The organism is Candidatus Planktophila versatilis, from assembly GCF_002288105.1.
GTDB lineage: Bacteria > Actinomycetota > Actinomycetes > Nanopelagicales > Nanopelagicaceae > Planktophila > Planktophila versatilis.
The window spans coordinates 514,529-572,199 of the sequence record NZ_CP016774.1 but is presented as its reverse complement, the minus strand read 5'-3'; the positions used below and the strand labels follow the sequence as shown (position 1 = coordinate 572,199).

At 49.0% G+C, this 57,671-nt stretch carries 49 protein-coding genes and 1 tRNA gene (2 of these 50 running past the window's edge); 2 read left to right on the top strand and 48 right to left on the bottom strand.

What is annotated here, in order from left to right; translation table 11 throughout:
- The 9 genes from whiA to polA all read right to left on the bottom strand — a co-directional run.
- Window positions 1-304, bottom strand: partial view of a DNA-binding protein WhiA gene (gene whiA / locus A1sIA79_RS02900; RefSeq protein ID WP_095674737.1) — the beginning only. Its footprint begins 677 nt before the window's first position; only the first 304 of its 981 coding nucleotides appear in the window; its start codon is at window positions 302-304; its stop codon lies beyond the left edge, outside the window.
- Between the two features lie 4 nt (window positions 305-308).
- Entirely contained in the window at window positions 309-1,256 is a 948-nt protein-coding gene (locus A1sIA79_RS02895; protein ID WP_095674736.1) for a gluconeogenesis factor YvcK family protein, read from the bottom strand.
- Window positions 1,253-2,119 carry an RNase adapter RapZ gene (rapZ, locus tag A1sIA79_RS02890; protein WP_095674735.1) on the bottom strand — a complete coding sequence of 289 codons (867 nt, stop codon included), beginning with the start codon at window positions 2,117-2,119 and terminating at the stop codon, window positions 1,253-1,255. The genes A1sIA79_RS02895 and rapZ overlap by 4 nt, the downstream gene beginning before the upstream one ends.
- Window positions 2,120-2,134: 15 nt before the next feature.
- A complete protein-coding gene (uvrC, locus tag A1sIA79_RS02885) occupies window positions 2,135-4,054 on the bottom strand; it encodes an excinuclease ABC subunit UvrC (RefSeq protein ID WP_095674734.1) in 1,920 nt (639 codons plus the stop codon).
- Window positions 4,054-6,924 carry an excinuclease ABC subunit UvrA gene (gene uvrA / locus A1sIA79_RS02880; protein WP_095675476.1) on the bottom strand — a complete coding sequence of 957 codons (2,871 nt, stop codon included), beginning with the start codon at window positions 6,922-6,924 and terminating at the stop codon, window positions 4,054-4,056. Before uvrA ends, uvrC begins: the two co-directional genes overlap by 1 nt.
- 2 nt (window positions 6,925-6,926) lie before the next feature.
- On the bottom strand, window positions 6,927-9,002 hold the full coding sequence (gene uvrB / locus A1sIA79_RS02875) for an excinuclease ABC subunit UvrB (RefSeq protein ID WP_095674733.1): 2,076 nt from the start codon (window positions 9,000-9,002) through the stop codon (window positions 6,927-6,929).
- A 4-nt stretch (window positions 9,003-9,006) separates the two neighbouring features.
- A complete protein-coding gene (gene coaE, locus A1sIA79_RS02870; protein ID WP_095674732.1) occupies window positions 9,007-9,603 on the bottom strand; it encodes a dephospho-CoA kinase in 597 nt (198 codons plus the stop codon).
- 100 nt (window positions 9,604-9,703) lie between these two features.
- Window positions 9,704-11,038: a 30S ribosomal protein S1 gene (rpsA, locus tag A1sIA79_RS02865; RefSeq protein ID WP_095674731.1), complete on the bottom strand. Its 1,335-nt coding sequence runs from the start codon at window positions 11,036-11,038 to the stop codon at window positions 9,704-9,706.
- A 123-nt stretch (window positions 11,039-11,161) separates the two neighbouring features.
- Window positions 11,162-13,771 carry a DNA polymerase I gene (gene polA, locus A1sIA79_RS02860; RefSeq protein WP_095674730.1) on the bottom strand — a complete coding sequence of 870 codons (2,610 nt, stop codon included), beginning with the start codon at window positions 13,769-13,771 and terminating at the stop codon, window positions 11,162-11,164.
- Window positions 13,772-13,801: 30 nt separating this feature from the next.
- Between polA and A1sIA79_RS02855 the strand changes: the two genes are divergently transcribed.
- Window positions 13,802-14,209, top strand: a complete 408-nt coding sequence (locus tag A1sIA79_RS02855; protein WP_095674729.1) for a PaaI family thioesterase — start codon at window positions 13,802-13,804, stop codon at window positions 14,207-14,209.
- Between the two features lie 7 nt (window positions 14,210-14,216).
- Here the strand turns inward: A1sIA79_RS02855 and A1sIA79_RS02850 are convergent, their stop codons facing one another.
- The 29 genes from A1sIA79_RS02850 to A1sIA79_RS02710 form a co-directional block, all read right to left on the bottom strand.
- On the bottom strand, window positions 14,217-14,936 hold the full coding sequence (locus tag A1sIA79_RS02850; protein WP_095674728.1) for an ABC transporter ATP-binding protein: 720 nt from the start codon (window positions 14,934-14,936) through the stop codon (window positions 14,217-14,219).
- A complete protein-coding gene (locus A1sIA79_RS02845) occupies window positions 14,926-15,702 on the bottom strand; it encodes an ABC transporter ATP-binding protein (protein ID WP_095674727.1) in 777 nt (258 codons plus the stop codon). Before A1sIA79_RS02845 ends, A1sIA79_RS02850 begins: the two co-directional genes overlap by 11 nt.
- On the bottom strand, window positions 15,702-16,742 hold the full coding sequence (locus A1sIA79_RS02840; protein ID WP_095674726.1) for a branched-chain amino acid ABC transporter permease: 1,041 nt from the start codon (window positions 16,740-16,742) through the stop codon (window positions 15,702-15,704). The genes A1sIA79_RS02845 and A1sIA79_RS02840 overlap by 1 nt, the downstream gene beginning before the upstream one ends.
- Window positions 16,743-16,744: 2 nt before the next feature.
- Complete coding sequence (locus A1sIA79_RS02835; RefSeq protein WP_095674725.1) at window positions 16,745-17,698, bottom strand: branched-chain amino acid ABC transporter permease; 954 nt, start codon at window positions 17,696-17,698, stop codon at window positions 16,745-16,747.
- A gap of 116 nt (window positions 17,699-17,814) precedes the next feature.
- Window positions 17,815-18,966 carry a branched-chain amino acid ABC transporter substrate-binding protein gene (locus tag A1sIA79_RS02830; RefSeq protein ID WP_190277082.1) on the bottom strand — a complete coding sequence of 384 codons (1,152 nt, stop codon included), beginning with the start codon at window positions 18,964-18,966 and terminating at the stop codon, window positions 17,815-17,817.
- A 146-nt stretch (window positions 18,967-19,112) separates the two neighbouring features.
- On the bottom strand, window positions 19,113-19,712 hold the full coding sequence (locus A1sIA79_RS02825; RefSeq protein WP_095674723.1) for an ANTAR domain-containing response regulator: 600 nt from the start codon (window positions 19,710-19,712) through the stop codon (window positions 19,113-19,115).
- Window position 19,713: 1 nt separating this feature from the next.
- Window positions 19,714-19,786: transfer RNA gene (locus A1sIA79_RS02820), tRNA-Leu, on the bottom strand.
- A gap of 56 nt (window positions 19,787-19,842) precedes the next feature.
- Window positions 19,843-21,282: a pyruvate kinase gene (gene pyk, locus A1sIA79_RS02815; RefSeq protein ID WP_095674722.1), complete on the bottom strand. Its 1,440-nt coding sequence runs from the start codon at window positions 21,280-21,282 to the stop codon at window positions 19,843-19,845.
- A gap of 93 nt (window positions 21,283-21,375) precedes the next feature.
- A complete protein-coding gene (locus A1sIA79_RS02810; RefSeq protein WP_095674721.1) occupies window positions 21,376-22,830 on the bottom strand; it encodes a glutamate synthase subunit beta in 1,455 nt (484 codons plus the stop codon).
- Window positions 22,823-27,340, bottom strand: coding sequence for a glutamate synthase large subunit (gene gltB / locus A1sIA79_RS02805; RefSeq protein WP_095674720.1), 4,518 nt, complete (start codon window positions 27,338-27,340; stop codon window positions 22,823-22,825). The genes A1sIA79_RS02810 and gltB overlap by 8 nt, the downstream gene beginning before the upstream one ends.
- Before the next feature lie 93 nt (window positions 27,341-27,433).
- Complete coding sequence (locus A1sIA79_RS02800; protein WP_095674719.1) at window positions 27,434-28,147, bottom strand: VIT1/CCC1 transporter family protein; 714 nt, start codon at window positions 28,145-28,147, stop codon at window positions 27,434-27,436.
- A gap of 9 nt (window positions 28,148-28,156) precedes the next feature.
- A complete protein-coding gene (gene lgt / locus A1sIA79_RS02795; protein ID WP_095674718.1) occupies window positions 28,157-28,963 on the bottom strand; it encodes a prolipoprotein diacylglyceryl transferase in 807 nt (268 codons plus the stop codon).
- 3 nt (window positions 28,964-28,966) lie between these two features.
- Window positions 28,967-29,638, bottom strand: a complete 672-nt coding sequence (locus A1sIA79_RS02790; protein WP_095674717.1) for a DsbA family protein — start codon at window positions 29,636-29,638, stop codon at window positions 28,967-28,969.
- Between the two features lies 1 nt (window position 29,639).
- Window positions 29,640-30,119 (bottom strand): MauE/DoxX family redox-associated membrane protein, encoded by a 480-nt coding sequence (locus A1sIA79_RS02785; protein WP_095674716.1) that lies wholly within the window; start codon window positions 30,117-30,119, stop codon window positions 29,640-29,642.
- Complete coding sequence (gene trpA / locus A1sIA79_RS02780; RefSeq protein ID WP_095674715.1) at window positions 30,116-30,919, bottom strand: tryptophan synthase subunit alpha; 804 nt, start codon at window positions 30,917-30,919, stop codon at window positions 30,116-30,118. The genes A1sIA79_RS02785 and trpA overlap by 4 nt, the downstream gene beginning before the upstream one ends.
- A complete protein-coding gene (gene trpB, locus A1sIA79_RS02775) occupies window positions 30,920-32,128 on the bottom strand; it encodes a tryptophan synthase subunit beta (RefSeq protein WP_095674714.1) in 1,209 nt (402 codons plus the stop codon).
- Between the two features lie 10 nt (window positions 32,129-32,138).
- On the bottom strand, window positions 32,139-32,912 hold the full coding sequence (gene trpC / locus A1sIA79_RS02770; RefSeq protein WP_095674713.1) for an indole-3-glycerol phosphate synthase TrpC: 774 nt from the start codon (window positions 32,910-32,912) through the stop codon (window positions 32,139-32,141).
- Window positions 32,913-33,071: 159 nt separating this feature from the next.
- Complete coding sequence (locus A1sIA79_RS02765; protein ID WP_095674712.1) at window positions 33,072-34,553, bottom strand: anthranilate synthase component I; 1,482 nt, start codon at window positions 34,551-34,553, stop codon at window positions 33,072-33,074.
- Complete coding sequence (hisI, locus tag A1sIA79_RS02760) at window positions 34,550-34,894, bottom strand: phosphoribosyl-AMP cyclohydrolase (RefSeq protein WP_095674711.1); 345 nt, start codon at window positions 34,892-34,894, stop codon at window positions 34,550-34,552. The genes A1sIA79_RS02765 and hisI overlap by 4 nt, the downstream gene beginning before the upstream one ends.
- 14 nt (window positions 34,895-34,908) lie before the next feature.
- On the bottom strand, window positions 34,909-35,682 hold the full coding sequence (gene hisF, locus A1sIA79_RS02755) for an imidazole glycerol phosphate synthase subunit HisF (RefSeq protein ID WP_095674710.1): 774 nt from the start codon (window positions 35,680-35,682) through the stop codon (window positions 34,909-34,911).
- On the bottom strand, window positions 35,679-36,404 hold the full coding sequence (priA, locus tag A1sIA79_RS02750) for a bifunctional 1-(5-phosphoribosyl)-5-((5-phosphoribosylamino)methylideneamino)imidazole-4-carboxamide isomerase/phosphoribosylanthranilate isomerase PriA (protein ID WP_095674709.1): 726 nt from the start codon (window positions 36,402-36,404) through the stop codon (window positions 35,679-35,681). Before priA ends, hisF begins: the two co-directional genes overlap by 4 nt.
- Window positions 36,401-36,994 carry an imidazole glycerol phosphate synthase subunit HisH gene (hisH, locus tag A1sIA79_RS02745; protein ID WP_095674708.1) on the bottom strand — a complete coding sequence of 198 codons (594 nt, stop codon included), beginning with the start codon at window positions 36,992-36,994 and terminating at the stop codon, window positions 36,401-36,403. The genes priA and hisH overlap by 4 nt, the downstream gene beginning before the upstream one ends.
- A 4-nt stretch (window positions 36,995-36,998) precedes the next feature.
- On the bottom strand, window positions 36,999-37,583 hold the full coding sequence (gene hisB / locus A1sIA79_RS02740; RefSeq protein ID WP_095674707.1) for an imidazoleglycerol-phosphate dehydratase HisB: 585 nt from the start codon (window positions 37,581-37,583) through the stop codon (window positions 36,999-37,001).
- Window positions 37,580-38,674, bottom strand: coding sequence for a histidinol-phosphate transaminase (locus A1sIA79_RS02735; RefSeq protein ID WP_095674706.1), 1,095 nt, complete (start codon window positions 38,672-38,674; stop codon window positions 37,580-37,582). The genes hisB and A1sIA79_RS02735 overlap by 4 nt, the downstream gene beginning before the upstream one ends.
- Window positions 38,674-39,981 carry a histidinol dehydrogenase gene (gene hisD / locus A1sIA79_RS02730; RefSeq protein WP_095674705.1) on the bottom strand — a complete coding sequence of 436 codons (1,308 nt, stop codon included), beginning with the start codon at window positions 39,979-39,981 and terminating at the stop codon, window positions 38,674-38,676. Before hisD ends, A1sIA79_RS02735 begins: the two co-directional genes overlap by 1 nt.
- 52 nt (window positions 39,982-40,033) lie before the next feature.
- The gene (dnaE, locus tag A1sIA79_RS02725) at window positions 40,034-43,567 is read right to left on the bottom strand and encodes a DNA polymerase III subunit alpha (protein WP_095674704.1); all 3,534 of its coding nucleotides are present in this window, start codon (window positions 43,565-43,567) and stop codon (window positions 40,034-40,036) included.
- Between the two features lie 19 nt (window positions 43,568-43,586).
- Window positions 43,587-44,525, bottom strand: a complete 939-nt coding sequence (locus A1sIA79_RS02720; RefSeq protein ID WP_095674703.1) for an RluA family pseudouridine synthase — start codon at window positions 44,523-44,525, stop codon at window positions 43,587-43,589.
- A 6-nt stretch (window positions 44,526-44,531) separates the two neighbouring features.
- Window positions 44,532-44,996, bottom strand: coding sequence for a signal peptidase II (locus A1sIA79_RS02715; protein WP_095674702.1), 465 nt, complete (start codon window positions 44,994-44,996; stop codon window positions 44,532-44,534).
- A 1-nt stretch (window position 44,997) separates the two neighbouring features.
- Window positions 44,998-45,810 (bottom strand): TraR/DksA family transcriptional regulator, encoded by an 813-nt coding sequence (locus tag A1sIA79_RS02710; protein ID WP_095675475.1) that lies wholly within the window; start codon window positions 45,808-45,810, stop codon window positions 44,998-45,000.
- Window positions 45,811-46,085: 275 nt separating this feature from the next.
- Here A1sIA79_RS02710 and ileS point away from each other — a divergent pair, with 275 nt between their 5' ends.
- Window positions 46,086-49,202, top strand: coding sequence for an isoleucine--tRNA ligase (ileS, locus tag A1sIA79_RS02705; protein ID WP_095674701.1), 3,117 nt, complete (start codon window positions 46,086-46,088; stop codon window positions 49,200-49,202).
- Window positions 49,203-49,217: 15 nt separating this feature from the next.
- Here the strand turns inward: ileS and A1sIA79_RS02700 are convergent, their stop codons facing one another.
- The 10 genes from A1sIA79_RS02700 to murD all read right to left on the bottom strand — a co-directional run.
- Entirely contained in the window at window positions 49,218-49,499 is a 282-nt protein-coding gene (locus tag A1sIA79_RS02700) for a YggT family protein (RefSeq protein ID WP_095674700.1), read from the bottom strand.
- Between the two features lie 11 nt (window positions 49,500-49,510).
- Window positions 49,511-49,978 (bottom strand): cell division protein SepF, encoded by a 468-nt coding sequence (locus tag A1sIA79_RS02695; RefSeq protein WP_095674699.1) that lies wholly within the window; start codon window positions 49,976-49,978, stop codon window positions 49,511-49,513.
- A gap of 9 nt (window positions 49,979-49,987) precedes the next feature.
- On the bottom strand, window positions 49,988-50,635 hold the full coding sequence (locus A1sIA79_RS02690; RefSeq protein WP_095674698.1) for a YggS family pyridoxal phosphate-dependent enzyme: 648 nt from the start codon (window positions 50,633-50,635) through the stop codon (window positions 49,988-49,990).
- The gene (gene pgeF / locus A1sIA79_RS02685) at window positions 50,632-51,294 is read right to left on the bottom strand and encodes a peptidoglycan editing factor PgeF (protein WP_095674697.1); all 663 of its coding nucleotides are present in this window, start codon (window positions 51,292-51,294) and stop codon (window positions 50,632-50,634) included. Before pgeF ends, A1sIA79_RS02690 begins: the two co-directional genes overlap by 4 nt.
- Window positions 51,295-51,325: 31 nt before the next feature.
- Window positions 51,326-52,456, bottom strand: a complete 1,131-nt coding sequence (gene ftsZ / locus A1sIA79_RS02680) for a cell division protein FtsZ (RefSeq protein ID WP_095674696.1) — start codon at window positions 52,454-52,456, stop codon at window positions 51,326-51,328.
- A gap of 179 nt (window positions 52,457-52,635) precedes the next feature.
- A complete protein-coding gene (locus tag A1sIA79_RS02675; RefSeq protein WP_095674695.1) occupies window positions 52,636-53,307 on the bottom strand; it encodes a cell division protein FtsQ/DivIB in 672 nt (223 codons plus the stop codon).
- The gene (gene murC, locus A1sIA79_RS02670) at window positions 53,300-54,673 is read right to left on the bottom strand and encodes a UDP-N-acetylmuramate--L-alanine ligase (RefSeq protein ID WP_095674694.1); all 1,374 of its coding nucleotides are present in this window, start codon (window positions 54,671-54,673) and stop codon (window positions 53,300-53,302) included. Before murC ends, A1sIA79_RS02675 begins: the two co-directional genes overlap by 8 nt.
- Complete coding sequence (locus tag A1sIA79_RS02665; protein ID WP_095674693.1) at window positions 54,674-55,756, bottom strand: UDP-N-acetylglucosamine--N-acetylmuramyl-(pentapeptide) pyrophosphoryl-undecaprenol N-acetylglucosamine transferase; 1,083 nt, start codon at window positions 55,754-55,756, stop codon at window positions 54,674-54,676.
- Window positions 55,753-56,916, bottom strand: a complete 1,164-nt coding sequence (ftsW, locus tag A1sIA79_RS02660) for a putative lipid II flippase FtsW (protein WP_095674692.1) — start codon at window positions 56,914-56,916, stop codon at window positions 55,753-55,755. Before ftsW ends, A1sIA79_RS02665 begins: the two co-directional genes overlap by 4 nt.
- Window positions 56,906-57,671, bottom strand: partial view of a UDP-N-acetylmuramoyl-L-alanine--D-glutamate ligase gene (gene murD / locus A1sIA79_RS02655; RefSeq protein ID WP_095674691.1) — the 3' portion only. 632 nt of this gene lie beyond the right edge of the window; the window shows 766 of its 1,398 coding nt (coding positions 633-1,398); the start codon falls outside the window, past its right edge; the stop codon is at window positions 56,906-56,908. The genes ftsW and murD overlap by 11 nt, the downstream gene beginning before the upstream one ends.

Genomic DNA, 57,671 nt, shown 5'->3' with positions numbered 1-57,671 from the left:
CTGTTTGGCGAGCAAGAGCATCACCTGATTCAATCACACGCACCACATAGCGTGAACCTTTACGCAGACCACTGGAAGAAAGAACTGCCAAATCACTATCGTGGCCGTAGATGTCGGCGATATCTTTCTTCAGCCGTCTAGCGCTCTGGGATGTGTCGAGCTCGACTTCAATAACTACCTTGCCAGCGGCGATATGTAACCCACCTGCAAAACGAAGTAGCGATGAGACTTCGGCCTTTCGGCAACAAGGCTTGGTTACCGAAAGACGACTGAGCTCGTCTTTGACTGCAGCGGTCATTGCCATGGAGTTATCCAACCAGTATTTCTGCATCTATGTGTGCGAAAAGCTGACCCAATTTATTGACATCATGATGCAAAGGCGAGCTTTTGCTGCGCAAATCAGCGGCAATAAACTCTGAACCTGTAGTTGAAAGATGGCGCTGTAATTCATCGGCCCCCGAAGATGAGGCATCTACTACAACTACATCAAATACTAACTCCGGTGCGTACTCATTGAGAATCATCAAATGCTCTAGTGGTGAATACCCGGCGTACTCCCCCGCAGATTTGTCGGTGGAATCTAGATTGAGTAAGAGAATCTTCTTGGCAGGTGAAGCCACCAGCGCTGCTCGCTGCGCGGGCACAAGTAAATGCGGAATAACGCTTGAAAACCAGGAGCCTGGGCCCATCGTGATCCACTGCGCATCGGCTATTGCCGTAATTGATTCTGCACGCGCATCTGGATTTTCCGGAATGATGCGAAGTGATTTCAATCGTCCGTTAGTTGTTGCGACCTCTGCCTGTCCGCGGACAATATGTGTGCCGCTAGCGTCTTCAAAGGTTGCTTCGATATCTAGTGCTTGCGCCGCCATCGGCAGCACGCGACCAATAACTTTCAAAAGTGCGCCCACCCGATCAAGACCAGCAACGGTATCTTCATCGCGATCCCAGAGCGCTGCCAGCAGAAGATTTCCCACAGCATGGCCATTGAGTTCACCCGTGCTCGTGAATCGATATTGCATGATTTGCGCCCAACTACGACCCCACTCATCATCACTACATAGCGCAGCCAGTGCCATTCTTAAATCACCCGGTGGCATGATGGAAAATTCTTCCCGCAACCTTCCACTGGATCCGCCGTTATCGGCAACGGTGACTATCGCGGTGATCTCGGTTGTGAATTGTCGTAGCGCTGTCAGGGTTGCAGCTAATCCGTGCCCACCACCGAGTGCGACAACTTTTTTCTGTGAAATCATTCCCGCCCTACATCGCGATGTGTTGCGTGCGCTGATATCTCAAGATCAGAGGAGACGGTAATCAACTGCTTGGCAATTTCTTCTGCAATGGCAACCGAGCGATGTTTACCTCCGGTGCAACCAATTGCAATCGTCACATACTTCTTTCCTTCTCGAAAATATCCCGGAATCATCTGTCGCACGACCGAAACATAACTCGACACAAATTCTGCAACGCCCTCACTCGAAAGAACCTTTTCTGAGACCGGTGCATCTAGGCCATTCATTGGTCTGAGTTCTGGAATCCAATGCGGGTTGGGAATGAATCTGCAATCCAATACCAAATCGGCATCTACCGGTATTCCATACTTATATCCAAAAGAGAGCACGTTAATGCGAATACTAGGGAGCATTCCGGCGGCAAATATCTCACTCGTACGCTTTTCTAATTGGTGCACGTTCAGGTTAGATGTATCAATAACAACATCTGCGCCAGCTCGGATCTCTTCCAGTTTTGCTCGCTCACGTGCAATTCCGTCAACGATGCGATCCTTCCCTTGTAGCGGGTGCGGTCTGCGCGTTGATTCAAATCTCTGCACAAGTGCTTGGTCTGTGGCATCTAGAAAGAGCAATCGGTAAGGAATGCTCGACTTTTTTAAGGTATCTAGTGCGCTACTGAGTTCATCAAAGAATTTTCCGCCGCGAACATCGACGACAACGGCTAACGATGCGTGTGTGTCGTGGGCTTGCTCTGCCAACTGAGGAACGAGTGCTGGCGGTAAGTTATCAACGACATACCAGCCAAGATCTTCCAGCGCGTGGGCAACTGTGGATCGCCCGGCGCCAGACATTCCGGTGAGAACCAGAAGCTCTTTTGTGCTCATGCTTCGTATTCTCCCCTAGCTGTCAAGTATCTCGCCAGTATTCATATCCACCGCTGGAATTGATAGCGATTGCAGATGGCTATAGATAATTGCGGCAATGGTCGCTCCAATTCCGGGTGTTGCAGCTAAATCATCCGCACTGGCTTTGCGCATCGCAGTAACTGACCCAAAACGGTCAAGGAGCGCGGCTCTTCTTGTTTCTCCCAGTTGTGGAATCTCATCGAGGAGAGATTCCAGCATCACTTTGGAACGACGGCTACGGTGGAAGGTAATTGCGAATCGATGAGCTTCATCTCGAATGCGCTGTAGTAAATACATGCCTTCACTTGTTCGCGGCAGGATCAAAGGATCCTTATCCCCTGGCATCCAGACTTCTTCCAGTCTCTTTGCTAACCCACATAAGGCAACGTCTGTGATTCCAAGTTCATCAAGTGCTCGCGCAGCTGCAGCAACTTGCGGGGCGCCGCCATCAACAACGATCAGTTGTGGTGGATAAGCAAACTTGCTCAGCTTTCCACCAGTTTCAGCAACCTCGCTCTTATTGACATCTCTATCAGCCAATAGCCTCTTCATTCGACGGGTAATTACTTGGTGCATTGCCCGAGTGTCATCCTGGGCAGTATCGGTATCAATAATGAAGCGGCGGTATTCACTTTTCTTTGCCAGGCCATCTTCAAAGACGACCATAGATGCAACAACTGTGGTTCCTGAGATATTAGAGATGTCATAACACTCAATGCGCAGAGGGGTGCGCGAAAGCTGTAGCTCTTCCTCAAGTTCAAGCAGCGCCTTACCCGATACTGCAGCATCTGTTGCGCGCTTACTTAAATACTGAACAAGTGCGTAATGAGCATTGCGCTCAACTGTTTGCAGTAGCTCCACCTTCTCACCACGCTGTGGAACTTTAATAGCAACTCGAGCACCACGGATGGAAGAGAGCCAGTCTTCTAGTGCAGTGCGATCTACCGGTTCTTGGTTAAGAAAAATCTCATGTGGAATATCTGTTGGTGTGCTTTGGCTATAAATGGAGAAGAACAGTGAGGCAATCTGATCATCTCCTTCCAGGGCTTTTTCCTGATCTACAATCCAGGAACGCGAACCTTTGATGGAACCGCGCCGGACCATGAAGATTGAACCAGCAGCATGAAGTCCTTCTTCATGGATTGAGATGAAATCACCATCAAGATCATCTGAGAGGTTGCCTTGGGTTGAGCGCTGTGCTTTTTCGAAGGACTCAATCTGATCGCGCAGACGTGCAGCTCTTTCAAACTCCTCTGACGCAGACGCCGATTCCATCTCCGTACGTAAGGTTGGCAACAAGTTCTCCATCCCTTTTTCCATAAATGAATCGAGATTCTCCGCAATCTCTCTATGTTCCTGTGGTGTTACCCAGCCAACGCAGGGCGCGGCACATTTACCAATATCTCCAAGTAAGCATTGCCGCTTTGTTCGTTGCGCGCGCTGAAAGTTCCCAGCACTGCAGGAGCGGACCGGAAATACTTTAAGGAGCACTTCATAGGTATTACGCAGCGCCCAGGCATTTGTATAAGGACCAAAGTATTTAAGTCCAGGTCGCTTTTCTTTGCGGGTAATGAAAATCCGTGGAAATTCATCGGCCATTGAAATAGCCAAATATGGATAGGACTTATCGTCCTTAAATTGCACGTTATACGTCGGGTGATACTGCTTGATCCAGGAAAATTCCAGAGCTAGCGCCTCGAGCTCGGTTGCGACAATGGTCCAGTCCACACGCACCGCTTCGTGCACCATGCGATAGGTCTTCTGCGCAAGATTGGAACCGAAATAGGTTGTCAATCGATTCTTTAGATTTTTCGCCTTGCCCACATAAATGACTTTGTCATCAGCGTTATAGAAGCGATATACCCCTGGCTCTTCAGGAATCTCGCGTGGGCGATAACTGGAAGGTTCCACCATTACTTCTTCTTCGCTGGGCTTTTCTTAACGATTGCGCGATTAGTTGCCAGAACTTCAGCGAGGTATTGCCCGGTGTAACTAGCTTTCACCTTTGCCACATCTTCTGGAGTACCTTCGGCAACGACGGTTCCGCCGCGGAAGCCACCTTCTGGGCCCATATCAATGACCCAATCTGAAGACTTAATGACATCGAGATTGTGCTCGATCACAATTACAGTGTTTCCACTTTCCACCAGGCGCCTAAGAACACCGAGCAGTTTATTGACATCCTCAAAGTGCAGTCCTGTCGTTGGTTCGTCTAAGACATAGATCGTGCGCCCTGTTGATCTGCGTTGTAGCTCGGTTGCAAGCTTCACACGCTGGGCTTCTCCACCTGAAAGAGTGGGAGCCGATTGACCTAGCCGCACATATCCAAGGCCCACATCACATAAGGTCTTGAGGTAGCGCGCAATAGTGGGAACAGATTCAAAGAAAGCATGCGCAATCTCAATCGGCATATCTAAAACTTCGGCAATGGTCTTGCCTTTGTAGTGAACCTCCAGGGTTTCCCGGTTATATCGAGCTCCATGACAGACCTCGCACGGAACATAGACATCAGGTAAGAAGTTCATCTCAATGGTGATGGTTCCATCTCCAGAACAATTCTCACACCGTCCACCCTTGACGTTAAAGGAGAAACGACCCTGCTGATAGCCGCGCACCTTAGCTTCAGTAGTTTCGGCAAAGAGGGCACGAACTTTATCGAATACGCCCGTATATGTTGCTGGGTTAGAACGCGGGGTGCGCCCAATAGGTGATTGATCAACATGCACAACTTTATCTAGTTGATCGATGCCGGTAATTGTGCGGTGACGACCTGGAACTAGACGTGCACCATTGAGCTTATTTGCAAGAGTCGTATAGAGAATGTCGTTAACCAGTGTTGATTTACCAGAACCCGATACTCCGGTCACTGAGACAAAGAGTCCCAACGGAATACTAACCTCGACATCTTTGAGGTTATTCTCCTTCGCGCCCTTAATCACCAATTGACGTTTTGGATCGACTGCACGACGGGTCTTTGGAATCTCTATTGATTTGCGCCCCGATAGATAAGCACCAGTAATTGATTCCTTCGATGCAATCAGTTCCTCATAGGAACCTGAGACAACGACTCGACCGCCGTGCTCACCGGCACCAGGTCCAATATCAACGACCCAATCTGCAGTGCGAATGGTCTCTTCATCATGTTCAACGACAATGAGAGTATTTCCAAGATCGCGTAGTCGAGTTAGGGTCTCAATTAGTCTGCGGTTATCACGTTGATGAAGTCCGATGGATGGCTCATCTAAGACATAGAGAACTCCGACAAGTCCGGAACCGATCTGAGTTGCAAGACGAATACGTTGGGCTTCACCACCAGAAAGCGTTGCTGCCGGGCGATCGAGTGATAAGTAATCAAGTCCCACATCAAGTAAGAAACCTAGACGGGCATGGACTTCCTTCATAACGCGCTCAGCAATTTGTGCTTCCCGCTTATTGAGGGTGACTTGCTTAAGAAACGTTGCGCAATCATCGATAGAAAGTGCGCACACTTCGGCAATTGATTTTCCGCCTAGCGTGACCGCAAGTACCTCTGGCTTCAAGCGCGCACCCTTACAAGCAGGACATGGCGTCTCGCGCATATATGCCTCGTATTTATCGCGGCTGTAATCACTATCAGTTTCACCATGACGACGATGAATGAATGGAATGACACCCTCAAAGCCAGTTGAATAATTACGAACGCGGCCATAACGATTCTTATACTTCACATGAACTTCGTAATCAAAGCCATTCATAATCGCTTCTTTAGCTTTCACTGATAGCTTCTTCCAAGGATTATCGAGTGAGAATTTGAGTTCCAGAGCTAGCGCTTCCAGTAATCGCAGGAAGTACTCTGATGACTGTCCCCCAGCCCAGGGTGCAATTGCACCTTCATTTATGGAGATTGAATCATCAGGAATAATGAGTTCCTCATCCACCTCTAACTTAGTTCCGATTCCAGAACATTCTTCACACGCTCCAAATGGGGAGTTAAAAGAGAACGAACGCGGTTCAAGTTCTTCGAAAGAGAGATTGCAATCGTGGCAAGCTAAGTGCTCGCTATAGGTATGTTCCTTCTCCCCACTCTTGGCATCGACAAAATCAAGTAGAACTAAACCATTACCAAGCTTGAGCGCGGTTTCAATCGAATCTGTTAGTCGCGATTTGCTCTCAGCTTTAGCTGTCAGGCGATCGATAACAACTTCAATGGTGTGTTTCTCCTGCTTTTTAAGCTTTGGCGGTTCGGTGAGTTGGATGATTTCTCCATCAACTCGAGCACGGGAATAGCCCTGCGTAACTAACTCTGCAAAGAGATCGACAAACTCACCTTTACGTTCGCGGATGACAGGTGCTAGTACTTGGAACTTAGTTGTTGGCGGCATGGTGAGGATTTGATCCACAATTTGTTGCGGGCTCTGGCGCGAAACTGCCTTGCCACACTCTGGGCAGTGCGGGCGGCCAGCACGTGCAAAGAGCAGTCGGAAGTAGTCATAGACCTCGGTAATTGTTCCCACCGTTGAACGTGGATTTCGATTCGTTGATTTCTGATCGATAGAAACTGCCGGAGATAAGCCTTCAATGAAATCGACATCAGGCTTATCCATCTGACCCAAGAATTGTCTGGCATAGGCTGAAAGTGATTCAACATAGCGACGTTGACCTTCAGCAAAGATGGTGTCAAAGGCAAGGCTTGATTTACCCGAGCCTGAAAGGCCAGTAAAGACAATGAGTGCATCGCGTGGAAGTTCAATGGAAACATCCTTGAGGTTATGCTCGCGCGCACCACGTACAACTAACTTATCGATACTCACGTACCAGCCTCATCCATTCCACGAAGTTCACGCTTTAGCTCTTTTAATTCATCACGCAGGCGAGCAGCAAGTTCGAATTGAAGTTGATCGGCTGCGCCACGCATCTGCTCGGTGAGGGAGCCTATCAATGCAATGAGTTCTTGGCGCGGCATGGAATCCGTTGATTTCGATAAGAATGGCAGGGCCGCTGAAGATTTCTTACCTTTGATTCCAGCCATGATGTCATCTGTGTCATCACTTTCTTGGGCTATGAGGTCAGTGATATCGCTAATCCTCTTACGTAACGGTTGGGGATCCACCCCACGCTCGAGGTTATAGGCAACCTGCTTCGCTCTTCGTCTGTTGGTCTCATCAATAGCTTTGGTCATGGCCGCGGTCATATTGTCGGCATACATGTGAACCTCACCCGAAACATTTCGAGCGGCGCGACCAATTGTTTGAATCAGTGAAGTTGCAGAGCGCAAGAAGCCTTCTTTGTCAGCATCAAGAATTGCGACAAGTGAAACTTCCGGTAAATCGAGTCCTTCGCGCAAGAGGTTGATTCCAATTAGTACGTCGTATTCACCCATGCGAAGCTCACGTAGTAACTCAACACGGCGCAAGGTATCTACCTCAGAGTGCAGATAGCGAACTCGGACTCCGCGCTCTTGCAAATAATCTGTGAGGTCTTCCGACATCTTCTTAGTCAAAGTAGTGACTAATACGCGCTCGTTCTTCTCTGCCCGAATATTGATTTCGTGTAGCAAGTCATCAATCTGGCCCTTAATCGGCTTGATAATGATTTGTGGATCAACCAACCCTGTAGGTCTAATCACCTGTTCAACGACATCTCCTCCGACCCTCTCCATCTCATACTTGCCGGGTGTGGCTGACAAATAAACCTTCTGCCCTGTGCGTTCTAGAAACTCCGGCCACTTCAGTGGTCGGTTATCAAGGGCACTGGGGAGTCTAAATCCGTGTTCCACCAAGGTTCGTTTACGTGATGCATCGCCCTCAAACATCGCACCAATTTGTGGAACGGTCACGTGACTTTCATCAATGACAACGAGGAAATCTTCTGGGAAGTAATCAAGGAGACAGTTGGGCGCGGATCCAGCTTCGCGACCATCTAGATGACGTGAGTAATTTTCAATGCCAGAACAGAAACCCAGTTGCTCCATCATTTCCAAATCAAAGGTAGTACGCATTCGAAGGCGCTGTTCTTCGAGTAACTTACCCTGCTTAGTGAATAGGTTGAGCTGCACCTGAAGTTCATCTTGAATCTCGCTCATTGCTCGTTTCATCGTCTCTGGACCAGCGGCATAGTGGGTTGCCGGGAAGATATAGATTTCGGTTTCATCATGAACAATCTCACCGGTGAGCGGATTGAGCGTCATAATCTTTTCAATCTCATCCCCGAACATTTCAATACGCACGGCCAACTCTTCATACATCGGAATTATCTCTACTGTGTCACCTCGAACCCGGAAGGTTCCTCGCTCAAAGGCCATATCGTTTCGCTTATATTGAACATCGACAAACTTACGTAGTAGCGCATTACGTTCGATTTCATCGCCCACTTTCAGGCGAATCATCCGGTCGATGTATTCCTGCGGCGTTCCAAGCCCATAGATACATGAAACCGTTGCAACCACGATGACATCGCGGCGCGTTAGAAGTGAGTTTGTAGCTGAGTGACGAAGTCGCTCCACCTCATCATTAACACTTGAATCCTTTTCGATGAAAGTGTCAGTCTGAGGAACATAGGCTTCAGGTTGGTAGTAGTCATAGTATGAAACGAAGTACTCAACCGCATTATTAGGCAGCAGTTCTCTAAATTCATTGGCCAGCTGGGCTGCCAAAGTTTTATTGGGAGCAAGAACAAGTGTGGGACGTTGTAAACGTTCGATCAGCCAAGCCGTGGTTGCCGACTTTCCAGTTCCGGTGGCGCCTAAGAGAACAACATCCTGAGCGCCGTTATTGATCTGCTTTGCGATCTCCTCGATTGCCGCTGGTTGATCTCCGGCTGGAATGTAATCACTTATGACCTGAAAGGGCGCGACTTTCCGCTGGATATCAGTTACTGGGCGCACACTCTTAGCCTAGCGACTGCGGCAGAAGAACGCTCTCCCAGAGATTTTCAACCTGGCGCAGGAGCGAATCTTCATCAGAGTTGTTGTAAAAAACAGTATCAGCAAGAGCTACTCGAGATTCTTGCGATGCCTGGGCTGCAATCCGCTTGTCGATCTGTGAAATATAGAGTCCTCGTTTAAGCAACCGTTCTTTGCGTAGCTCTAAATCTGATTCAACGGTAATGACATAGTCAAACTTCTCAGCCGCATTTGTCTCAGCCAATAACGGAATTTCATAAATCAGGATGTCATCGTGATCTAAGTCAGCCACCGCTTCGGCAAAGATCGCCTGAACCCGCGGATGAATAATTGCCTCTAGATCTGCTCGTGCTGAATCATCGCTGAAAACAATCTCGGCAAGTTTTTTTCGGTCAATATCACCATTAAGGATTACCTCATCTCCGAAACGAAGTAAGACTTCGGCAAAACCATCGGTTCCTCTTTCAATTACCATACGAGCGAGTTGATCCGCATCGATTACTAGCGCCCCAAGTTCGGCAAAGCATTGCGCCACAGTGGACTTTCCTGCACCAATGCCACCAGTGAGTGCAACAACTAACATGGAGCTAGCCTATCTCTGAGGATGAAAAAAGAGACCCATTCGGGGTGTGCGAGGTTAAGTAACACCCCGCGACCCGTATGAGTCTCTCTTTCTTTAAGACTTATTCGGCGGCGACTACAGCTGCTTCTTCCGCAACCTTTGCTTCTGCCTTCTGCTTCTTGTGTGCAAGGAAGCGCTCTTGAGCAACAGCGTATTGACGCTCCCACTCCTCGCGCTGTGAGTCAAAGCCTGGCTTCCACTCTTGGGTATCAGCATCGAATCCTTCTGGATAGATGAAGTTACCTTCTGCGTCATAACGAGCAGACATTCCGTATTGAGTTGGATCGAATGCTTCGATCTCTACTTCTTGGCCTTCATTTGCTTGCTTAAGTGAGAGTGAGATGCGACGACGCTCAAGATCGATATCGATGATCTTCACGAATAGTTCGTCATCAACAGCAACAACCTGCTCTGGAATTTCAACATGGCGTTCTGCCAACTCTGAAATGTGAACGAGGCCTTCAATGCCTTCGTGGACACGGATGAATGCACCAAATGGAACAAGCTTCGTTACGACGCCCGGCACAACAGTGTTGATTGTGTGGGTGCGAGCAAATGCCTGCCATGGATCTTCTTGTGTCGCCTTGAGTGAGAGTGAGACACGCTCACGTTCGAAATCAACTTCGAGAACTTCAACAGTTACCTCGTCGCCAACTTCAACAACTTCACCTGGGTGATCAATGTGCTTCCATGAAAGCTCAGAGACGTGAACAAGACCATCAACGCCACCAAGGTCAACGAATGCACCGAAGTTAACGATTGATGAAACAACACCTGTGCGAACCTGGCCCTTTTGAAGCTGGTTTAGGAATTCGGTGCGTGATTGTGACTGTGTCTGCTCAAGGAATGCACGACGTGAAAGAACTACATTGTTGCGATTCTTATCAAGTTCGATGATGCGACACTCAACTTGCTTACCGATGTAAGGAGTGAGGTCACGAACGCGACGCATTTCAACAAGTGATGCTGGCAAGAAGCCGCGCAATCCGATGTCGACGATGAGTCCGCCCTTAACAACTTCAATAACAGTTCCCACGACAACTTCGTCGCGCTCTTTCTTGCCTTCGATATCTCCCCAGGCACGCTCGTACTGAGCACGCTTCTTGGAAAGGATTAGGCGGCCTTCTTTATCTTCCTTCTGCAATACGAGAGCTTCTACTCGATCTCCGACCTTAACGATGTCATTTGGATCTGCATCGTGGCGGATTGAAAGTTCGCGTGCTGGAATTACGCCTTCTGTCTTGTAGCCGACATCGAGGAGTACTTCTTCGCGATCAATTTGAACAACTGTACCTTCGACGAGATCTCCGTCACTGAAATTTCTGATTGTTCCTTCAATTGCGGCTAAGAAATCTTCCGCTGAACCAATGTCATTTATTGCAATTTGAGTAGTCAAGGTGCTCCGTAGGGATAGAAAGTAGTAGGGATGGGACTGCGCAAGAATACGTGCGAAGGTGATTTAGTAGCAAATCCCAGCCTCAAAATATGGGCAACCAGGGCCTGTTATTCAGATAAATCGCTAATGAGCCGCTTCATTCCAACTAGCACCGATTCCCACTGAGACATCCAGCGGCGCCTTAAGTGGAAAGGCGCTTCCCATCTGCATGCGGACAAGTTCAGAGACGCTATCAACTTCACTCTTTACTACTTCCAGGATCAATTCATCGTGAACCTGCAACAAGAGCCGAGATTTGTATTCGCCGGCAATCAGAGCCCGCTGCACATTTAGCATCGCCTGCTTAATGATGTCAGCGGCCGATCCTTGAATCGGGGCATTCAAAGCCATGCGCTCTGCTACCTCTCGCCTTTGCCGATTATCATGAAGCAAATCGGGCAAGTATCTGCGCCGCCCCATCACTGTTTCTGTGTAGCCCACCTTGCGTGCATCATCGACAACAGTCATTAAGTAATCGCGAATTCCACCAAAACGTTCGAAGTATCGATCCATCAAATCTTGGGCGGCAGGTGGAGTGAGATCTAATTGAACAGCTAACCCATATGAACTCAAGCCGTAGGCAAGCCCATATGACATCGCCTTGATCTGTCTGCGCATTTCAGGATCGACATCACTTGCCTTAACACCAAATACTTCAGCAGCAACCGTTGCATGTAAATCTTCACCGGATTCAAAGGCTGCAAGTAAGTGCTCATCATTTGATAGGTGAGCCATGATGCGCATTTCAATCTGACTGTAGTCAGCTGTCAGAAGTGCGTCATAACCGCTGCCTGCAATAAAGCAGTTTCTAATCTTGCGACCTTCTTCGGTGCGCACCGGAATATTTTGCAGATTGGGCGCAACTGAGGACAAGCGCCCTGTGGCAGCTACTGTCTGGGCAAAGTGGGTACGGATTCTTTCGTCACTCTTAATTTCAACAACAAGTCCTTCAATTGTGGTTGCCAACTTCTTCGTCTCGCGAATACGCAAAAGCGCCGCCAAGACAGGATGTGATGTCTTTTCAAATAACCATGAGAGCGCATCGGCATCGGTAGTAAATCCAGTTTTTATCTTCTTCGTCTTAGGCAAACCGAGCTCATCGAAGAGAACAACCTGCAACTGTTTAGGGGAAGCAACATTAAATTCATGCCCCGCAGCCTCATGAGCATTCTTGGTCTCGCGCGCGACCTCGGCATCAAAGAAGGCTGCCAGGGTTTGAAGCTCCTTCTTATCTACTGCTATCCCCCGGTTCTCCATAATTGCCAGTAAATCCGCAATTGGGAGTTCGAGTTCGTTATATAACTTAGTTAAACCACGGTTTTCTAGCTCTGCGGTCAGTGAATCACGAAGGCCAAAGAGTGCACATGCCGTAGTCAATAAGAGTTGTTCTGCCGAAGACTCATCAAGTTGGCTCCCATCTCCCCAGCGTTCAAGTAGATCTGAAACTTCTTGTGCGCGCACGCCAGGGTTAACCAGATATGCAGCCAGTGAGGTATCAAAAACAACGCCGGTGAGAACTCCTTGGCGCGCAATGGCCTTGCCATCGTGTGCAATTTTCTTAACCTTGGCATCGCTTGCCCAGGCGCCCATCACAGCTGAATCAACGATAAATGCTGAACTCTTAGAAAGAGCTACGGCATATCTTTGAAGTTGATCATCTACTAACTCGCACGCAATGGCGATTGGACCTGTATGCGAGGCAATCTTTGCATCACCCTCTTTAACCGAAAGAATTTCGGAAGCAATCTCAGCACCAAAGAGTGAGGGCGCCGAGTCAGTGTTCTTACTCTTCTGCACATCTTTCACAGTTGCTGGCGCCGTTGAGATTGCTTTTAAGCGATCTTTGAGCGTTCTAAATTCCAACTGCTCAAAGAGAGCGGTGAGGTTGGAGTCATCAACTCCCTTCCATGCCAGCGCATCAATTTCAAAGGTGATGGGTGCATCATGAATAAGTTGGGTGAGTTCACGGTTGCGCACCAAGTTATCGATATTTGCTCGCAGTGATTCACCCACCTTGCCGCCAACTGTTGCAGCTTGCGCGAGCAATTCGGTAAGAGAGCCATATTCCACAACCCACTTTGCGGCCGTCTTTTCACCAACACCAGGAATTGATGGGAGGTTATCGCTGGGATCCCCGCGAAGTGCGGCAAAATCCGGATACTGATCTGGCGTCATTCCATACTTCTCCTGCACGGATTCGGGTGTCATGCGCGCCATCTCACTCACACCACGCTTGGGATAGAGAACAGTTGTTTGTGCGGTAACAAGTTGGAAGCTGTCACGGTCTCCGGTACAAATCAAAACTTCCGCGCCATCTTTCTCTGCGCGTTTGGTGATTGTGGCAATCAGGTCATCTGCCTCAAATCCCTCAAGTGAGAATTGCGGGATTCCAAAACCCTTTACTAATTCATTTAGATATGACATCTGAGATCTGAACTCATCAGGTGTCTCTGCTCGATTTGCCTTGTACTCAGGGAATATCTCTGTTCGAAAGGTCTTGCGAGATACATCAAAGGCGACGGCCACGTGGGTGGGCTTCTCATCTTTTAGAAGGGAGATGAGCATCGTTGCAAAACCATAGATCGCATTGGTGTGCTGGCCCTGGGCAGTGGTGAAATTCTCGGCTGGGAGAGCAAAAAAAGCGCGGTATGCCATGGAATGACCATCGATAAGAAGTAATCTCTTCGTGGTCATAGGCTCATCTTAGATATAAACTCATCAACTATGACGCAACCAGATTACCTAGCAATCATAAAAGAACGCGGACAAGGCGCCCTCGATATCAAGATGGGCATCGAGATGCTTGAAGTCTCCCCCGAAAGACTTGTTGCTCGGATGCCAGTTGAGGGAAACACGCAACCAATCGGATTGCTCCATGGCGGGGCCAATGTTGTGCTCGCTGAATCACTTGGCTCAATTGGAACGCAATTACATGCTGGTCCTGATCGCAAAATTGTTGGCGTTGATATCAACGCGACTCACCATAAATCAGCAACAAGTGGTTGGGTCACAGCAGTTGCAACCCCTATTTCATTGGGTCGCACGTTATGTGTCTATGAGATCGTCATAACAAACGAGGCAGGTCAGCGAACCTGTACAGCTCGCATCACCTGCCTCATTTTAGATAAATAGCTTCGAGCTAGTGCGCACCTGTTCCTAGGTATGCCTCACGAACAGCTGGATCGTTAAGTAGATCTGCAGCCTTTGCTTCCTTCGTAACATTTCCAGTTTCCAGGATGTAAGCACGATGAGCACGCTGTAGCGCCTGCTGGGCATTTTGTTCAACCAGCAGAATTGTTACTCCCTGCTTATTGATCTCTGTGATGATACGGAAAATATTTGCAATCATCTGCGGCGCTAACCCCATGGAAGGCTCATCGAGAAGAAGAACCTTCGGACGTGCCATCAAAGCGCGGCCAATGGCAAGCATCTGCTGTTCGCCACCTGAAAGAGTGCCGCCTGCTTGCGCTGTGCGCTCCTTCAAACGAGGGAACAAGAAATAGATGCGGTCCAAGTCTTCCTGCATCTCTGACTTGCGATCCTTACGATTGAACTTTCCCATCTCGAGATTTTCAAGAACTGACATACCTGGAAAAATTCCGCGACCTTCTGGAACTTGTGAGATGCCGAGATCTACCCGCTTATGTGCCGGAATCTTGTTGATATCTTCACCGTCAAATGTGATGCTTCCACTGGAAACTGGTCGAAGCCCAGAGATGGTTTTAAGAATCGTTGTCTTACCTGCACCGTTAGCACCGATTAGAGTGACGATTTCACCTTGATTGACACGAACAGAGACGCCTTTAATCGCTTCAATCTTGCCGTAGTGAACTCGAAGGTCTTTAATTTCAAGATTCATCTGCAGGCACTCCCAGGTAAGCCTCAATTACTCGAGGGTCATTTTGTACAACTGAAGGAAGATCATCTGCAATCTTCAGGCCAAAATCCAAAACCGCAACACGATCAGAGATTCCCATGATCAGAGACATATCATGCTCAATCAAGAGCACGGTATAACCCTTATCGCGAATCTTCTTGATAGTTTCCGACAAGGCAACCTTCTCTGCTGGGTTAAATCCAGCAGCTGGCTCATCGAGCAGAATCAACTTAGGCTCTGTTCCCAAGGCACGTGCTATTTCCAGACGGCGCTGATCTCCATATGGAAGGTTTTTTGCCAGTTGATCTGCGCGGTGATCGATACCCATGAAGGCAAGTAGTTCGAGTGCGCGCGCCTTGCTGTCTCGCTCCTCGCGGCGGTTCAGTGGTGTTCCAAAGAGCGCGCGTATTAATCCGGTCTTCTTGTGAACATCTGTCGCGGTAATGACGTTTTCAAGTGCAGTCATATCTCCGAAGAGGCGCACATTTTGGAAAGTACGAGCAACGCCAGTTTTAACAACCTGGTGACGCTTCTTGCCTTTGAGGTTTTCTCCATTAAAAAGTATGTCGCCCGATGTAATCGGATAAACGCCTGTCACAACATTAAACACTGTCGTCTTTCCGGCTCCATTTGGTCCAATGAGTGCACAAATCTCACCCTCGTTCACATGAAAATTGACCTGATCAAGCGCTGTAACGCCACCGAATTTAATGGTGACGTTCTTAAGTTCAAGAATCTTCTTCGACATTACATAGTCCTCTTTGCTTCAATTTTTTCCCGCTTTTTGCGTGGCAAGAGGCCATCAGGTCGTAGATTCATCATAATGATGAGTACTAATCCAAAAATAACCTGACGGGCATCGGAAATGAAGCGAATGCGCTCTGGGAGATAGGCAAGAATTGAAGCTCCAAGAACGACTCCCCAAATATTTCCGATTCCTCCGAAGACCACGCAAGCCAAGATGAGAATTGACACATCGAACTTGAACATATCTGGCGAGATAACCATTACTTTGGATGCGTAAATAACACCCGCGGCGCCCGCGACTGCAGCACCGATAACAAACGACCACAACTTATAGACCAGAGTATTAACCCCCATCAGCGCTGCGACATCCTCATCTTGACGAATTGCTTCCCACGCTCGCCCTGGGCGACGTACGGTAAATCGGCGAATCATCCAAATTACGAGCAATATCATCGCAAGGACGAGCCAGAAGAAATGTTCTGGAAACATTAAATTGAATTCAAATCCAAAAATGGTCGGAGGATTTGGAATTCCTGCAATTCCGTTGGGGCCTCCCGTGACGGACAGGTTGAGCGAGACTATTCGAACAATTTCACCAAACCCAAGAGTGATAATCGCTAAATAATCTCCTCTTAAGCGCAACGCTGGAAGTCCGAGAAGGACTCCGGAAAGCATGGCGAAGAGAATTCCGAAAGGAAGGATCTGCCATGTGTTCCACCCATGAAGAGTGGAGAGAATCGCCTGTGAGTAAGCGCCAATGGCGAAGAATGCGATGTAGCCAAGATCCAATAGACCTGACTTTCCAACTACGATGTTAAGACCAAGGGCCATGAGGACGAACATTCCCACTGGATAAACCAAGACATTTTCAAATGAAGTAATTGGAGTATTGAGAAAACTAGTGGGTCCCCACGATGGTGCGAACGGTACAAGTCCTACGAGAACAATAACAATTAGAACAAAGACAGTGCGGACAGGCCGGCTCCATCCCGCCCATATCGCCGCGCCTTTATCTCTGAGATTAAAATTATTAAGTTTCATCATCAGGTCCTCGTCTGCTGAACTGCTTCGCCGAAGAGACCGCTTGGCTTAAAAAGAAGAATGAGTACGAGTACAACGAAGACAGTAACTGCTTTCCACTGTGAGCCTAAGATTGCAGACGAGAATTGCTCGAGCATTCCAAGGGCAAGACCTCCGTAAAAAGCGCCACGGATATTTCCGATTCCGCCGAGCACTGCCGCAGTGAATGCAGCTATTCCCATATTGAAACCCACATTAAAGACGGTGTTCTCATATACGGTGGTGTAGAGAAACGCTGCAGCACCTGTGGTGAGGCCACCAATGAGGAATGTCATTGAAATGACTCGATTTATATCAATGCCCATCAACTTAGCATTCTCTTCAGACATCGAAACGGCCCGAATCGCCTTCCCGAGACGGGAGCGGTTAACGAATTGATCAAGAATCACGAAGATAATGATGGGAGCAACAATCGCCAACATCGTGTCGATTCTGAAGTTCGCACCTGCAATTTCACCAAATGTCCACTTCTCAAGTAGGCGTGGGGCAGTTTGTGGCCTGGACTCAGTGAACATTCGCATGGATTCCATGAGGAAAATTGAAACTCCAATTGCAGAGATTAGAGATGCTAATCGGCTTGCCCCACGGGATCGAAGACGCCGATATGCCACAAACTCGACAAGAACTCCCAAGATTGCACAGGCAATCATTGAGCCAACGAGGGCGATGACAAGTGTGTAAACAAGTTTGAAACCGGTCAGGGGTTCTGCATTGACTGGGTGACCAAGAAAATTGATCTCGATCCAAAGAACAGCAAAAGTTCCGAGCATGAACACTTCAGAATTCGCAAAGTTAATGAGTCTCAAAACTCCATACACCATGGTGTACCCGAGCGAGACGAGTGAATAAATGAGCCCGAGTGCTAGCCCCTGTAGAGCAAGGGACCAAAACTGCGTCGTTATTACTGAGAAATTCATGTTGACCATTCTGTTGAACTACAGATGAACTATGAAACGTGACTACACCCGAATAGATATCCGGGTGTAGCCACGCATTACTTCATATTTAGAGCAAAGAATAAATTCTCAACGGATTAAGCAAGTCCGTCGTATTTAATCTTCCCATCTTTTACTAGGTAACCACCAACGTCAGCTCCACCGATGATGTCTCCATAACGGTTGAACTTAATTGATGATCCTCCTGCACCCTTGAATGTGTTGCTGTTTACGCATAGCTGAATTGCTGGACGTGTGAGCTTGCCCTGTTCGATACAGGTAAGGAACACGCGTGCGGCGTTGTAAGCAGTTGTTGAGTAAAGTCCTGGGACCTTAACTCCGGTGATCTTTGTAAATGATGCGAGCTCATCCTTAGTAAGAAGATTCTCGAAAGGAACATCAGCTGCAGTGAGGCGAACGCCTTCTGCTGCCTTACCTGCTAGATCTGGGAAGTCTGATGTGTTAACACCATCTCCAGCTGCAAGAATTCCTGTGTATCCACCATCGCGAAGTGCCTTGAAGAACTTTGCTGCTTCTGTGGTGTAACCACCGTAGATAACAACGTTTGCTCCTGCTGCCTTTACCTTCGCTGCAACAGATGTCCAGTCAGCAGTTCCGCGTGGAACTGAATCTGTACCCGCTACAGCGATTTTCTTAGCTGATGGCAATGCGTACTTGATAAGTCCTGCACCGTATGTTGTTTGGTCATCAACAAGATAAATCTTAGGTGAAGCTACACCCTTTGTTGCGTAACGAACTAGTGCTGGTGCCTGGAAGCCATCGTGTGCAACGACACGGTGGAAGACTGGGAATCCACGATCTGGAGCCTTTGGATCTGTTAGTGAAACAGCAGATGCTGAAGGAGCGACCATTGTGAGGCCAGCAGCCTTGTATGCAGGGAATGAGTTACGAGCTTCACCTGAACATGATGTTCCAATAACGCCGATTACTGCCTTGTTAGCTGCAACACCAGGAGCGATGTTCGCTGCAACAGTTCCGTCGCACTGTGAATCTGCCTTAATGAGCTTCACTTTTGTCTTTGGGTTGGTTGCGTTGTAAAGCGCAATTGCCCACTCTGCACCTGGATACTGATCCTGGCCGAGTTGTGCATCAGGGCCTGTTAGTGGGCCCATAAATGCAAGTGTTACTTCTGTCTTTGGTGCCGCGTTCGCTGGAGCTGTTGCAACTGCACCGAATGCAAGTGTTGCAGCAGCCGCTATTGCGAAGCCGCTTACGATCTTCTTATTCATGTATTGCCTTCCTGTTTCGTCTTTCATGTGTCCCGGGACAGGGAAGCGCTAAGAGTAATGCTCAACCTGCCCTTGAGACAAGACGGATTTGTGACTTTCTCCGCGTGCGTGATTACTTTTTGGTTACGAAAGTGCCAAAGGCACGACTATTTGTCCAGGGCGGCTTCTGGTGATATCACGGCCTGGGCCACCTCTTTCATACTGAGGCGCCGGTCCATCGCAGCCCTTTGAATCCAGGAAAATGCCTCTGGCTCTGAAAGATTCAGGGCCTTCATCAAGATTCCTTTAGCGCGATCGATAATTTTGCGTGTCTCTAGTCGCTCGTGCAGGTCGGCAACTTCAAGTGCCAACGACTGCATCTGCGTGTGGCGACTAATGGCAATTTCGATAGCCGGAACAAGATCACCGATAGTAAATGGTTTAACCACATATGCCATTACTCCAGCATCACGTGCACGGTCAATGAGTTCACGCTGGCTAAATGCGGTCAGCATTAATACTGGAGCAGTTGCAATGATCTTTTCTGCCGCAGAAATGCCATCAAGCACCGGCATCTTCACATCAAGAATTGCCAGATCTGGTTGGTGTTCTAGCGCTAACGCAATTGCTTCTTCACCATTAGTGGCCTGGGCAATTACCTCGTAACCCGCCTCTTGCAACATTTCGACAAGGTCCATGCGAATGAGCGCCTCGTCTTCGGCGACGAGAATTCGTACCGCCTTCTTATCACTCACTTCATTGCTCATGTGCCTCGAGTCGGATTCGAACCGACACTATGCAGTGTTTGAGACTGCCCTCTCTACCGTTGGAGTACCGAGGCGTGAGCCCATATCGTATTAGAAGTCAGCAGATTGGTGAAACGGTGAGCGTTGTGGATTAACGATAAGCAGGAACAACGCCGTTCACGGCATCACCCACAATGTGTACTCGCATCGCATTGGTTGAACCAGGTATTCCTGGTGGAGATCCAGCGACAATCACGACAGGCTCGCCTATTTCAGCACGCTTTCCATCGATAAGGATTTTATCTGCTTGTAGAACCATCTCATCAGTGTGCTTGACCATCGAAATTATCAATGACTCAATGCCCCACGTCAGTGCCAGCCGGTTATAGGTACCGACATCAGGAGTGATTGCAATGATAGGAATTGATGAACGAAGTCGTGAAATCCGACGCGCAGAGTCACCAGATTGAGTAAATGTCACCAGGAACTTGGCACCCAGAATTTCCCCTACTTCGGCCGCCGCTTTTGTGATCGCACCACCCTTGGTGCGTGGATTTTTTGTTAATGGACGGATCCGGTCAAGCCCAAGCTCTTCGGTGCGTTCAATAATGCGAGCCATTGTCTGCACCGCTCGAATGGCGAATTCACCCACGGCTGTCTCTCCTGAAAGCATGAGTGCATCTGCGCCATCGAGTACCGCATTTGCGCAGTCTGTTGCCTCCGCGCGAGTGGGAGAAGAGTTACTCATCATAGAATCAAGCATCTGTGTTGCAACTATGACTGGCTTTGCCGCATCACGGGAGAGCTCGATGCAACGCTTTTGCACCATCGGAACATCTTCAATAGGCAGCTCAACACCGAGGTCGCCACGAGCAACCATAATTCCATCGAAGGCGGCAATAATTTCCTCTAAATTTGCTACCGCCTGAGGTTTTTCAATCTTTGCAATCACCGGAACTCTAATTCCAACCTCCTCCATGATGGCGTGAACAACTTTCACATCTGCTGCATTTCGAACGAAAGAGAGAGCGATAAAGTCCGCTCCAGCACGTAACCCCCAACGGAGATCATCCTCATCTTTTTCTGACATCGCAGGCACCGAAACTGCCACACCCGGCAAGTTAATTCCCTTGTTATTGCTGACAAAACCCGGCTGGGTGCATTTTGTAATGACATCGTTGCCCTTGACTTCCAATACTTCAACGGTAACTCTTCCATCATCGATAAGAATGCGATCGCCAGCTTTGCAATCTCCTGGCAGCCCCTTGTAAGTAGTACAGACGCGCTCTTTTGTGCCAGCAACTTCATCGGTAGTAATGGTGAAGATATCCCCACGTGATAGCTCGTGTGGTCCGTTTTCAAATCGAGCTAAACGAATCTTTGGTCCTTGCAAATCAACCAGAACTGCAACAGCTTTTCCTGCCTCTTTTGCAGCCGCGCGCACTCGGTCTAGGCGCCCTTGGTGCTCTTCATGGGAACCATGAGAAAGATTTAATCGTGCCATATTCATTCCGGCTTCGATGAGCTCCTTAATTTTCGCTGGGGTCTCAACTGCTGGACCTAAGGTGCAAACTATTTTTGCGCGACGCATGTGATTACCCTATCTAAGCTAGTGGTGAAGTTACGGCGTCGCTGACGTGAACTTCCGGTGTAATGGCAATTAAGCCACTGCGTTAAACCTGCTTTAAACCATTAGCGAGCGAGTAGTGGGCTCAATCGGTGAAGGCAACTGCGTCTCCCCCACCAGGTAGCGATCGACAGCTGCGGCAGCTGCGCGACCTTCGGCTATCGCCCAGACAATCAGTGACTGTCCGCGCCCAGCATCTCCGGCCACGAAGATTCCTTCTTCAGTTGATTGGAAATTCTCATCGCGGGCAATATTGCCTCGTTCATCATGTCCAACTTCAAGTTGTTCGATGATGGCAGACTTTTCTGGTCCGGTGAATCCCATAGCTAGGAAGACAAAGTCCGCCGGAATCTCGCGCTCAGTGCCAGGAACAGGTTCGAACTTTCCATTTTCAAACTTAGTTTCCACAATCTTAAGAGCTTTGAGGTTCCCGTTTCCATCGCCAATAAATTCCTGGGTACTTACCGAAAAGACACGATTGTCGAGCTCTTCGTGCGCACTAGATACGCGATAGATCATTGGGTAGGTCGGCCAAGGTTGTGATGATGGACGTTCATCTGTTGGACGCGGCATAATTTCAATCTGCGTGATGCTGGCCGCACCTTGTCGAATCGAAGTGCCTAAGCAATCCGCGCCGGTATCTCCCCCACCAAGAATGACCACATGTTTTCCAGCAACGTTGATAGGTGACTCTTCGATTTCTCCCAAAGCTTGCTTATTACCCCAAGGAAGAAATTCCATTGCTTGGTAGACGCCCTTATTTTCTCGTCCTGGAATTGGAAGATCACGCCACTGCGTTGCACCGATTGCAAGAACGATTGCATCGTAGGTGCTGCGAAGTTGAGCACCAGTGAGATCCACACCGATATCAACACCTGGGCGGAATCGAGTTCCCTCTTGCTCCATCTGTGCAAGGCGGCGATCAACGATGTGCTTCTCCATCTTAAATTCTGGAATTCCATAACGAAGAAGTCCACCAATTTTATCTGCTCGCTCATAGACAGCAACTGTGTGACCAGCGCGAGTAAGTTGTTGCGCCGCAGCTAACCCGGCAGGGCCAGAACCAATAACAGCAACAGTCTTTCCAGTAAGACGCTCAGGGGCTAATGGCTTTACATTGTTATCATCAAATGCTTCTTCAATGGTGCGAAGTTCAATCTGCTTAATGGTGACAGCATCGCGGTTAATTCCGACAACACACGCTGTTTCACATGGCGCAGGACATAGTCGACCCGTGAACTCAGGGAAATTATTGGTAACGTGCAGACGATCAATGGCTTCAACTTTATCGCCACGAAAAATCAGGTCATTCCACTCTGGAATCAGGTTACCTAGTGGGCAGCCAGAGTGGCAGAACGGAATTCCACAATCCATGCAACGACCTGCCTGCTTTTGCAGATGCTCCATCGACTGTGGTTCATAGACCTCTCGCCAATCTTGAATACGAACATCGACCGGACGTCGCTTTGGCGTCTCGCGCGGAGTCGTCATAAATCCTTTTGGATCAGCCATTTGCTGCAACCTCCATTACATACTCGTCAACTGGTAAACCTTCTCGGTTAGCCTTCTCAATCGCTGCTAGCACGCGAGCATAATCACGAGGCATTATCAGTGAGAAGCGCGCAAGCTCTGTCTCCCAATTCTTAAGGATTGATTCCGCAATTTCTGAACCTGTTTCAACGTGGAAAGAAGATAGCAAGGCACGTAAGTTCTCGCGCTGATCTGCCGGCACTGCCAAGACATCAACCATCTCGGTATTAACGATGGCGGTATCAAGGTCTAGTACGAAGGCACGTCCACCAGACATGCCTGCGGCAATATTGCGACCAGTTTTGCCAAGAATGACCACCGTGCCACCGGTCATGTATTCAAGTGCGTGATCGCCCACGCCTTCAACAATTGCAGTAGCACCAGAGTTGCGCACGCAGAATCTTTCACCAGCAAGACCGCGGATGTAGATATCTCCTGAGGTCGCCCCATATCCAATGACGTTTCCGGAAATTACATTTGATTCAGATTTAAATGTGGCCTTCTCATCTGGGCGCACGATTACTCGGCCCCCTGAAATTCCCTTGCCCACATAATCATTGGCATCCCCATACATACGAATGGTCAGACCCTGTGGAATAAATGCCCCCAGTGATTGGCCCGCAGATCCATGCAGCGTCACATCAATAGTTCCGGCAGGAAGTCCTTCGGACCCATAACGACGTGTGATCTCGGCGCCCAACATTGTTCCCACGGTACGGTTCACATTTCGCACCGGCACATCGATGCGCACAGATACTTTGGACTCAAGTGCTGCCTTTGATAGCTCGATGAGCTTGTTATCAAGTGCTGCTGCTAATCCGTGATCTTGCTTAGTGGTGTTATGCAATGGTGAATCAACATCAGGACGCATTAGAAGTGGAGAAAGATCTAAACCACTCGCCTTCCAGTGATCTATAGCGGCGCGGGTATCAAGATTTTCCACGTGGCCAATTGCCTCGAGCAATGTCTTGTAACCAAGGGATGCCAGAATTTCACGAACTTCTTCGGCAATGTATTCAAAGAATGTCTCAACAAATTCAGGCTTTCCAGAGAACTTCTTACGTAGCTCTGGGTTCTGGGTAGCGATACCGACCGGACATGTATCTAGATGACACACACGCATCATGATGCAACCAGAGACAACCAATGGCGCAGTTGCAAAACCGAATTCTTCTGCGCCCAAAAGCGCTGCAATCACTACATCGCGACCTGTCTTCATCTGGCCATCTGCCTGCACAACGATGCGATCACGCAAGTTGTTAAGAAGCAGCGTCTGTTGGGTTTCGGCAAGGCCTAGCTCCCATGGAGCACCCGCATGCTTAAGTGAAGTAAGAGGAGATGCACCGGTTCCACCATCATGGCCAGAGATCAGAACGACATCTGCGTGCGCCTTAGAGACACCAGCTGCAACGGTTCCCACACCCACTTCAGCCACCAATTTGACGTGCACACGTGCATCCTTGTTAGCATTTTTTAAATCATGAATCAATTGCGCTAAATCTTCAATCGAATAAATATCGTGATGCGGTGGTGGGGAGATGAGTCCCACACCGGGAGTTGAAAGACGTGCTTGTGCAATCCATGGATAGACCTTGAATCCCGGAAGTTGGCCACCTTCACCAGGCTTTGCACCCTGTGCCACTTTGATCTGAATATCTGTGGCGTTGGTGAGGTAATTACTTGTCACACCAAATCGACCGGAGGCAACCTGCTTGATTGCACTGTTCTTGGAATCACCGTTAGCCATAGGAAGGAAGCGCGAAGCATCTTCTCCGCCTTCACCTGTATTTGATTTACCACCGATGCGGTTCATGGCAATGGCCAGCGTCTCATGGACTTCTTGTGAAACCGAGCCATAAGACATCGCGCCAGTTGAGAATCGCTTCACAATTTCAGAAATCGGCTCAACTTCATCAATAGATATCGCAGCGCGCTGTGAGGTGTTAAATGCAAAGAGGCCACGAAGGGTCATCAGAGTTTTACTCTGATCATTAACCTGATTGGTATAGCGCTTGAAGATGTCATAACGCTTATTGCGAGTTGCATGCTGAAGTGCGAAAACAGTCTCTGGATTAAATAAATGTGGCTCACCATCGCGGCGCCATTGATATTCCCCGCCAACAGCTAAGCGCTTGGCGCCAGGAATCTCTCCCCCAACCGGGTATGCCAGGTGATGACGTCTGATTGTCTCTTGCGCAATGACATCCAGGCTCACTCCACCTAAACGAGAAGTGGTCCCGACAAAGTATTCGTCAACAAGATCTTGACCTAAACCAATAGCTTCAAAGACCTGCGCTCCGGTATAGGAGGCGATAGTTGAAATACCCATCTTGGACATTACTTTAAGAACGCCTTTGCCCAGCGCCTTAATAACGTTGGCAACCGCCTTTTCCGGGGTAATGCCGGTGATAACTCCTTGCGTTACTAAATCTTCAGCAGTTTCCATCACTAGGTATGGATTTACTGCAGCTGCGCCATAACCAATCAGGAGTGCAACGTGGTGAACTTCTCGAACATCGCCCGCTTCAACAACGAGACCAACCTTGGTGCGAGTCTTCTCACGAATTAGGTGGTGGTGCACAGCGGCGGTAAGTAGAAGTGAAGGAATTGGGCAATCTTCGGCATCGCCATCACGATCAGAGAGCACGATGATGTGTGCGCCATTAGCAATCGCTTGGGAAACTTCCTTCTTAATCTCTTCCAAACGAGTCTGCAGGGTGTTGCCATCACCTGTGACAGGGAAGAGCCCCCGAACAACGTAGGACTCAAGTTCAGGATAATTATCATCGGCATTAACGTGAATAATCTTTGCTAGCTCATCGTTGTTAATTACCGGGAAGGCAATGGAAATCTGGCGGCATGACTCAGGACCAGGATCAAGCAGATTGTGTTCTGGACCGATAGCTCCACCCAAGCTTGTTACTAACTCTTCGCGAATAGCATCCAGTGGCGGATTAGTTACTTGCGCAAAGAGCTGAGTGAAGTAATCAAAGAGCAGGCGTGGCTTTGCCGATAGAGCAGCGATTGGCGTATCAGTTCCCATGGAACCAAGTGCTTCTCCCCCACCTTTTGCCATTGGAGTGACGATGATCTTAATTTCTTCCTCTGTATATCCAAATGCTTTTTGACGGCGCAGCACTGACTTATGCGGATAGACAATATGTTCGCGCGCCGGAAGATCTGAAAGTCTGATCATTCCATCGGCCAACCAGCTGCCATATGGGGCTGCATCAGCTAGTGAATCTTTAATCTCATCATCTTCAATAATGCGGCCAGCTTCGATATCAACTAGGAACATTTTTCCTGGTTGCAGGCGACCCTTGCGAACAATTTTCTCCGCCGGAATATCAAGTACGCCTACTTCAGAGGCGAGAACAACGAGACCGTCAGCTGTTACCCAGTATCGAGATGGGCGCAAACCATTGCGGTCCAGCACAGCGCCCACTTGGTGGCCGTCTGTGAAAGTAACGCAGGCTGGTCCATCCCATGGCTCCATCAGTGAGGAATGAAATGCATAGAAGTCGCGCCGCTTCTGTGACATGGTCGCGTGGTTCTCCCACGCTTCTGGAATCATCATCAAAACTGCGTGTGGAAGTGAGCGACCACCGAGATAGAGAAGCTCTAGTACTTCATCAAATGAAGCTGAGTCAGAACCTGACATTTCAACGATAGGAAAGAGACGCGTTAAGTCTTTTCCTAAGACATCACTTTCAAGAAGTGACTCGCGAGCTCGCATCCAATTTCTATTTCCCTTTACTGTGTTGATTTCGCCGTTGTGGGCGATGAATCGATACGGGTGGGCAAGTGGCCATGATGGGAAGGTGTTGGTAGAAAAACGTGAGTGCACCAGAGCCAGTGGTGAAACAACACGAGTATCACTGAGATCTGGGAAGAATTCTTCTAATTGTCCGGTTGTAAGCATGCCCTTGTAAACAATTGTCTGTGATGACAATGAAGGGAAATAGAGATCAAGTGTGTGCTCAGCACGCTTGCGAAGTGCGAATGCCAAACGGTCAAGAATGATTCCTGCTTCATTTTTCTTTCCAGCAACGAAGAGCTGCTCAAAGCGCGGCATGACAGAGAGGGCGGTCTTGCCTAGAGAAGAAGAATTAATTGGTAGCTCGCGCCAACCAAGGACGGTGAGACCTTCTTCATCTGCAAGTTTGGTAATTTGCGTGCGAACCTCGGCGCCTTGTGCGATAAATGCAATTCCAGTTGCGTAGGATCCTTCGACAGGTAGCGTAAATGAAACTTCCGCGCGATAAAAAGCATCAGGGACTCGAATCAGAATTCCGGCACCATCACCACTATCGGGTTCCGCACCAGATGCGCCACGGTGTTCTAGATTGCGAAGTGCAGTAAGTGCTTTGGCAACAATGTCATGTGTAGCAATTTTATTTAAGGTGGCAACCATCGCAACGCCGCATGCATCGTGTTCTTGTGCAGGATCGTAAAGACCCTGTGCGACAGGATAATTCGATGAAAGTGCCATTCGCTGATGCCCCTCTATTTCTAGCTAACTCAGGGACATCATTGGCCCGACTATCTTAAAAACTACTGGTCAAAAGGGTAGCAAGGGGGTGCTTTAGATGCCACTCAAATGTAAGAGGTGACCAATCCCGGCGGTGATGGACATACCCAAGACGCCGCCCGCAATGACTCGCAGTGTCGGGGTCAGTATCTTCGCCCCAGCTGTGCGCGCGCTCACAACTCCGGCAATTACCAGACCCACGATGGTGAATCCAACGATGCTCGATGCGGCTGCTCCGGAGGTCGGTGCGAATGCGCCCACAAATGGAATTAACCCTCCGAGTGTAAATGCGATTGCCGATGCCACTGCTGCTTGCACTGGACGTGCCTTTGTATGCGGATGCTGACCTAGCTCATCGCGTAGATGCGCTTCCAATGGATTGCGCTCATGCATGGCATGAACAACCTGCACCGCAAGTTCACGAGATAGCCCGCGCTCCATATAGATATGTACAAGTTCTTCAAACTCGCCTTCCGGATCAATTGCTAGATGCTCAATCTCCAGGAGCCTGTCTGATTCTTCAATATCATTTTGTGATCTAACCGAGATATATTCACCAACAGCCATCGACATCGCACCAGCGGCAATTCCGGCAGCACCTGCCGTGATAAGAAAACTCTGCTCACCAGCGCGCGCAGCTGCAACACCAATCATGAGCGAGGCAGTTGAAACTAAACCATCGTTTGCACCAAGAACGGCAGCCCGCAACCAACCGGCACGGTGGGTGCGGTGATGCAGATTGCGCTGGAATACATCCTCTAAAGCCATATGCGAATCCTACCTTGTCCGTCGATAAAACTTCAGAAATGCTGCACCTGCCCCAAGAAACAACAACCCGGCAACATATTGATTCAGGCGAAGGCCTGCAAAGGACTGTGCCGAATCAATACGTATAGCTTCAAAGAAGAATCGCCCGAAACAGTAAAGCGTGATGTACAGCAGAAAGATTGATCCTGGGGCTAGACGCTTTCGCGCGGCGAGTAACACTGCGGCAATAAGAAAGCACCAAAGTGATTCATAGAGAAATGCGGGGTGAAAGGTTTCGAAGTTTTCATATCCAGCCGGGCGAGATTGCAGTGGAATCGAAAGTGCCCACGGTGCATCAAGCGGGCGACCAAAGAGCTCAGCATTAAACCAATTTCCCCAGCGCCCTATCGCCTGGGCAATTGCAATACCCGGTGCAAGTGCATCTGCAAAATAGGCAAAAGATGGCAAATCTTTCGCCGATGCAATTCTCTTATAGTAAAAAAAGGCAACCACACTGCCGAGTGCAATCGCGCCCCAAATTCCAAGGCCGCCATTCCAGATTTTAAAGATATCAAGAGCCCGAGAATTTGCTCCAAAGTAATTATCAGGTGATGTCACTACGTGGTAGAGACGGCCACCAATCACACCAGCAGGGATTGCAAAAACGGCAACATCTGCAACGACGCCCACTCCTTGCGGGAAGGAGGTGAGAAATCTGCGATTGCCTAACCAGATTGCGAGTGCAACCCCGGCAATGATGCAGAGAGCATAGAAATGGATAGTGAGCGGACCAATTTCAAACGCCGAAATAGTTGGCGTTGGAATTGCACTACGCAAAAATTATCCGCGCTCTACAGCTGCGATAAAGAGAGCCGGATCGTAATAGGCATTGCGATCTAGTTCCTTACCGTTGATAAAGACTGTTGGAGTTGAATTCACATCACTCTGAGCAGCGGAGGCTTGCACATTGGTGACCCAATCCGCATATGTGCCGTTGTTGACACACTTTTCATATTCTTTTGACTTAATACCCACTGATTCACCAGCTGCAACAAGTGCTTCATTAGTCCAGGCCCCGGAATTTTCTCGAGGCTGAGTCTGATAGAGCATCTTGTGGAGAGCTAAGAATTTACCTTCGTCGGCCGAGCATGCTGCTGCATTGGCAGCGATAACGGACTCGGGGCCGAGAAATGAGAGTGTGTGAAAGACAACAGTTGCCTTCTTATCTTCAATTATTGAGTCAAGGTATTGACCTTGGGTTCCTTCAAAACGTGCGCAGCTAGGGCATTGGAAATCTTCATAAATATCAAGGACGGGAACGCCGGTGAGTTCACCGTTAAAGACAACTCCATATCCACGTTCTGCGGAAACACTCGCTGGAATCTTTGCAGCTAACTTGGTCTGCTTAGAGATAATCGTTGGTACGAGCATGATGAGGACCACACCGAGTACAACACCAATAACAAGGTTGCGAGTGAAGTTATCTTTTCCAGGTTGTGGCTTCGCGCTCATTTCATATCCCTTTTTCTTGATTCAGTTTCTGCGACGATTTATCAAGGCTAAATTTACTTTGTGGGTAGCGAAAAAGATAAATCCCAAGGGCCAATAGGCCGGTGTCTCGTAGCAGTGGAGTGATGTAATTCGCAGTTCCAGGCTCAACCTGGCCTCCCCCTCCAAAGCAGCCACAGTCGATAGAAAGGCCTCGCGCCCACGCCTGTGAGATGCCAATAACAAAGACCACCATGAGCAAGGCGCTGAGCGCTGCTGTGATTCGAGTAGCTGCGCCGAGGATCAGAAGCAAACCCATCCCGATTTCAGCGAATGGCAGAACTATGCCGATGAAATTAGCTAGAGCGATAGGAAGCATCTCGTAGGCTCGCACCGCCATCTGCGATTTATCTACCTCATCGTATTTGAGGAATCCGGCAACAAGTAGAACTCCACCTAGAGTCAATCGTGCAGCGAGACCTAACCACGGCATAAATGCTTTCATCGTCCCTCACGTACCCCTTGTGATAGTTGCTCCGCTAGTTCACGCACAGCAATTAAACCACTTGCTTCATCTTCTGACTCCAAAAGTTTATTGATAAATGCTGAGCCTACAATTACGCCGTCGGCATACCCTGCCACACCCTTTGCTTGCTCTCTCGTGGAAACACCGAGTCCCACCGCCACCGCCGTATCCGTACTCTTTCGAATCCGAGCAACGAGATCTGGCGCACCGGATGAAACACTTGTGCGTGTTCCGGTCACACCCATCAGTGAAGCCGCATAGACAAAACCACTGCAATGATCAGTCACACTGGAAAGCCGTGCATCTTTCGTGCTTGGTGCAACAACGTAGATTGAATTAATCTCACTTTGCGCAACAGCGGCCGTCCACGCGGCTGATTCTTCAATAGTTAAATCGGGGGTAATAACCCCAGAGCCGCCGTTGTCTGAAATCGCTTGGGCAAACTTTTCTACTCCGTATTTTTCGATCGGGTTCCAATATGTCATCACAACTGCTGGCACGCCTAAATCTGTGGCGTGCTTGAGTGCTTCGAAAACTTCCTTCGCCCCAGTGCCCTGCGATAGCGCCCTATCGGCTGCAGCTTGGATCGTTGGGCCATCCATCACTGGATCGCTATAGGGAAAACCGATTTCGATTGCATCAACGCCACCATCAACAAATGCTTGAATTACCTTTTTGCATCCCTCTTGAGTGGGAAAACCTGCCGGGATGTAAGCAATAAGCGCTGCGCGATTTTCGCTGCGAACAGTGGTGAAAAGGGTTTCAAGCGGTGTGCTCATTTAGAGTGGAATTCCAAAATACTGCGCCGCAGTTTGCACATCTTTATCCCCACGACCAGAGAGATTAATCAGAATAATTGCATCAGGACCAAGTTCTTTACCCACCTGCATTGCACCAGCCAGAGCATGTGCTGTTTCAATCGCAGGAATGATTCCCTCAGTCTTTGAAAGAAGTGAGAAAGCTTCCATCGCCTGCGCGTCAGTGATAGCTCGGTATTCCGCTCTACCTATGTCATGAAGGTAAGCGTGTTCTGGGCCCACACCCGGATAATCAAGACCCGCCGAAATCGAATGAGATTCAATTGTCTGTCCATTGGCATCTTGTAATACATAAGTGCGATTTCCGTGGAGCACCCCAGGTGATCCACCAGTGATGGTCGCTGCATGTCGACCAGTTTCAACGCCATCTCCTGCTGCTTCGAGTCCAATCAGTCGTACAGATTCATCTGAAATAAAGCGATGGAAAATTCCAATTGCATTAGATCCACCACCCACGCATGCCATGACAGCATCTGGCAATCTCCCAGTCAACGCTAGTACTTGTTCGCGAGATTCTTCGCCAATAATCTTATGGAAATCACGGACCATCGATGGGAACGGATGCGGTCCGGCTACTGTGCCGAGCATGTAATGCGTTGTCTCAACGTTGGTCACCCAATCGCGCATTGCTTCATTAATTGCATCTTTAAGTGTGCGAGAACCAGACGTCACTGGAATAACTTCCGCGCCAAGTAACTTCATGCGCGCAACATTCAGTGATTGACGTCTTGTATCTTCTTCGCCCATGTAGACAACACATTCAAGACCCATCAATGCAGCAGCAGTTGCTGAAGCAACTCCATGTTGACCGGCACCGGTCTCAGCAATAATGCGTTTCTTGCCCATTCGTTTTGTCAGAAGTGCTTGACCTAAAACGTTATTTATTTTATGACTTCCAGTGTGATTGAGATCTTCTCGCTTGAGCAGAATTCGCGCTCCACCTGCATGCTCAGCGAATCTTTTTGCCTCTGTAATGATGCTGGGACGACCGGTGTAAGTGCGATGTAGCTCTGCTAATTCGGCGATAAAAGTTGGATCGGTTTGGGCAAAAATTCTCGCCGCATCTAACTCTTCCAGTGCACCGATCAGTGCTTCGGGAACGAACCGGCCGCCATAGGGACCAAAATGTCCGGCTATCTCGGCTAGCGCGTTCTCGGCAGTCGTAGTCATAAGCCCAAGACTACCGGCGACCCAGCAACTCCTGCATCGCAGAAATCGGATCCCCAGACTTAACCAGCGCTTCACCGACCAAAATCACAGAAGCTCCACAGTTTTGCGCACCCTGAACATCACTTCGGCTGGAGATTCCAGACTCGGCCACTCGGATAATCTCATCGGGAATCTGCGGGATGAGATCAGCGAAGGCCCGGGTATCGACATCGAGTGTCTTGAGGTTGCGAGAGTTGATGCCAATCATGCGCGGTGAAATCTCCATCGCACTTTCTAGCTCTTGCGCAGTGTGGACTTCAATCAGTGAGGCCATCCCAAGTTCGCAGGAGAGGTCATAAAAATCCTTGAGTTGAGAACGAGAAAGAGCAGCAACAATAAGAAGCACAATATCGGCGGCATGTGCCCGTGCTTCTAGGAACTGATATTCATCAACCATAAAGTCTTTGCGAAGCACTGGAATTGTTACTCGAGCCCGCACCGCATCGAGATCTTCAAGTGAGCCGGCAAAGCGACGACGCTCTGTAAGAACGCTGACAGCAGATGCACCCGCTTCTTGATATTGCTCTGCTAACGCAGCTGGATCTGTAATGGGTGCAAGTGCGCCCTTACTAGGAGAAGATCGCTTTACTTCAGCAATCACATTCATCTCAGATTGTGAAAGGAATGCATAAGCATCTAATGGTTTTGCTGCATTCTCCATCGCTTCATGAATCTGCGATAGCGGCAGTCGACGCGTGGCAAGATCTTCACGGACGCCCTCAATAATTGAATCAAGAACGCTCATTGCTTTTCCTCTGTGGGATCGATGCCTTTATCCAGTGCGTTCCACTGGGTGAGAGTTCGCGGAGATCGCTCATACCGAGTTGAGAGTCGGAGTCTGCGACTGAGAATAATGGCAATTGTTGCCACGCAGACAAGTGAAATGAAAATTTTCACTTGTCTCTTACCGCTTCATCTCATTGGCAGCTGCGATAGCGCCCAAAACAGCCGCCGCCTTATTAAGGGTCTCATCATTTTCAGCAGTGGGATCAGAGTCAGCAACGATGCCGGCACCAGCTTGCACATATGCGATCCCGTTATGCACCAGCGCTGTTCGAATGGCGATACAGGTATCAATATTGCCGGTGAAATCAAAGTATCCGATTGCTCCACCATAGAGCGCGCGACGTGTGGGCTCAAGGGATTCAATAATCTCCATCGCTCGCGGCTTCGGAGCTCCGGAAAGTGTTCCGGCAGGAAAGACTGAAAAGAGTGCGTCAATCGGTGACTTATCACTTGCAAGTTCGCCCACAACGGTAGAGACAATATGCATCACATGGGAATACCGCTCGATATGCATAAAATCAATTACTTCAACAGAACCAGGTGCGCAGATGCGACCTAAATCATTACGTCCCAGATCTACCAACATCAAATGTTCTGCCCGCTCTTTAGGATCTGCCAGTAACTCTTCGCCTAATCGCACATCTTCTTCAATGGAGTCAGAGCGTTTGCGAGTTCCGGCAATGGGGTGAACCATCACTTGCTTACCGGTCACTTTCACCAATGCTTCCGGACTTGAACCAACAACGTCGTAACCATCTTCAAATCTAAAGAGGTACATATATGGGCTGGGGTTATTAAGGCGCAACATGCGATAGATATCTAGCGCATCTGCTGAAGTTGGCATAGAAAATCTCTGCGAGAGAACTATTTGGAATGCCTCACCAGCTCGAATCTCTTCCTTTGCGATTTCCACCTTGCTTTTGAAATCCTGCTCGCTCATATTGCGATCAAAGATAGGTTTGTCAAAGGAGGGAAGGGGTGAAACATCGCCAGCGATGGGACCGAGCAACTCCTTTTGCATCCGGTCTAAGCGAGAGACTGCATCAAGATATGAATCATCGACTCGCTCACTTGATCCATCCCAGTTGATTGCATTGGCAATCAAGATGATGGTGCCATCTGAGTGATCCATGACAACTAGATCACTGGTGAGCATGAAGGCGATTTCAGGTAGTTCAATATCGCGCGCAGAAGTTGTCGGCAACTTCTCTAATCTTCGAACCGCGTCATAGCCCATATAACCAACGAGTCCACCGGTCAGAGTTGGTAAGCCCTCAATTTTTGGTGATTTTAAATGGGCAACACTCTGACGTAGCGCAGTCAGTGGATCAACTCCCGTCGGGACTCCTACCGGAGGTTTTCCAATCCAGAGCGCTTGCCCATCTTTTTCGGTCAACGTGGTCTGACTTTTCACCCCGATAAATGAATATCGGGACCATACTCCCCCGTGCTCTGCCGACTCCAGCAGAAAGGTCCCGGGCTTATTTTGGGCTAGCTTCTTATAGATATTAAGTGGCGTTTCGCCATCAGCAAGAAGTTTTCGATAAACCGGAATGACATTGTGAGATTGTGCGTGCTTGCGAAATTCTTCAATTTTCATGAGAAATTACCAAGGCTTTGGTGAAAGCAAGTCTGGTCACCGGTGTGACAGGCGGCCCCCACTTGGTCGACGGTAATCAGAAGTGCATCGCCATCACAATCAAGTGCCACCGAATGCACCATCTGGGAATGTCCCGATGTTTCACCTTTTACCCAGATCTCATTGCGACTTCGGGAAAAGTAAGTTGCCTTGCCGGTTGCAAGAGTCAACGCGAGTGCTTCGGTATTCATATAGGCAAGCATGAGTACTTCTCGGGTATTAACATCTTGGGCAATCGCAGGAATCAGTGTTGTCGGGTCTTTTAAGAGCGCGAGTATTTCTGGGGAAAGTTCAGCTCTCATGTGCTCATTCTGCCTTACGCGCTCTGGGTATTGCGCACCGAATAATTATGAGCAGTCAGATATTTCTTCACATCCCCGATGCGATGCACCCCAAAGTGAAAGACGCTTGCCGCAAGTAGGGCATCGGCCCCAGCATCCAGGGCGGCGCTGAAGTCTTCCAGGGTTCCCGCCCCTCCACTTGCGATTAGGGGAACTTTTGCCACAGCTCGCACTGCCTTGATCATTCCGATGTCATACCCGGCGCGAGTTCCATCGGCATCCATTGAGTTGAGCAATATTTCACCGACTCCTAGTGCGCACGCTTTTTCAACCCAGGTAAGTGCATCAATACCAGCACTCTGGCGACCGCCATGAGTTGTTACTTCAAAACCGGATTCAGTTCGGGCCCGGCGGGCATCAATAGAGATCACAAGAACTTGCGAACCAAAACGATCTGCAATTTCAGAGATGAGTTCTGGTCTCGCAATCGCGGCAGTATTAATACTGACCTTATCTGCACCGGCACGTAGTAAGCGGTCCACATCTTCCACCGTGCGAATACCGCCACCTACCGTCAGTGGAATAAACACTTGTTCGGCAGTTCGGCGCACCACATCAAGAGTTGTTTCGCGCCCGGCAACACTTGCCGATATATCTAAGAAGGTGAGTTCATCAGCGCCCTCTTTGTTATAGAGCGCAGCCATCTCAACCGGATCACCAGCATCTACAAGATCTGTGAAGTTGACTCCCTTCACCACTCGTCCATCAGTGACATCAAGGCACGGAATGATTCGTACGGAAAGACTCATGATCGTGTCTGCTCGAGTGCTTGGGCAAGAGTGAAGGCACCGGCGTAGAGCGCCTTACCAACAATCGCACCTTCTACGCCAAGTGAGTTCAGCGCCGAAAGTGCGGCGATATCTGCCAAAGATGAAATTCCACCCGATGCAACTACTGGCTTTGAAGTAACAGCACACACCTCTTTAAGTAACCCAATATTTGGTCCTTGCAGAGTTCCATCTTTAGTTACATCAGTAACCACATAGCGCGCACATCCATCACGCTCTAAGCGCTCAATAGTTTCAAAGAGATCTCCACCTTCTTTGGTCCATCCACGTGCAGCAAGCACATGTCCGCGCACATCAAGGCCAACCGCAATCCGATCACCGTGTTCGGCAATCACGCGAGCAGTCCACTCTGGATTTTCTAACGCTGCAGTTCCAAGATTGACGCGAGTACATCCTGTTGCAAGTGCTCGCGCAAGTGATTCATCATCACGAATTCCCCCAGAAAGCTCCACCTTGATATCGAGTCGGCCAACAACTTCTGCTAACTGCGCACTGTTCTCACCGATTCCGAAGGCGGCATCGAGATCTACCAGGTGCAACCATTCGGCCCCTGCTGCTTGAAATTCCAAGGCAACTTCAAGCGGATTGCCGTAAGCAGTCTCGGCGCTGAGTTCGCCTTGGACAAGCCTGACGGCGCGACCATCTTTGACATCCACTGCTGGAAGTAGTTCTAGATAACTCATAGCGTCTGCGTCCAATTCTTAATTACATGTAATCCGGCATCCGATGACTTTTCTGGGTGAAATTGGGTAGCGCTCAGTGCGCCATCTTCTATGGCGGCAATGAAATCTTCACCATGATGGGCAAGGGTGGACATCACTCCCACCGATTCTTTCGCTGCATATGAGTGCACGAAATAAAATGATTGATCTTCAACTCCTGCAAAGAGCGTGCTACCTGCAGCAGGACGGACGGTATTCCATCCCATATGCGGCAATATCGGTGCGTTGAGTTTTTCAACAGTGGCGCCCCACATTCCAACTCCCGCATGCTCGCCATGTTCAATGCCGCGTGCAAAAAGAATCTGCATACCAACACAAATTCCAAGAGTTGGACGCTTTGCCGCAAAACGTTCGCGCACAATCTGATCTCCGCGGACCTTTAGAAGTCCTTGCATGCAGGCAGCAAATGCACCCACACCCGGAACGACTAAGCCTTCAGCATTGAGGGCAGTTTCGTAATCAGAGGTAATAAGAACTTCTTTACCGGATGTTTCAAAGGCTCGTTGAGCTGACCGAAGGTTTCCAGAGCCGTAATCGAGAATTGCAATCACGAAGCTAGAGAGATCCCTTTGTTGAAGGAATCCCTGCAACTCGTGGATCAATTGCAACGGCATCGCGTAGTGCGCGTGCCACTGCTTTAAATTGTGCTTCGAAAACGTGGTGGGCGTTGCGCCCTTCAAGAACTCTCACATGCAGTGCAATTCGAGCCTCTGCAACGATGGATTCCCAAATGTGCTTACCCAGTGTGGTATCAAATGTTCCAATCAATTCCACAATTTCTGGTTGACGGTGCACTAAATATGGACGACCCGAAAGATCAACAGCTGCCTGAACTAGAACCTCATCGAGTGGAACCATCGCATCGCCAAAACGTCGGATGCCAGCTTTATCACCTAGCGCCTCGCGAAGAGCCTGACCAAAAGCGAGAGAGGTATCTTCCACAGTGTGGTGTGAATCGACATCGACATCACCTGTTGTTTTAACAGTGAGATTAAATCCTGAGTGCTTTCCGAGCTGTGAAAGCATGTGATCGAAGAAGGGAACGCCGGTATCTACTGAGATCTCACCAGAGCCATCGAGGTTAAGTTCAACTAGAACACTCGACTCTTTCGTAGTGCGTTCAACGCGTGCTGTTCTCATATTTCTACTCCTAGACATGCCGATAGTGAATCTATAAATTTCTTATTCTCGGCCACATTGCCAATGGTGACTCTTAGGTAGCCCAATAATCCCACATCTCTAATGAGAACTCCTCTATCAAGCAGTGCCTGCCAGAGTTCGGGCGATGACTGCTCAAAACCGGCGAAGAGCAGGAAGTTGGCGCTGCTTGGAAGGACGGTGAGTCCCAATTCTTCTAACTCCTGCGCCATCTGATTTCGAGCGCTGCGAAGTTGATCCACTGTCGCCAATAGTTCGGTGCTGAAATCAAGGGCCACCTCAGCGGCAGCTTGAGTCAGAGCGCTCAGGTGATATGGCAAGCGAACTAAAAACATGGCATCGATCACCGATGGGTGGGCAACGAGATATCCCACGCGCGCACCGGCGAATGAAAAAGCCTTGCTCATTGTGCGAATGACGACCACGTGTGGATATTTCTCAATCAAAGTTACGGCAGATGCTTCATCAGAGAATTCAGCATAGGCCTCATCAACAACAAGCAATCCAGGAGTGTTGATAGCTAACTTCTCAATTTCCTCAAGGGTAACTGCAGATCCCGTTGGATTATTGGGAGTGGTAATAAAAGTTAAGGAAGGCTTTGAACTTTGAATCTGAGCAACTGCGCTATCAATATCTAGTGAGTAATCCGCTCTGCGAGAACCGTTCGTCCACGCAACCTGACACACGCGTGCAATGAGGGGGTGCATCGAATAGGAAGGAGTAAAGCCGATAGCTGATCCCCCACCGAAGGCTAGAAAGAGTGATTGAATAATTTCGTTGCTGCCATTAGCAGCCCAAATATTTTTAGATGTGAAAGAGGTCGCAGAAAGATTGTTCACAAACTCTGCCAACTTGGTGCGCAGTGCTAGCGCATCGCGATCTGGATAGCGATTTAAGGTACTAGCAATAGTTAATACCCGCGCGGCAATTGCCTGCGCCAGTTCAGGTGATGGCGCATATGGATTTTCATTGGTATTTAAGACCGCATCGGCGGGTAATTGAGGTGCACCGTAAGCTGAGAGCTCGCGTAAATTACCGCGTAGCGGTAACCATGATGGCCAATCTTGACTCATCACAAATTTTCCAATCGAGCAGTCATCGCTTCACCGTGAGCCGGAAGATCTTCAGCTTCGGCAAGAGTAATGACAGTACTTGCAATATCTGTAAATGCCTTCTGGTCATACTCGATGAAATGCAACCCTCGTAAGAAAGTTTGCACTGAAAGTCCACTGCTGTGACAGGCGCATCCCCCGGTGGGCAAGACATGGTTAGAGCCTGCTGAGTAATCTCCCAGAGACACTGGTGAGAAGCGACCGATAAATACCGCACCAGCATTGCGAATCTGCGAAGCATCAGCACTCGCATTTCTTGTCTGAATCTCTAAGTGTTCGGCCGCATAGGCGTTGACAACAGCTAGGCCCTGCTCGATTGAATCAACAAGTGCTATCGCCGACTGAATTCCTGATAACGCAGTTCTTATGCGCTCTGCGTGTTTCGTCTTTGCCACTCGCACATTTAGCTCGGCAATTACATCTGCCGCAAGTGATTCCGATGTGGTCACTAAGACAGCGGCGGCAATGACATCGTGCTCAGCTTGGCTAATCAGATCTGCCGCAACCTCTGCTGCGATTGCACTTTCATCAGCCAAGATAGCTATCTCAGTAGGACCAGCCTCTGAATCAATTCCGATAATTCCACGTAGTGCCCGCTTGGCAGCGGCGACATAAATATTTCCTGGTCCAGTGACTAAATCACATTTGGCACAAAGATCTTTCATTCCATAGCCGAAAAGCGCAATCGCTTGCGCTCCTCCGACTGCATAAACTTCCGTGACTCCAAGGAGCGCGCACGTTGCAAGAATTGTTGGGTGTGGCAGGCCACCAAATTCCTTCTGTGGCGGTGAAGCAACAGCGATACTAGAAACTTTTGCAATCTGGGCCGGAATCACATTCATCATCACGCTACTTGGATAGACCGCGCGCCCACCTGGAACATAGAGCCCCACGCGATCAACGGGTATCCATTTTTCAGTGACGATGCCGCCATCGACAACGGTGGTCTTGGAATCTGTGCGAATCTGATCGTTGTGCACTATGCGAATGCGCGCGGCAGAAACTTCTAGCGCAGTGCGAACTGCCGGATCTAATTGGGCAAGTGCCTCATCTAGTGCTGATTGTGGAACTCTGATTGATGCTGGCCTTACGCCATCGAATTCTTGAGCGAGTGCAATCAGGTCTGCTTCACTACCTTCGCGAACGCGCTTTAAAATAGGTTCGATTGCAACCATTGCTTGTGCCACATCTAGCGTGGCCCGTGGCAGCAGGCGTTGATAGCCAGCCTTATCAAGGCTCTTTCCACGCAAATCAAGGGTGCGAATCACGCCCTCATTCTACTTTGTTAGCGCTGCATCACGTGACGTGATTACCGATGCCTTAAATCCGGACCAGGCATTCCGGCCCCAATATTGCTTTGAGGTCGGCGCTCAAACTTGGCGATGATGTTACTAGCGCGTCAATTTTAAGAGTGGTGGTCTTCTGCTGATCAACCACGTGTAGATGGACTTCACGCTTTCCAGGATGAGAACGCAGGATCTCTTTAATTCGCTCAACAATCGGAGGTGTGACTTGCGTTGCTGGCAAGGTGATAAGTAATGGCCCTGTTGGTGCTCCGGAAATATCTGGCATCTTCATTTCCAGGGCGGTAAATCTGACTTGTTCATCAGTGCGCGAGAAGCGCCCCTTAACAACTACAACACGATCTTCGGTGAGTGAGAGTGCATATTGGTTATATGTATTGGAGAAGAAGAGAACTTCAATTGCTCCTTCTAAATCCTCAACGTTTACCACTGCCCATGATGCACCTTGACGAGAAACTTTTCGTTGAATGCCGGTGATTAATCCACCGATGGTCACAACGCCATCGGCCGGACTTTCATCGAGTAGTTCGCTAATGGTCATATCCGTGTGTGAACGCAGCACATGCTCTACCCCGAGCAGTGGGTGATCAGATACATAGAGACCGAGCATCTCTCGTTCAAAGGTAAGTAGCGTGGACTTATCCCATTCCGTCGATGGAATCTCGATATCCATACTTGCTAGTTGTGAAATTGAATCGCCTCCGAACAAATCAAATTGTCCAATTGCCTCCGCGCGCTTTGTTTCAATGACAGAGTCGATAGCTTCAAGGTGAATAGCCATCAACCCCTTACGCGGATGGCCTAAGGAATCAAATGCTCCGGCTTTAACCAAAGATTCAATGGTCTTTTTATTACACACATTGGCATCAACTTTTGCCAGGAAGTCCCCGAAGGAAGTAAATGCGCCCTTTGTAGCCCGGGCAGCTTTAACGGAGGCGACAACACCTTCTCCGACATTGCGGATAGCCGCTAATCCAAAACGAATATCCACACCACGTGGTGTGTATTCGGCATCAGATTCATTGACATCTGGCGGCAAGACTTTAATGCCCATACGGCGACATTCCGAGAGATAGAGCGCTGACTTATCTTTATCATCGCGCACACTAGTGAGAAGCGCTGCCATATATTCAGTCGGGTAATTTGCCTTTAAGTAGGCCGTCCAGAACGAGACCACACCATAGCCGGCGCTATGCGCCCGGTTAAATGCGTAGTCAGAGAAGGGAATCAACACTTCCCATAGCCGTTGAATCGCAGCTTCGGAAAATCCGTTGGATTTCATTCCTGCTTCAAATGGAATGTATTCCTTATCTAGAATCTCTTTATTCTTCTTACCCATCGCCTTACGCAAAAGATCTGCGCGACCTAAGGTAAAGCCCGCCACCTTTTGCGCAATGGCCATTACCTGCTCTTGATAAACAATCAGACCATAGGTATCACCAAGAATCTCCTGCAGCGGAAGATTTAACTCAGGATGAATTGGTTCAACAGGTTTCCGTGAATTCTTTCGATCGGCATAGTTATTATGCGCATTCTCACCCATTGGTCCTGGGCGATAGAGTGCGATAACAGCTGAAATATCAGCAAAGGAATCAGGGGCCATACTGCGAAGAAGTGCTCGCATCGGGCCACCGTCGAGTTGGAATACACCTAATGTGTCACCACGTGAGAGAAGTTCGAAGGTCTTCTTATCGTGCAGCGGTAAATCTTCAAGAACTACATCAATATTTTGATTTGCATTAATGTTAAGTAGGGCGTCATCTAATACCGAAAGGTTGCGAAGTCCCAAGAAATCCATTTTGAGCAGCCCAGTAGATTCACAAGCTCCCATATCGAATTGAGTAATGATGGCACCGTCTGCTTCGCGGCGATGAATTGGAATCACATCTAATAAAGGCTCGCGCGAGAGAATAACGCCAGCTGCGTGCACGCCCCATTGTCGTTTCAGGCCTTCTAGGCCTTTAGCAAGATCTACCACTCGCTTGGAGTCAGGATCTGTTTCATAGAGTTGTCTAAACTCCCCCGCTTCTCCATATCTAGCATCTTTACTATCGAATACTCCAGAGAGAGTGATGTCTTTCCCCATCACCGATGGTGGAAGTGCCTTGGTGAGTTTTTCACCGATGGCATATGGGTATCCAAGAACGCGCGTTGAATCTTTAAGTGATTGCTTTGATTTGATAGTTCCATACGTAATGATCTGAGCAACACGGTCTTCGCCGTATTTTTCAGTTGCATAGCGAATCATTTCTGAGCGGCGACGTTCATCGAAGTCAAGATCAATATCGGGCATTGAGATTCGCTCTGGATTCAGAAAGCGCTCGAATAAAAGTCCGTGCTCAATCGGATCAAGACCAGTAATGCCTAGTGCATAAGCCACAAGTGAACCTGCGGCCGAACCGCGTCCTGGGCCAACTCTAATTCCGACCTTCTTTGCATGTGCCACAAGATCTGCAACGACGAGAAAGTAACCAGGAAAACCCATCTTGATCATGACATCGAGTTCGTAATGTAAACGTGTGATGTGTTCGGGCGTTGCCTTATCTTTCATACGTTCATGCAATCCGCGTTCTGCTTCTTTGCGCAGCCAAGAATCTTCCGTCTCTGCTTGCGGCACAGTAAAGGCAGGCAGGAGGTTCTCATCTTCGCGTAGTTTCACATTACAACGCTCAGCGATGAGCAAGGTGTTATCGCATGACTCTGGAATCTCTTTAAAGAGTTCGCGCATCTGGGCCGGGGTCTTGAGATAGAACTCATCATTTTCAAATTTGAATCGCTTTGGATCAGCCAGGGTAGAACCAGATTGCACACAGAGCAGAGCTTCATGGGCTGCGGCATCTTCATGGAATGTGTAATGAAGATCATTCGTTGCAAGCAGTGGCAATTTAAGTTCTTTGCCCAGCTTAAGTAGGTCAGCTTTGACGCGAGTTTCAACATCAATATGGTGGTCCATTACTTCTAGAAAGAAGTTGTTAGCACCGAAAATATCTCGATAATCACTGGCCGCACGTAGCGCCTCTTTGTAATTTCCCATACGCAGACGCGTTTGGATTTCTCCACCCGGGCAACCCGTTGTGGCTATCAGTCCATCGGCATATCTGGAGATCAGCTCGCGATCCATCCGCGGCTTGTAGTAATAACCTTCTAGTGAGGCAAGGGAAGAGAGCTTAAAAAGATTGGCTAACCCCTGATTGTTCTCAGCCAAAATCGTCATATGCGTATATGCCCCGCCGCCAGAGACATCATCTTCTCCGCCATCAGCCCACTGAACGCGCTTCTTATCAAATCGTGATTCAGGTGCAACGTAGGCTTCAATTCCAATAATCGGTTTGACGCCTGCTTTAGTTGCTTGCTTATAGAAATCAAAGGCACCAAATACATTGCCATGATCTGTCATTGCAATAGCCGGCATTTCTTGGCGAGCTACCTCATTAACGAGATCACCGACGCGCGCGGCACCATCGAGCATCGAGTACTCGGTATGTACATGTAGATGTACAAACGAGTCTTTCGTCGATGCCCGTGAAGCTGAAAAATCTTCAGATGACATGGTGGCGCAACATTAGCGCCTAAGGCAGAACTGCCTCGGATAGCAACGCCAAAGAAGCCTGTAGGTCGGGTGGGTATGGCGCAACTAACTCAAGTGCCACACCTGTAATCGGGTGGTTAAAGCGAAGCTCTAAAGCGTGAAGCCAAGGTCGAGACATCTTCATTTTTTTACCCAACACTGGGTCTGCGCCATAAGTAGTGTCACCGACAAGTGGATGGTTTAGTGCCGAGAAGTGAACTCGAATTTGATGTGTGCGCCCAGTCTCTAACTCCACCTTCACTAATGAGACAGAGCGGTAATACTCAATAACTTCATAGTGCGTGATGCTCTCTTTACCGGTTGCAACAACGGCAAATCGATGATCTTCCTTGGGATGTCTATCAATCGGGGCATCGATAGTTCCGGAAGAGGGATCCATATGTCCTTGCACAAGTGCGTGATAAGTTTTTTCAACATCATGGTCGCGAAACATCTCTTTTAACTTTAAATACGCGGCATCTGTCTTGGCAATAATCATGAGCCCAGATGTGCCGGCATCGAGACGGTGAACTACTCCTGCACGCTCTGCGGGGCCCGATGTCGAAATTGTGTAACCGGCAGCCATCAGTGCACCAACAACTGTGGGACCCATCCAACCTGGGCTGGGGTGGGCCGCACAGCCAACCGGCTTATCTATGACAACGATGTCATCATCGTTATACACAACGGTAAGACCTTCAAGTGGAGTCAGTGGAATGGGATCTTGATTAAGCGGTGCCGGCAGAAGAACTTCAATGACTTGTCCTGCGGTGACTCGATCAGATTTTTGCATAGCTCGTCCATCTGATTTGATATCACCATCTTCGAGTAACTTCACTACTGATGTGCGCGAAAGACCAAGAACTCGCGTCAGGGCGCTATCAATTCGCTCGCCCGCTACGCCTTCAGGCACACTCAGCGTTCTTAACTCTCTACTCATATGTGACTACCTTACTGGTGTAATCGGTGGAACATTTCTGACGCTCAAAACGAATGCAATCGCTGCCGCAATCACGATTGCGCAATCGGCAAGATTAAAGACCGGCCAATTCGGTAGTTCGATCCAATCAATGACATGTCCACGAAAGAAGGCTGGCTCCCGAAAGGCGCGATCTGCGAGATTTCCCATGACTCCACCCAGTAGCAGTCCTGCTGTGAGCTGCCACCCTCGAGATGAAATCGCGCGAGCGAAGTAGACAATTGTTGCAACTACAACAACTGCCAAGATTGAGTACAGGAGTGTCAGGCCAGTAGCAAAGCCAAATGCTGCGCCCGGATTTTTCACCAGTGAAAGTTGTAGAAATGAACCTAGAATTTTCTTGGGTTCAACTTCTAGCGCAGAAATTGCCCATTGCTTTGTCGCAAAATCAAAGAGCCAAATAGTCCACGCTGTGAGAAAAATTCGGCGCACCTTAGCGCCGCTCTTCCTTCTGCTTGCAGATCATGCACAAAGTTGCGCGGGGGAAAACTTGTAGGCGAGGTTTGCCAATAGCGGCGCCGCAATCTTCACAGAGTCCATAAGTCTTATTTTCAATTCGCTCTAGTGCACGTTCGGTCTGTAAGACCATGTCACGTGCATTACTGACCAGTGACATCTCGTGTTCACGCTCGAAAGTCTTTGTCCCGGAATCAGCTTGGTCATCTCCAGCGCCTTCACCAGAATCTGAAATCAATTCATTCATCTCTTCTTCAACTCTTGTGAGTTCTTTACGATAACGCTCTAGATCTTTAGAAATCTCAGCCTTCACGATCTTAAGTTCAGCTGCACTCCATGGCGCTTCACCCGCAGCCGCAAGTACTGGCGTAGGTGCGGCCTTGATTGGCTTAAGTGGTGCAACTTTCTTTCCACTTTTCTCTGGGCGTGGTGGTGGCGGCATCACTAAGCGACGTTCTTCAATAACCGGCGCCGTAGTTGGTGCCATCACTGTTGCAACTGAAACAGTCTGTGATTTTTCATCTACCGTCAGGGTTGTCTTACCAATTTTCGATGGGAATGGGCGACCAGGTGCCTTATGTGCAGCTGCCTTCTTTGCCGAAGTTTTCTTGGCCGGCGCCTTCTTTGCTGGCGCCTTCTTTGCAGCAACTTTCTTAGCTGCAACTTTCTTGGCCGGTGCTTTCTTCGCAGCAGTCTTCTTTGCAGGCGACTTCTTGCTTGCTTTCTTCGCAGGAGCCTTCTTGGCGACAGCCTTCTTGGTCGCCTTCTTTGCTACTTTTTTACCTGGCACGCCGCGCACCCTATGCTTTTTTCTCTTCGTAACCAACTTTGCCACGCATGGTTTAGACTTAGAGTCGTAATACCTTGCAGGAAAAGTGCGTTGAAGAGGCGATCACCTCGGGAGCACGCTGGAAGATTCGCCCCAAAAGGGCGAGGTAGAACCAGCCGATGTGAGCTAACAAAGAGGTATTGCCCGCATCATGGCGGTCAGTACAAGGCGGGTGGTACCGCGAACTGTGCGCAGTTCGTCCCTCCAAGAGTTCTTTACTTCTTGGGGGATTTTTTATGTCATCACCATTTCGCGCTATCGGCGCCCAGATTGATCTGCCCGCAATGGAGCACTCAATCCTGAAATTCTGGCGTGATAACGAAATCTTTGAAAAGAGCACCGCATCTCGCGCGGGTGAAGAACCTTGGACGTTTTATGAAGGTCCACCGACAGCCAATGGAATGCCCGGAACTCACCACATTGAAGCTCGAGTATTTAAAGATGTATTTCCTCGTTATCAAACCATGAAAGGTAGATACGTCACCCGTAAAGCAGGTTGGGATTGTCATGGCCTACCGGTAGAAATTGCAGTGGAGAAAGAACTTGGCTTTGCAGGAAAAGGCGACATCGAAAAGTACGGGATTGCACCGTTTAACGATAAGTGTCGTGAATCAGTAACCCGACATGTGGATGCATTTACGCAGATGACCGAGCGCATGGGTTTCTGGGTTGATTTCGATGAAGCATATTGGACGATGGCACCTGAATATGTTGAATCTGTGTGGTGGAGCCTGAAAGAAATTTGGAAGAAGGGGCTCCTCGTTCAAGACCATCGAGTAGCACCTTATTGCCCACGTTGTGGAACTGGGCTCTCTGATCACGAACTCTCGCAAGGATATGAGACTGTGGTTGATCCATCTGTCTATGTGCGCTTTCCCATCACATCGGGTGAACTTGCTGAGCTAAAAGCATCGCTACTTGTCTGGACAACTACGCCCTGGACGTTGGTATCAAATACCGCAATTGCCGTGCACCCAGATGTTGATTACGTTGTAGTCAAAACAACCGTTGATGATGTAAGTGAAGTCTTGGTAGTTGCCGAGCCACTGCTCTCGGTCGTTGCTGGTGAACACGAGGTTCTCAAGACAATCAAGGGCGCCCAGCTAGAGCGCACCACATATACCCGTCCATTTACCTTCGTTGATATTCCAGATTCTCACTTTGTTGTTCTAGCTACCTATGTCACAACCCAAGATGGCACGGGTCTGGTGCATCAATCCCCCGCATTTGGCGCCGATGACTTATTGGTCTGTCGTTCCTACGGATTGCCGGTAGTAAATCCGATTGCACCAGATGGAGCTTTCTTACCTGAGGTTGCAGTGGTGGGTGGAATGTTCTTTAAAGATGCTGACAAGCCATTGGTAAAAGAACTCAAAGCAAGTGGGGCGCTCTATAAGCACCAACCATATGAACATGAGTACCCACATTGCTGGCGCTGTCACACAGCGTTGATTTATTACGCACAACCTTCTTGGTATATCCGCACGACTTCCATTAAAGATGAATTGATTCGTGAAAATGCCAAGACAGATTGGCATCCAGAGACCATTAAAACTGGTCGCTACGGTGATTGGCTTAATAACAACATTGACTGGGCTCTTTCACGCAATCGCTATTGGGGAACTCCGCTACCCATTTGGCGTTGTGAAAATAAGCATGAAGTCTGCGTTGATTCCTTGAAGGAGCTAGGCGAACTTGCCGGCCAAGAGTTGAGTAACTTAGATCCACACCGCCCCTTTGTAGATGACATTTCATTTGCCTGCAGTGAGTGCGCATCGGTCATGTACCGGGTTCCAGAGGTCATCGATTGTTGGTATGACTCAGGTGCGATGCCCTTTGCGCAGTGGGGGTATCCTCATAAGGCTGGCTCAGTTGAGAAGTTCAAGGCTGCCTACCCAGCAGATTTTATCTGCGAGGCCATTGATCAAACTCGCGGTTGGTTCTACACCCTGATGACAATTGGAACGCTGGTCTTTGACCAAAGTTCATATAAGAGAGTTCTCTGCCTGGGTCATATTCTTGATAAAGATGGTCGCAAGATGAGTAAGCACCTTGGCAATGTGCTTGAGCCAATGTCACTAATGGATCAACATGGCGCAGATGCGGTGCGTTGGTACATGTTGGCAGCTGGTTCGCCATGGTCTGCCCGTCGCGTGGGACACGATGCGATATCTGATGTGGTCAGAAAAACTCTGCTTACCTACTGGAACACAATTTCATTCCACGCCCTTTATGCCGAGGCATCTAATTTCGAACTGTCCCAGAGCCCAGCCCTAAAAGATCGATCACTGATGGATCGTTGGATTATCAGTGAACTCAATGCTCTGATTACTGAGGTTGACTCTGCGTATAACGACTTTGATTCACAGGCCGCCGGTAAAGTTCTGGCGCGCTTTATCGATGATTTATCTAATTGGTATGTGCGCAGATCTCGTCGACGTTTCTGGGATGGCGACCTTGCAGCACTTGCCACTCTGCATGAATGCTTAGTGACCTTAACGCAACTACTTGCACCGATGGTTCCCTTCATCACTGAACATGCCTGGCAGGAGCTAGTGCGCGTTGCCGATACTGGCGCTGCTGATTCTGTGCACCTAACAGATTTCCCTACTTCTAATCCAAAACTTATCGATCGCTCACTCAATGCTCATGTGGCAATGACTCGTCGTGTTGTTGAACTAGGCCGCTCAGCGCGCGCTGAATCTGGAATCAAAATTCGCCAGCCGCTCCAGCGCGCTTTAATCTCTGCCCAAGGTTGGGCCCAGTTGCCTACCGATATGAAAGAGCAAATCTCTGATGAGCTCAACGTGATTGACCTGGAAGATATCGCCGATGCTGATGGGGACCTGGTCGATATCTCTGTGAAGGCTAACTTCAAATCACTCGGTGCTAAATATGGAAAGGCAGTTCAGGATGTCGCCAAACTTATTAGCGCAACCGATGCCACCGCACTTGTAAAGCAGTTGCGGAGTTCTGGAACTGCAGAAATTGGTCAGTTCGCACTCGATCTAGATGACCTAGTCATTACTGAAGTACCAAAGAGCGGATGGATGGTTGCTAGCCATGATGGTGAGAGCGTTGCCCTCGACCTAGCACTTAGCCCCGAGCTAATTGCCGCCGGTCATGTGCGCGAAGTTATTCGCCTAATTCAAGAGCGGAGAAAGAGTGATGGATTTGATATCTCAGATCGGATTCACGTTAAGTGGAGCGCGCCGGCTGAAATGGTTGCAACAATTAATTCCAATATCGCACATATCTCAGATGAGGTTCTCGCACTGTCCATGAAGGAAGATTCCACTATTGCAACCATTGAGAGTGAACTCGGTGTCAGTGTCGAGCTGAGTAAAGCTTGATACCTGTAAAGGGAATTACAGAACTATAAGAATTACTCGCTGAAGCAAGCTGAGTGCAATCAAGATCACGATAAAGGAGAGATCAAGTGCTATTCCGCCCACGCGCAGTGGCGGTACGAAGCGTTGGACGAACTTCATCGGTGGATCGGTAACCGAATAAATTACTTCAAATATTGATGAGAGAAACGGTGATGGGCGCCAGTCGCGCTTAAACATTCTGACGTAATCGATGATGATTCGGGCAAAGAGGGCAAACTTAAATAGACCGATTACTTGCAGCAGTAATGAGGTAATCATAGAAAATAACCTCAGCTCTGGTTGAAGAAGCTTGCTTGCGCAGCGGTTTTATCTTCGTTACTCACATTTACATTTGCAGGTGAGAGCAAGAAAACTTTGAGGCTAATTCGCTCAATGCGGCCATGAAGTCCAAAGACCAGTCCACTTGAGAAATCAACAAGGCGCTTGCGTTCACTCTCTTCCATGTCATCTAAATTGATGATGACTGGATTACCTTCACGGTAGTACTCGCCGACTTTGCGAGCCTCTGAATATGAACGTGGCTGCAAAGTGACAATGTTGTAATGAGCAGCTTGCCCTTCAATCATTGCCGGCTGACTTGCTGAATGAGAAACGCTATGTGAACCAAGAACTGTGACGCCTGTGCGTTCGCGTTGCGCACGTGGGGCAGCAGGACGTGATGGAACTTCTGCGATTGCGCCCTCTTGCTCGGTATCGACCAGGCCAAGGAAGCCCATCATTTTATTGAGTGCTGACATGTGAATAGGTTACCCGTGGGGCGGGCGCATCCCGAGGATTTGGCTACCCACGCGTATATGTGTCGCACCGCAATCAATGGCAATTTCAAAGTCGCCCGACATTCCAGCCGATAGCGATTGTGCGCCGGGAAATTCACCTTGAAAATCACGATGGATTTTTGCAACTTCGGTGAAGCCAATCCGCGCTTCGACGCCAAGTGGCAGCACACACATCAGTCCGACCAGATTCACATTCGGCAAAGTGTGCAGATGTGCGCCAAGGGCGGCAAGCTCTGAAGCCCTTACTCCCCCTCGTGCCGGGTCGCCATCGAGTGAAAGCTGCAGAAAAACATCGATCTCTTTTTCAGTCACCGAATTTAGCTTCGTGGCGTGAGATGCATCATCGAGTGAATGAATGACATCTGCCCACCGTGCAATATCTCGTAGCTTGCGGCTTTGAATCTCTCCCTGAAAATGCCATCGCCCCTCTACTTGAGCAGCTTTTTCCAACCCTTCTTCGTTCCGATTCTCGCCAAAATTATTGATTCCCAACTCATGCAAAATCTGCACATCACTTACCGGATAAGTCTTTGTCACAGCGATCAGCGTGATATCAGGACGGGTAATTTTGCCCTGAACGGCCAATAGATTTGCAGCTATCTCATCGCGACGGTTCATAGCCAGACCAACCCAGCTTGTCGTCCCGTCACTCCATCTCGACGGTATGAAAAAAGTTCACTACTTTCTACGGTGCACTCACCCGCAATTTCAACTGCGATCTTCTGGCCCTGAAGTACTTTGACAAGGGCAGCCGGTAAATCAAGAGCGTGATTACCTTGCGCGCTTCTTGATGCAGCAGCAGGGTGGAGCGCAGTCACCTCTTTGAAGATTTCTTCTGAGACTTCATAACACACACCACAAATTGCTGGTCCTAATACTGCTCGAATATCACTGGCACCCATGTCTCGCATCACTTCTAGCGCGCGCAGCGTTACTCCATTCACGAGTCCTTTTCTTCCAACATGAACTGCCGCAACTGATTGCGAAGAGATGAGCAAGAGTGGAATGCAATCTGCTACTTGCACTGCCAGCGTTATGCCCGGGATTCCAGTTACCAAGGCATCGGCTGTGGGATCCACATCGCTGACATCTTCCACAACTGCTACTCGGTCACCGTGGACTTGTGTCATGAACGCTACTGGGCCAAACTCTTTAGACAACCGCGCGCGATTGGCAGTGACATGATCTGGTTCATCTCCCACATGGAAACCAAGATTTGCAGATGCAAAAGCACCGGTGCTTGCGCCTCCGGTGCGATTGGTAAAGCGGTAATTCATAGAGCCGATTTCATGGCGATGAGCCTCTGGCCTACTTCATAAAATCTGGTACATCTATCTCATCTTCAGCAATCAGTTCTTCAAAGGTCACGCGCTTGCGTGGACTAGATGAGTCGAGATCAAGTGCTACAGAGAGCGGATCATTAGAAGGAATGGGATCAGCTACTCCGCCCAAAGTCGATGCGTTAATAACCGGCATCTGAACCTTTGTTGGTTCTCCGCCTGCAAAACCAGCAGCGATGACAGTGATGCGAACTTCATCACCAAGTGCGTCATCAATTGTGGTTCCAAAGATGATGCGCGCCTCTGGATGCGCCGCGTTCTGTACTAATTCACACGCTTCATTAATTTCAAAGAGACCGAGATCAGAGCCGCCCGCAACAGAGAGGAGAACTCCCATCGCGCCATCGATTGAAGCTTCAAGAAGTGGACTTGAGATTGCTAATTCAGCAGCTCTGGTTGCCCGGTTTTCACCCCGGGCAGAACCAATTCCCATTAGGGCAGATCCAGCATCAGTCATCACTGTCTTCACATCTGCAAAGTCGAGGTTAATTAAACCTGGCTGTGTGATGATCTCAGTAATTCCTTGAACGCCAGAGAGCAGAACTTGATCCGCACTCTTAAATGCGTCCACTGCCGTAATGGAACGATCAGAGATGGCAAGGAGTCGATCATTTGGAATAACAATAAGAGTATCTACTTGTTCGCGAAGTAGTTCGATTCCTTCATCTGCTTGACGGGAACGAATCTTTCCTTCAAATGAGAATGGTTTTGTGACAACACCAATGGTGAGTGCTCCGAGATCGCGCGCAATCTTTGCAACGATGGGTGCGCCACCAGTTCCGGTGCCACCACCTTCACCAGCGGTAACGAAAACCATGTCGGCACCGCGAAGAATTTCTTCAATCTCTTCGGTGTGATCGATTGCTGCTTGTCGACCTTTTTCTGGAGCAGCGCCTGCTCCCAAACCTTTTGTTGATGCACGACCAATATCTAATTTCACATCGGCATCACTCATTAACAAGTGTTGTGCATCTGTATTAATTGCAATGAACTCAACGCCTTTTAAACCGACATCAATCATTCGGTTAATTGCATTTACTCCACCGCCACCGATACCGACAACTTTGATGACAGCTAAGTAATTCTGTGGTGCAGCCACGTGAGTCCCCCTTGCGAACTGTAAACCTCGACTTGAGACTTACATTTCTTCTCTTTATCTTTGCGCTGAAGGTATGGCGTTAGGTAGTAGTAATCAAAGACCGCCACGAACTATTTTCTCAACTACACATTGATACATTTTTAGCAGAAATCAATGAAAAAAAGATTGATCACTCATCGCTATTTAACAATAGGTGCATGTGCAGCCGAGAGATCTACTCTACGAAGATTCTTATTCTCAGGCAGTTTCACCAAGGCGTTAAATACTTGAACCTTCAAGGCGTTTTTCTCGTTAGCGCCCCACTTCACCGCCAGCTCTCTGCCCTGATAAGCAAGGCGCATGGAGAAGTTGGATTCATTACGTGCCGATAGGGAAATTATCCTGCTCCGAAATGTTTGTGGAAGAGAGCGAAAGAGGGCGATGGCATCGACTCCTAGGGCTGGCGTAGAGGCAGAGACATAGGGCAGATCTGCTCCCTTAAATCCGGGGAGCAGAAATATCGTCCCAGTGGAGTCAATGGTTTTGCCAGCAAAATATGCACTGGGTTTTCGAGGCTCAATTGCAATTCCCACATCGCCACTGATCCAATTCCGTGAGACTTGCACATCACGAATCCAAGTCAAGGCACTCAAACGTTGGGCAACCGAACGCGGTTCGATGCGTGCGATTTTTTGCCCAACTAGAACACCGGATGTCATAAGAACTAATTTCTTTGACTCAACTGTTGGCGCCCCAGATATGACAATGCTCTTGGCGGTAAAGACTGAAGACCATGCAAAGAGATAGATCAGACCAACAAAAATTAGCAGCAGCGTCGCTGCGATAAGTGAGAATCGATTAACTCTAGGCAAAGCGCTTGTTCAGCCCTTCGGCAATGATGGGGGCGAGCGAGTTAACATCTCCAGCACCCAGTGTGATGATCACATCTCCAGGTTTGGCTAACTCAATCATGCGCTCGGCGGCGAGTGCAAAATTTGGGATGAAGTGTCCATGTTGCATCTTCTCGGCAATCAGCTCTGCCGAAATTCCAGGGATTGGTTTCTCACTTGCGGCGTAGATTTCTAGCAACGTGACATCATCAGCCTTATCTAGTGAGGTTGCGAATTCATTGAGGAAAGCCTGGGTGCGTGAATAGCGATGTGGTTGGAAGATAACTAGTACACGTCCATCACCTGCATATCTGCGCGCCGCATCTAAGGTCACAGATATTTCAGTGGGATGGTGGCCGTAATCATCAATGATTCGAATTCCATGTTCAGTCGCTTTGAGTTCAAAGCGGCGCCCAGCGCCACGGAAACTATGAAGTCCAGCTAATAGTTGGTGAATTGGCTCGCCCAGACTGAGCCCCATTGCAATACATGCGGCTGCGTTGAGCACATTGTGATGGCCCGGAACCTGCAACTCCAGTGTTCCCACGGTGCGACCATGCCAAATAACTCGAGCGCTGGATCCCATCGGCAGAAGTGAAATCTGATCAAGGCGAAGGTCAGCACCTTCAGCTTCGCCATAAGAGACGGTGGTGAATGGGTGTGATTGCGTGCCTAGCTTCCTAGAGCCTTCATCATCGGCGCAGTAAACAAGAAATCCGCCGGGTGAAATGGTGGCAGCAAAGTTGGCGAAGGCAGTTGTTACCTCTTGCGGGGTGTGAAAGAAGTCAACGTGGTCGTGTTCAATGTTGGTGACAATTGCCGATAGTGGTTTGTATTCAATAAATGAGCCATCAGATTCATCTGCTTCGGCCACAAAATATTGTCCTGTTCCTCTATGTGCATTGGCACCCGATGCCATCAAGGTGCCACCAATGGCAAATGATGGATCGCTTCCGCATGCCTGCAAGGCAACGGTCAACATCGATGAGGTCGTGGTTTTCCCGTGTGTTCCGGCAACTGCAATGCTCTTTGTGCCCACCATGAGTTGAGCCAGTGCTTGCGCTCGGGTAAGAATTGGAATGGATCGCTCTACTGCATATGACATTTCAGGATTAGTAGATGAGATAGCCGTTGAATAGATCACCACATCAGCTCCCACAACATTTTCAGCCGCATGCTGTGAATACACAGTGGCGCCCAGAGCAACCAGGGCACTGAGCACAGTGGAATCTTTGGAATCTGAGCCACTGACGGTAATTCCATCAGAGAGGGCGATGCGCGCCAGCCCACTCATTCCAGAACCACCAATTCCAATGAAGTGAATCTTCTTACCGTGTTGGGAGTGCACTTATTTTCCTCCCGCCAGCACAAATTCCATCAGTGATGCAATCTTTGCAGCTGCCTGTATATCTTTAGCGGAGCCACTTGCTTGGCACTGGGCGCTCTTGGCCAGAAGTCGCTCGATATTTCCGATGAGCCAACTAGACGTGAACTCTCTTTGATCACAAATTTCTGCTCGAGCGCTACTGACTAACTCTGCGGCATTCAGTCGCTGTTCACCATTACCTACTGGCAGCGGAATAAAGAGTGCAAACTTTCCCAAGGTGCCCACCTCAGCACATGTCACAGCGCCGCTTCGAGAAATAATGAGATCCGCTGCTAAATACGCTGTTGCCATATCGGAAATGTAGGGGTGAACTTGGTAGTTCTCATCCGATGACATGATTTCGGCTGAGCCACCAGCGCCATGCAAAATTTGAATTCCTCGCACTGCCAGCTCGCCTTTAGATTCAGTGATCACGCTATTGATAGCAGCCGATCCTTGAGAGCCGCCAAAGACAAATATCAGCGGCTTCTGCGCATCAAAGCCGAGGGCGGATTTAGCTGCCACTCGCGCACCACCCCAATTTTGCTCGGCGCGCGAAAATGCCAGCGCGATATTTTCTTTCAGCGGCAGGCCCACGATAAGTGAATGCGCAAGTGAACCAGTAGTGACAGGGTAAGCAACGGCTGTGTTCTTCGTAAAAAGTGCACCTAAGCGATTAGCCATACCGGGCTTGGCATTTGCTTCATGAATAACAATGGGAACGCGCCTGAGCGCTGCCGCAATGTATGCGGGCCCCGAAACATATCCACCAAATCCAACAAGGAGGTCAACACCGCGCAGATGTGTCAAGCACTGCGCAATAGATTTGATCAGCGTCAGCGGTGCCAGAATTAAAGAGGGCGAAAGTGAACGAGCAATGCGCACTTTGGTAATGAGCAGCAGGTTAAATCCTGCCTCTGGAATAAGTCTTGTCTCTAGCCCAGTAGAAGTGCCCAGGAAATCGATACGGTCTTGGGGGTGTATTGATTTCCACTGACGAGCAACGGCGAGAGCAGGTTCGATATGTCCTGCGGTGCCACCACCGGCAAAGAGAATATGAGTCACTTCTGGCGCTTCTTTACAATTTCTCTTCGCACTTCAGGATCGCGCAGAGCCGCACCAGCCACAAAGCCCAGGGCACAGATTGTTGCAACGAGTGCCGAACCACCGTAGGAAACTAGCGGCAGTGTGACTCCTACGACCGGAAGAAGGCTCGTTGCCGAACCAATATTCAAAAATGATTGCACTGCAATCCACACACCGATTCCAGCACATGCATATCGAGTCATCGGATCTTGTGCACGTAATCCAATTCTAAAAATAGAGTAAATCAAAGTTGCAATCAGTACAAGAACTCCCAGTGTCCCAACAAGTCCTAACTCTTCACCGATGACCGAGAAGATGAAATCTGTATGTGCCTCGGGAAGATTCCCCCATTTCTGACGACTGCCACCGAGGCCGACACCGAAGAGTCCACCACTGGCAAGTCCGAGCAAACTATGGGCTGGCTGCCATCCAAGATCTTTGTAATCTTCTGGTGCAAATGGATCGAGAAAGACTAAGAATCTCTGCATGCGATAGCTCGATGTTACGACAAGTGCTGCAAATATCATGGCACCAATTACGCAGATAGTGCCGAAAACTCGCAATCTGATTCCTGATACGAAGAGTAATCCAGCCAAAATCACGGCAATGACAGAGGCAGTTCCCAAGTCCCTGCCTAGCATCACTAAGAAGAGAATGAAACAGAAGGCGGGGGCAATCAACTTCAGAACATGAGTATCAAACTTGCCACTTTGCTCTCGCCGAGCCAATTGATGGCTCGCCCATAGAATCATAAAGAATTTCGCAATTTCACTTGGCTGCACATCAAAGTATTTGAAATCAATCCAGTTCGTATTTCCATTGACTGTCCTACCGACACCAGGAATCAGCAGAATCATCAGAATGGCAATGGAGAGGATAAATCCAAGTTTGCCGAATGCATTCCATTGCTGAGCACTTAACTTTGCAAGATAGGCTGCTAGCGGAAGTGCTAAGAGCAAAAATACGAATTGCCGTATAACTATGGCTAGCGCAGTTCCACGCGTATCAAGTGCATGGATTGATGAGGCAGAAAAAACCATCACTAGCCCTAAGAAACTAAGTGCGCCGGCGCTCACCAATAGCATGTATAAATGATTGACGGGTTTCGCTAAGAAAGTTTCACGTGTCTTAGTTGCCATTTTCAACTACCTTCTTAACTGCTTGGGTAAATCTATCTCCACGATCGGCGTAGGAGAGAAATTGATCCATAGACGCGCACGCAGGTGCAAGGAGAACCGTGTCCCCTGGCAGCGCCTTATCGCGCGCGCTTCTGACTACCGACTCCATTAGAGAGTTATCAGTTGCACCAATCTGATAGTTGGCAGATGCATCAATCATGATGATTTCAATCTGTGGGGCGTGTGAACGCAACTTTGCTGCAATTAATTCACGGTCGGCGCCAATAAGAATGGCAATGCGAACCCGACTCTTGACTCGCTCGATGAGATCTCCCATTGCAGCACCCTTAGCTAGCCCACCAGCAACCCAGATCACCGAAAGTGCGGACATGATTGAGGCAGCTGCTGCGTGTGGGTTTGTAGCCTTGGAATCATTAATCCAGGTGATGCGATCTCTCTCTAAAACAGTTTCAATGCGATGTCGTCCAGGTCTAAATGTTGTAATCGCTGCCCGAATCTTCTCGTGATCGATTCCAGCAGTTCTTGCTAGCCCTGCAGCCGCAAGAGCATTTGATACATTGTGCGGAACGGTAGGCAATACTTCAGCGAGTTCGCAGAACATGGCAGCTTCTTGGGCATCTGCCACAAAGGCGCGATCAACAAGGAGTTCTTCCACGATTCCAATTTCACCTGGCGCCGGAGTATCCAGTGAGAAAAATACCTTCCGCCCCTGCCAGTGCGCACTATGGGTAACTACCCGTCCATCTTCTGCGTTA

Excerpts from the sequence above, each read along its gene's own strand:
- hisF (WP_095674710.1), bottom strand. The coding sequence starts at position 35,682 with ATGAGTCTTTCCGTACGAATCATTCCGTGCCTTGATGTCACTGATGGA.
- A1sIA79_RS02800 (WP_095674719.1), bottom strand. The coding sequence starts at position 28,147 with ATGGCTTTAGAGGATGTATTCCAGCGCAATCTGCATCACCGCACCCAC.
- A1sIA79_RS02895 (WP_095674736.1), bottom strand. The coding sequence starts at position 1,256 with ATGATTTCACAGAAAAAAGTTGTCGCACTCGGTGGTGGGCACGGATTA.
- A1sIA79_RS02765 (WP_095674712.1), bottom strand. The coding sequence starts at position 34,553 with ATGAAAATTGAAGAATTTCGCAAGCACGCACAATCTCACAATGTCATT.
- A1sIA79_RS02810 (WP_095674721.1), bottom strand. The coding sequence starts at position 22,830 with ATGGCTGATCCAAAAGGATTTATGACGACTCCGCGCGAGACGCCAAAG.
- A1sIA79_RS02850 (WP_095674728.1), bottom strand. The coding sequence starts at position 14,936 with ATGAATCTTGAAATTAAAGACCTTCGAGTTCACTACGGCAAGATTGAA.
- pyk (WP_095674722.1), bottom strand. The coding sequence starts at position 21,282 with ATGCGTCGCGCAAAAATAGTTTGCACCTTAGGTCCAGCAGTTGAGACC.
- polA (WP_095674730.1), bottom strand. The coding sequence starts at position 13,771 with ATGACCACGAAGAGATTACTTCTTATCGATGGTCATTCCATGGCATAC.
- gltB (WP_095674720.1), bottom strand. The coding sequence starts at position 27,340 with ATGGCACTTTCATCGAATTATCCTGTCGCACAGGGTCTTTACGATCCT.
- ftsW (WP_095674692.1), bottom strand. The coding sequence starts at position 56,916 with ATGGCAACTAAGACACGTGAAACTTTCTTAGCGAAACCCGTCAATCAT.
- A1sIA79_RS02835 (WP_095674725.1), bottom strand. The coding sequence starts at position 17,698 with ATGAATTTCTCAGTAATAACGACGCAGTTTTGGTCCCTTGCTCTACAG.
- pgeF (WP_095674697.1), bottom strand. The coding sequence starts at position 51,294 with ATGAATTACCGCTTTACCAATCGCACCGGAGGCGCAAGCACCGGTGCT.
- A1sIA79_RS02840 (WP_095674726.1), bottom strand. The coding sequence starts at position 16,742 with ATGAAACTTAATAATTTTAATCTCAGAGATAAAGGCGCGGCGATATGG.
- A1sIA79_RS02845 (WP_095674727.1), bottom strand. The coding sequence starts at position 15,702 with ATGTCGAAGAAGATTCTTGAACTTAAGAACGTCACCATTAAATTCGGT.
- hisB (WP_095674707.1), bottom strand. The coding sequence starts at position 37,583 with ATGAGAACAGCACGCGTTGAACGCACTACGAAAGAGTCGAGTGTTCTA.
- trpC (WP_095674713.1), bottom strand. The coding sequence starts at position 32,912 with ATGAGCGTTCTTGATTCAATTATTGAGGGCGTCCGTGAAGATCTTGCC.
- A1sIA79_RS02690 (WP_095674698.1), bottom strand. The coding sequence starts at position 50,635 with ATGAACCGTCGCGATGAGATAGCTGCAAATCTATTGGCCGTTCAGGGC.
- A1sIA79_RS02720 (WP_095674703.1), bottom strand. The coding sequence starts at position 44,525 with ATGAGTAGAGAGTTAAGAACGCTGAGTGTGCCTGAAGGCGTAGCGGGC.
- A1sIA79_RS02830 (WP_190277082.1), bottom strand. The coding sequence starts at position 18,966 with ATGAATAAGAAGATCGTAAGCGGCTTCGCAATAGCGGCTGCTGCAACA.
- A1sIA79_RS02855 (WP_095674729.1), top strand. The coding sequence starts at position 13,802 with ATGACGCAACCAGATTACCTAGCAATCATAAAAGAACGCGGACAAGGC.
- rapZ (WP_095674735.1), bottom strand. The coding sequence starts at position 2,119 with ATGAGCACAAAAGAGCTTCTGGTTCTCACCGGAATGTCTGGCGCCGGG.
- A1sIA79_RS02790 (WP_095674717.1), bottom strand. The coding sequence starts at position 29,638 with ATGAGCGCGAAGCCACAACCTGGAAAAGATAACTTCACTCGCAACCTT.
- dnaE (WP_095674704.1), bottom strand. The coding sequence starts at position 43,567 with ATGTCATCTGAAGATTTTTCAGCTTCACGGGCATCGACGAAAGACTCG.
- trpB (WP_095674714.1), bottom strand. The coding sequence starts at position 32,128 with ATGACTACGACTGCCGAGAACGCGCTAGCCGAGATAGCCGGACATTTT.
- A1sIA79_RS02785 (WP_095674716.1), bottom strand. The coding sequence starts at position 30,119 with ATGAAAGCATTTATGCCGTGGTTAGGTCTCGCTGCACGATTGACTCTA.
- trpA (WP_095674715.1), bottom strand. The coding sequence starts at position 30,919 with ATGAGCACACCGCTTGAAACCCTTTTCACCACTGTTCGCAGCGAAAAT.
- A1sIA79_RS02825 (WP_095674723.1), bottom strand. The coding sequence starts at position 19,712 with ATGAGCAATGAAGTGAGTGATAAGAAGGCGGTACGAATTCTCGTCGCC.
- coaE (WP_095674732.1), bottom strand. The coding sequence starts at position 9,603 with ATGTTAGTTGTTGCACTCACTGGTGGCATTGGTGCAGGAAAGTCCACT.
- priA (WP_095674709.1), bottom strand. The coding sequence starts at position 36,404 with ATGAGTTATCTAGAACTACTTCCAGCAGTGGATGTCAAAGATGGTCGC.
- A1sIA79_RS02735 (WP_095674706.1), bottom strand. The coding sequence starts at position 38,674 with ATGAGTCAAGATTGGCCATCATGGTTACCGCTACGCGGTAATTTACGC.
- ileS (WP_095674701.1), top strand. The coding sequence starts at position 46,086 with ATGTCATCACCATTTCGCGCTATCGGCGCCCAGATTGATCTGCCCGCA.
- A1sIA79_RS02700 (WP_095674700.1), bottom strand. The coding sequence starts at position 49,499 with ATGATTACCTCATTACTGCTGCAAGTAATCGGTCTATTTAAGTTTGCC.
- uvrC (WP_095674734.1), bottom strand. The coding sequence starts at position 4,054 with ATGGTGGAACCTTCCAGTTATCGCCCACGCGAGATTCCTGAAGAGCCA.
- A1sIA79_RS02695 (WP_095674699.1), bottom strand. The coding sequence starts at position 49,978 with ATGTCAGCACTCAATAAAATGATGGGCTTCCTTGGCCTGGTCGATACC.
- hisI (WP_095674711.1), bottom strand. The coding sequence starts at position 34,894 with ATGAGAGCTGAACTTTCCCCAGAAATACTCGCGCTCTTAAAAGACCCG.